Annotated in this window: 45 protein-coding genes (2 of these 45 cut by a window edge); 21 read left to right on the forward strand and 24 right to left on the reverse strand. The window is 67.7% G+C overall.

What is annotated here, in order from left to right:
• Together ACF66B_RS19860 and ACF66B_RS19865 are read left to right on the forward strand one after the other, a co-directional pair.
• A protein-coding gene (locus ACF66B_RS19860; RefSeq protein WP_111430619.1) for an ABC transporter ATP-binding protein crosses the window boundary here: on the forward strand, window positions 1-792 show its 3' portion. 135 nt of this gene lie to the left of the window's left edge; 792 of the gene's 927 nt are visible here — the last part of the coding sequence; its start codon lies beyond the left edge, outside the window; it ends in the stop codon at window positions 790-792.
• The gene (locus ACF66B_RS19865; protein ID WP_111430620.1) at window positions 789-1,550 is read left to right on the forward strand and encodes an ABC transporter permease; all 762 of its coding nucleotides are present in this window, start codon (window positions 789-791) and stop codon (window positions 1,548-1,550) included. The genes ACF66B_RS19860 and ACF66B_RS19865 overlap by 4 nt, the downstream gene beginning before the upstream one ends.
• A gap of 69 nt (window positions 1,551-1,619) precedes the next feature.
• Here ACF66B_RS19865 and ACF66B_RS19870 read toward each other — a convergent pair whose 3' ends face one another.
• From ACF66B_RS19870 to ACF66B_RS19895, 6 genes are all read right to left on the reverse strand, one after another.
• A complete protein-coding gene (locus ACF66B_RS19870) occupies window positions 1,620-2,621 on the reverse strand; it encodes an ABC transporter ATP-binding protein (protein ID WP_111430621.1) in 1,002 nt (333 codons plus the stop codon).
• A gap of 13 nt (window positions 2,622-2,634) precedes the next feature.
• Complete coding sequence (locus tag ACF66B_RS19875; RefSeq protein ID WP_392664994.1) at window positions 2,635-3,663, reverse strand: Gfo/Idh/MocA family protein; 1,029 nt, start codon at window positions 3,661-3,663, stop codon at window positions 2,635-2,637.
• A gap of 121 nt (window positions 3,664-3,784) precedes the next feature.
• The gene (locus tag ACF66B_RS19880; RefSeq protein WP_111430622.1) at window positions 3,785-4,624 is read right to left on the reverse strand and encodes a carbohydrate ABC transporter permease; all 840 of its coding nucleotides are present in this window, start codon (window positions 4,622-4,624) and stop codon (window positions 3,785-3,787) included.
• A gap of 11 nt (window positions 4,625-4,635) precedes the next feature.
• Complete coding sequence (locus ACF66B_RS19885; RefSeq protein WP_111430623.1) at window positions 4,636-5,553, reverse strand: carbohydrate ABC transporter permease; 918 nt, start codon at window positions 5,551-5,553, stop codon at window positions 4,636-4,638.
• A 183-nt stretch (window positions 5,554-5,736) separates the two neighbouring features.
• Window positions 5,737-6,999 (reverse strand): ABC transporter substrate-binding protein, encoded by a 1,263-nt coding sequence (locus ACF66B_RS19890; protein WP_111430624.1) that lies wholly within the window; start codon window positions 6,997-6,999, stop codon window positions 5,737-5,739.
• 58 nt (window positions 7,000-7,057) lie between these two features.
• Entirely contained in the window at window positions 7,058-7,966 is a 909-nt protein-coding gene (locus ACF66B_RS19895) for an N-acetylmuramic acid 6-phosphate etherase (protein ID WP_111430625.1), read from the reverse strand.
• Between the two features lie 144 nt (window positions 7,967-8,110).
• Here ACF66B_RS19895 and ACF66B_RS19900 point away from each other — a divergent pair, with 144 nt between their 5' ends.
• From ACF66B_RS19900 to ACF66B_RS19920, 5 genes are all read left to right on the forward strand, one after another.
• Window positions 8,111-8,962, forward strand: a complete 852-nt coding sequence (locus tag ACF66B_RS19900; protein ID WP_111430626.1) for a BadF/BadG/BcrA/BcrD ATPase family protein — start codon at window positions 8,111-8,113, stop codon at window positions 8,960-8,962.
• On the forward strand, window positions 8,959-9,738 hold the full coding sequence (locus tag ACF66B_RS19905) for a GntR family transcriptional regulator (RefSeq protein ID WP_111430627.1): 780 nt from the start codon (window positions 8,959-8,961) through the stop codon (window positions 9,736-9,738). Before ACF66B_RS19900 ends, ACF66B_RS19905 begins: the two co-directional genes overlap by 4 nt.
• A gap of 93 nt (window positions 9,739-9,831) precedes the next feature.
• Window positions 9,832-10,863, forward strand: coding sequence for an SIS domain-containing protein (locus ACF66B_RS19910; protein ID WP_111430628.1), 1,032 nt, complete (start codon window positions 9,832-9,834; stop codon window positions 10,861-10,863).
• Complete coding sequence (gene nagA / locus ACF66B_RS19915; RefSeq protein ID WP_111430629.1) at window positions 10,860-12,011, forward strand: N-acetylglucosamine-6-phosphate deacetylase; 1,152 nt, start codon at window positions 10,860-10,862, stop codon at window positions 12,009-12,011. Before ACF66B_RS19910 ends, nagA begins: the two co-directional genes overlap by 4 nt.
• Before the next feature lie 445 nt (window positions 12,012-12,456).
• A complete protein-coding gene (locus ACF66B_RS19920; protein WP_111430630.1) occupies window positions 12,457-15,075 on the forward strand; it encodes a M10 family metallopeptidase C-terminal domain-containing protein in 2,619 nt (872 codons plus the stop codon).
• A 7-nt stretch (window positions 15,076-15,082) separates the two neighbouring features.
• On the opposite strand, the gene ACF66B_RS19925 is transcribed toward ACF66B_RS19920, so the two are convergent.
• From ACF66B_RS19925 to ACF66B_RS19940, 4 genes are all read right to left on the reverse strand, one after another.
• Window positions 15,083-15,826 carry an endonuclease/exonuclease/phosphatase family protein gene (locus ACF66B_RS19925; RefSeq protein ID WP_111430728.1) on the reverse strand — a complete coding sequence of 248 codons (744 nt, stop codon included), beginning with the start codon at window positions 15,824-15,826 and terminating at the stop codon, window positions 15,083-15,085.
• Between the two features lie 11 nt (window positions 15,827-15,837).
• Window positions 15,838-17,223, reverse strand: a complete 1,386-nt coding sequence (locus tag ACF66B_RS19930) for a phospholipase D-like domain-containing protein (protein ID WP_111430631.1) — start codon at window positions 17,221-17,223, stop codon at window positions 15,838-15,840.
• 201 nt (window positions 17,224-17,424) lie between these two features.
• Complete coding sequence (locus tag ACF66B_RS19935; RefSeq protein WP_111430632.1) at window positions 17,425-17,649, reverse strand: hypothetical protein; 225 nt, start codon at window positions 17,647-17,649, stop codon at window positions 17,425-17,427.
• Between the two features lie 130 nt (window positions 17,650-17,779).
• Entirely contained in the window at window positions 17,780-19,843 is a 2,064-nt protein-coding gene (locus ACF66B_RS19940) for a ComEC/Rec2 family competence protein (RefSeq protein WP_111430633.1), read from the reverse strand.
• 173 nt (window positions 19,844-20,016) lie between these two features.
• On the opposite strand from ACF66B_RS19940, the gene gltX reads away from it, so the two are divergent.
• From gltX to ACF66B_RS19955, 3 genes are all read left to right on the forward strand, one after another.
• Window positions 20,017-21,444, forward strand: coding sequence for a glutamate--tRNA ligase (gltX, locus tag ACF66B_RS19945; protein WP_111430634.1), 1,428 nt, complete (start codon window positions 20,017-20,019; stop codon window positions 21,442-21,444).
• A gap of 104 nt (window positions 21,445-21,548) precedes the next feature.
• Window positions 21,549-22,847: a citrate synthase gene (gene gltA / locus ACF66B_RS19950; RefSeq protein ID WP_111430635.1), complete on the forward strand. Its 1,299-nt coding sequence runs from the start codon at window positions 21,549-21,551 to the stop codon at window positions 22,845-22,847.
• Window positions 22,831-23,325, forward strand: a complete 495-nt coding sequence (locus ACF66B_RS19955; protein WP_111430636.1) for a YbaK/EbsC family protein — start codon at window positions 22,831-22,833, stop codon at window positions 23,323-23,325. The genes gltA and ACF66B_RS19955 overlap by 17 nt, the downstream gene beginning before the upstream one ends.
• Here ACF66B_RS19955 and ACF66B_RS19960 read toward each other — a convergent pair.
• From ACF66B_RS19960 to ACF66B_RS19970, 3 genes are all read right to left on the reverse strand, one after another.
• Entirely contained in the window at window positions 23,315-23,653 is a 339-nt protein-coding gene (locus tag ACF66B_RS19960) for an HNH endonuclease (RefSeq protein ID WP_392665003.1), read from the reverse strand. The two genes, ACF66B_RS19955 and ACF66B_RS19960, sit on opposite strands and share 11 nt — an antisense overlap.
• Window positions 23,654-23,661: 8 nt before the next feature.
• Window positions 23,662-24,282 carry an MliC family protein gene (locus ACF66B_RS19965; RefSeq protein WP_111430637.1) on the reverse strand — a complete coding sequence of 207 codons (621 nt, stop codon included), beginning with the start codon at window positions 24,280-24,282 and terminating at the stop codon, window positions 23,662-23,664.
• A gap of 86 nt (window positions 24,283-24,368) precedes the next feature.
• Entirely contained in the window at window positions 24,369-25,883 is a 1,515-nt protein-coding gene (locus tag ACF66B_RS19970) for an acetyl-CoA hydrolase/transferase family protein (protein ID WP_392665006.1), read from the reverse strand.
• Between the two features lie 311 nt (window positions 25,884-26,194).
• On the opposite strand from ACF66B_RS19970, the gene ACF66B_RS19975 reads away from it, so the two are divergent.
• From ACF66B_RS19975 to treS, 3 genes are all read left to right on the forward strand, one after another.
• Entirely contained in the window at window positions 26,195-26,617 is a 423-nt protein-coding gene (locus ACF66B_RS19975; protein ID WP_111430639.1) for a phasin family protein, read from the forward strand.
• Between the two features lie 283 nt (window positions 26,618-26,900).
• Entirely contained in the window at window positions 26,901-28,967 is a 2,067-nt protein-coding gene (locus ACF66B_RS19980; RefSeq protein WP_392665009.1) for an alpha-1,4-glucan--maltose-1-phosphate maltosyltransferase, read from the forward strand.
• Window positions 28,968-28,974: 7 nt separating this feature from the next.
• Window positions 28,975-32,256, forward strand: a complete 3,282-nt coding sequence (gene treS, locus ACF66B_RS19985; protein WP_111430641.1) for a maltose alpha-D-glucosyltransferase — start codon at window positions 28,975-28,977, stop codon at window positions 32,254-32,256.
• 40 nt (window positions 32,257-32,296) lie between these two features.
• Here treS and ACF66B_RS19990 read toward each other — a convergent pair whose 3' ends face one another.
• The 6 genes from ACF66B_RS19990 to bcsN form a co-directional block, all read right to left on the reverse strand.
• A complete protein-coding gene (locus ACF66B_RS19990; RefSeq protein WP_111430642.1) occupies window positions 32,297-32,917 on the reverse strand; it encodes an FMN-binding negative transcriptional regulator in 621 nt (206 codons plus the stop codon).
• A gap of 116 nt (window positions 32,918-33,033) precedes the next feature.
• Entirely contained in the window at window positions 33,034-34,959 is a 1,926-nt protein-coding gene (locus tag ACF66B_RS19995) for a cellulose synthase (protein ID WP_111430643.1), read from the reverse strand.
• On the reverse strand, window positions 34,950-36,017 hold the full coding sequence (locus ACF66B_RS20000; protein WP_111430644.1) for a glycosyl hydrolase family 8: 1,068 nt from the start codon (window positions 36,015-36,017) through the stop codon (window positions 34,950-34,952). The genes ACF66B_RS19995 and ACF66B_RS20000 overlap by 10 nt, the downstream gene beginning before the upstream one ends.
• On the reverse strand, window positions 36,014-38,317 hold the full coding sequence (locus ACF66B_RS20005; RefSeq protein WP_111430645.1) for a cellulose biosynthesis cyclic di-GMP-binding regulatory protein BcsB: 2,304 nt from the start codon (window positions 38,315-38,317) through the stop codon (window positions 36,014-36,016). Before ACF66B_RS20005 ends, ACF66B_RS20000 begins: the two co-directional genes overlap by 4 nt.
• Window positions 38,314-40,509 carry a UDP-forming cellulose synthase catalytic subunit gene (gene bcsA, locus ACF66B_RS20010; protein ID WP_111430646.1) on the reverse strand — a complete coding sequence of 732 codons (2,196 nt, stop codon included), beginning with the start codon at window positions 40,507-40,509 and terminating at the stop codon, window positions 38,314-38,316. Before bcsA ends, ACF66B_RS20005 begins: the two co-directional genes overlap by 4 nt.
• Window positions 40,506-41,504, reverse strand: coding sequence for a cellulose biosynthesis protein BcsN (gene bcsN / locus ACF66B_RS20015; protein WP_162683329.1), 999 nt, complete (start codon window positions 41,502-41,504; stop codon window positions 40,506-40,508). Before bcsN ends, bcsA begins: the two co-directional genes overlap by 4 nt.
• Window positions 41,505-41,785: 281 nt before the next feature.
• Between bcsN and ACF66B_RS20020 the strand changes: the two genes are divergently transcribed.
• From ACF66B_RS20020 to ACF66B_RS20045, 6 genes are all read left to right on the forward strand, one after another.
• Window positions 41,786-43,072, forward strand: coding sequence for a lipoprotein-releasing ABC transporter permease subunit (locus ACF66B_RS20020; RefSeq protein WP_111430648.1), 1,287 nt, complete (start codon window positions 41,786-41,788; stop codon window positions 43,070-43,072).
• Window positions 43,065-43,757, forward strand: a complete 693-nt coding sequence (locus ACF66B_RS20025; protein WP_111430649.1) for an ABC transporter ATP-binding protein — start codon at window positions 43,065-43,067, stop codon at window positions 43,755-43,757. The genes ACF66B_RS20020 and ACF66B_RS20025 overlap by 8 nt, the downstream gene beginning before the upstream one ends.
• A gap of 250 nt (window positions 43,758-44,007) precedes the next feature.
• A complete protein-coding gene (locus ACF66B_RS20030) occupies window positions 44,008-46,017 on the forward strand; it encodes a TonB-dependent siderophore receptor (RefSeq protein WP_392665104.1) in 2,010 nt (669 codons plus the stop codon).
• A 96-nt stretch (window positions 46,018-46,113) separates the two neighbouring features.
• A complete protein-coding gene (locus tag ACF66B_RS20035; RefSeq protein ID WP_392665016.1) occupies window positions 46,114-46,479 on the forward strand; it encodes a hypothetical protein in 366 nt (121 codons plus the stop codon).
• Window positions 46,480-46,510: 31 nt separating this feature from the next.
• A complete protein-coding gene (locus tag ACF66B_RS20040) occupies window positions 46,511-48,127 on the forward strand; it encodes a PepSY-associated TM helix domain-containing protein (RefSeq protein ID WP_111430651.1) in 1,617 nt (538 codons plus the stop codon).
• Window positions 48,124-48,642 (forward strand): hypothetical protein, encoded by a 519-nt coding sequence (locus tag ACF66B_RS20045; RefSeq protein ID WP_111430652.1) that lies wholly within the window; start codon window positions 48,124-48,126, stop codon window positions 48,640-48,642. The genes ACF66B_RS20040 and ACF66B_RS20045 overlap by 4 nt, the downstream gene beginning before the upstream one ends.
• Window positions 48,643-48,680: 38 nt before the next feature.
• Here the strand turns inward: ACF66B_RS20045 and ACF66B_RS20050 are convergent, their stop codons facing one another.
• The 3 genes from ACF66B_RS20050 to exbB are packed head-to-tail and all read right to left on the reverse strand — an operon-like array spanning window position 48,681 to window position 51,131.
• Entirely contained in the window at window positions 48,681-49,580 is a 900-nt protein-coding gene (locus ACF66B_RS20050) for an energy transducer TonB (protein WP_392665020.1), read from the reverse strand.
• Complete coding sequence (gene exbD, locus ACF66B_RS20055; protein ID WP_111430653.1) at window positions 49,577-50,032, reverse strand: TonB system transport protein ExbD; 456 nt, start codon at window positions 50,030-50,032, stop codon at window positions 49,577-49,579. The genes ACF66B_RS20050 and exbD overlap by 4 nt, the downstream gene beginning before the upstream one ends.
• A gap of 4 nt (window positions 50,033-50,036) precedes the next feature.
• Window positions 50,037-51,131 (reverse strand): tonB-system energizer ExbB, encoded by a 1,095-nt coding sequence (gene exbB / locus ACF66B_RS20060; protein ID WP_111430654.1) that lies wholly within the window; start codon window positions 51,129-51,131, stop codon window positions 50,037-50,039.
• A 416-nt stretch (window positions 51,132-51,547) separates the two neighbouring features.
• On the opposite strand from exbB, the gene ACF66B_RS20065 reads away from it, so the two are divergent.
• The gene (locus ACF66B_RS20065) at window positions 51,548-51,751 is read left to right on the forward strand and encodes a hypothetical protein (protein WP_111430655.1); all 204 of its coding nucleotides are present in this window, start codon (window positions 51,548-51,550) and stop codon (window positions 51,749-51,751) included.
• 12 nt (window positions 51,752-51,763) lie between these two features.
• On the opposite strand, the gene ACF66B_RS20070 is transcribed toward ACF66B_RS20065, so the two are convergent.
• Window positions 51,764-53,374, reverse strand: a complete 1,611-nt coding sequence (locus tag ACF66B_RS20070) for a GMC family oxidoreductase N-terminal domain-containing protein (protein WP_111430656.1) — start codon at window positions 53,372-53,374, stop codon at window positions 51,764-51,766.
• 377 nt (window positions 53,375-53,751) lie between these two features.
• Between ACF66B_RS20070 and ACF66B_RS20075 the strand changes: the two genes are divergently transcribed.
• Window positions 53,752-54,057: a hypothetical protein gene (locus tag ACF66B_RS20075; protein WP_111430732.1), complete on the forward strand. Its 306-nt coding sequence runs from the start codon at window positions 53,752-53,754 to the stop codon at window positions 54,055-54,057.
• A gap of 481 nt (window positions 54,058-54,538) precedes the next feature.
• Here the strand turns inward: ACF66B_RS20075 and metH are convergent, their stop codons facing one another.
• On the reverse strand, window positions 54,539-57,671 hold the 3' portion of the coding sequence (metH, locus tag ACF66B_RS20080) for a methionine synthase (RefSeq protein WP_111430657.1). It continues 638 nt past the right edge of the window; the window shows 3,133 of its 3,771 coding nt (coding positions 639-3,771); its start codon lies beyond the right edge, outside the window; its stop codon occupies window positions 54,539-54,541.

A 57,671-nucleotide genomic window follows, 5' to 3' on the forward strand; every position in this document is an offset into this window, starting at 1 on the left:
ACGCTCATCTCGATGATCTGTGGCATCACGGAAATCAGCGCGGGCAACATCTCCGTGGGCGGGCATGACGTGGTGCGGGACTTCCGCGCCGCCCGCTCCCTCATCGGCCTCGTGCCGCAGGAGGTGAGCATCGAGCCGTTCGAGAAGGTGATGAACACCGTGCGCTTCTCGCGCGGGCTGTTCGGCAAGCGCCGGGACGATGCCTTCCTCGAGCGGATCCTGCGCGACCTCAGCCTGTGGGACAAGCGCGACACACCGACGCGCGAGCTCTCGGGCGGCATGAAACGCCGCGTTCTGATCGCCAAGGCGCTGTCGCACGAGCCGAGCGTTCTGTTTCTCGACGAGCCGACGGCGGGCGTCGATGTGGAGCTCCGCACCGGCATGTGGGAAACGGTCGACCGGCTGCGCGCAGCGGGAACGACCATCATCCTCACGACGCATTACATCGAGGAGGCCGAGGCGATCGCCGACCGGGTGGCGGTGATCAACCAGGGCCGCATCCTGCTCGTCGAGGAAAAGGAACGCCTGCTCCACCGCATGGGCCGAAAGCAGCTCACCATCGAATTGCAGGAGCCGGTCGCCGAGATCCCGCCCGCGCTTGCCGCCTATGGGCTCGAGCGCGCGGAGGACGGCAACGCGCTGGTCTATACCTACGATCGCGCGGCCGAGCGCACGGGGATCACCTCGCTCCTCGGCGATCTGGCGGAGGCGGGGTTCACGCTGCGGGATCTTCATACGCGGCAAAGCTCGCTCGAGGATATCTTCGTCGATCTGGTGAGGGAACGGTCATGAACGTCGAGGCAATCCGGTCGATCTACCGCTACGAGATGGCGCGCACCTTCCGCACGCTGTTCCAGAGCGTCGTGTCGCCGGTCATCTCCACCTCGCTCTATTTCGTCGTCTTCGGCACGGCGATCGGATCGCGCATCGATCAGGTCGAAGGCGTGGACTACGGCGCCTTCATCGTGCCGGGGCTCATCATGCTCACAGTGCTGATGCAGTCGATCTCCAACGCCTCCTTCGGGATCTACATGCCGCGCTTCATCGGCACGATCTACGAGCAGCTCTCGGCGCCGATCTCCTTCATCGAGATCCTCATCGGCTATGTGGGTGCGGCGGCGACCAAGTCCTTCGCCATCGGGCTCATCATCTATGTGACCGCGAATTTCTTCGTGAGCCTGCCTGTGGCACACCCGATCTGGATGCTGACCTTCCTCGCGCTCACCTGCATCACCTTCAGCCTCTTCGGTTTCATCATCGGGATCTGGGCGAAGAACTTCGAACAGCTCCAGCTCGTGCCGCTGCTCGTGATCTCGCCGCTCGCTTTCCTCGGCGGCACATTCTATTCGATCACCATGCTGCCGCCGCTCTGGCAGACGATCACCCTCTTCAACCCGGTGGTCTATCTGGTGTCCGGATTCCGCTGGGCCTTCTTCGGACTGGCCGATGTGCCGGTCGGTCTCAGCATCGCCGCAATCGCCGCGTTTTCAGCGCTTTGCCTCGGAATCGTGTGGTGGATCTTCAAGACCGGATACCGCATCCGAAGCTGAGACGAGAAGATTGTGAAGCCAGATCAGGGACTTGGCTTCACGTGAAACATTTACCTTTCATTTACCGCCTCAGGCCCGGATCCGCAGACCCGCCGCATCGAAGAAGAAGCGGCGGGTGGGGTCGGGCGTGAGGAAGACCGCCTCGTCCACCCCGTATGCGGCGCTGCCGAACCGGCGGACCGTCAGGAGGCCGTGCGGCTCGGTGCGGACGTAGATGTTGGTCTCGCCGCCGAGATGCTCGACATGGCTGACCGTGCCCGCGATCTCGCCCGCCTCGCGCGAGATCTCCAGATGCTCGGGGCGCACGCCCACGGTTTCGCCCTGGAGCCCGAGCGGCGCGGCCTTGAGGAAGTTCATCTGCGGCGAGCCGATGAAGCCCGCGACAAAGACGTTGGCCGGGTTGTCATAGAGCTCCATCGGCGCGCCCACCTGCTCGACGCGGCCGCCGTTCAGGACGACGATGCGATCGGCGAGCGTCATGGCCTCGACCTGGTCATGGGTGACATAGATCATCGTCGCCTTCAGTTCGCGGTGGAGGCGGGCGATCTCGATGCGGGTGGCGACACGGAGAGCGGCATCGAGGTTCGAGAGCGGCTCGTCGAAGAGGAAGAGCTTCGGCGTACGGACGATGGCGCGGCCGATGGCGACGCGCTGGCGCTGGCCACCGGAGAGCTCGGCCGGACGGCGCTCGAGAAGCGCATCGAGCGAGAGCATGCGCGAGGCTTCGGTGACGCGGGCGGAGATCGCCTCCTTCGCCTCGCCCGCCTGCTTGAGGCCGAGGCCCATGTTGTCGCGCACCGTCAGGTGAGGATAGAGCGCATAACTCTGGAAAACCATTGCGATTTCCCGCTTCGATGGCGGTGTGTCATTGACGCGCGCCTCGTCGATCAGGATGTCGCCCGAGGTGGCATCCTCGAGGCCCGCGATGATCCGCAGCAGGGTGGACTTGCCGCAGCCCGAGGGGCCGACAAAAACGCAGAACTCCCCATCGCGCACCTCGAGATCGACGCCCTTGATGACATCGGTGGCGCCGAAGGATTTCGTGATCCTGGAAAGCCTCAGAGAACCCATTTCATGTTTTCCTTCAGATTTTTACGGGGCGTCCTGAACGCACGCTCTCATCTGCGGCAAGGCAGACCCGGAGCGAGGCGACGGCGTCCTCCATGTGGCGGGAAAGGTCGATATCTTCGGTGATCGCGCGGGCGACGAAGGCGGCTTCGCGGTCGCAGAGCTCCTGGTGGCCGGGCTCGCCTTGCATGCTGACATCCTGATCCGGTTCACCTATCCGGTGGATGCGGAGCGCGGAGGTTTTGGTGTGGGTGTCGATGTCGTCGGACCGGGCGGTCTCGGGCATGCGGATCGAGACGGCGCCCCTGGGCGAGACCACATCCTTCACGAAAAAGGCGGTGTCGGACATCATCGGACCCCAGCCCGCTTCGTACCAGCCCAGCGAACCGTCGGCGAAGAGGACCTGGAAGTGCCCGTAGTTGTACATGTTTTCGGAGATTTCCTCCGAAAGGCGCAACCCCATGCCACGGACCTCGACCGGTTTCGCATCGGTGATCTGGCACATGACATCCACGTAGTGAACACCGCAATCGACGATCGGGGGGGTGGTCTGCATCAGGGCCTTGTGGACCTCCCAGGTGGGGCCGGAGCTTTGCTGATTCAGGTTGAGCCTGAAGACGTAAGGCCCTCCCAAGGCGCGACTTTCCTCGACCAGCCTTTGCCAGGACGGATGGTGGCGGAGGATGTAGCCGACGACGAGCTTGCGGCTGGTTTCCCGCGCCTTGGCCACGACGCGCGCGGCATCTGTGGCGGTGGTTGCGAGCGGCTTCTCGACGAAGACATGGGCACCGGCCTCCATCGCGGCACAGGCATAGTCCGCGTGGCTGTCGGAATAGGTGGCCACACAGACAAGATCCGGGGCAAGCCTTTGCAGTGCATCGGAAAAATCCGAAGTGATCGGGTAGCCTGCAAGCGCCTCCGGGAGCTCGGGGGTCGAGCGGTTGACGAGACCCACGATCTCGAACTCCGGGTTGGCGTGGTAGGCGAGCGCGTGGCTCCGGCCCATGTTGCCGAGGCCGACGACGAGGGTGCGGATCGGGGTCATGGACGGGCTCCTGCGGGGTGTCCGGCGCATCTGGACTCCGTATGGAACCCATATGGCATTCGTATGGCTGGACTCTCTGATTTCGTCAGGGGTTCGGGGGCGGGCCGGGGGGAAGCGGCGATCATTTCACCGCTCCCGAGGTGATGCCGCGGATGAGCTGGCGGGAGAAGAGAAGGTAGAGCACGAGCACCGGCAGGATCGCGAGCGAGAGGGCGGCGAGCACGGCGTTCCAGTTGGTCACGAACTGGCCGATGAAGACCTGGGCACCGAGGGTGACGGTCTTGGTCTCCTCGGCAGGCGCGAGGATGAGCGGAAACCAGAGGTCGTTCCAGATCGGGATCATCGAGAAGACCGCAACGGTGGCCATGGCGGGCCGCACCAGCGGCAGGACCAGGGTGAAGAAGATCCGGTATTCCGAGAGCCCGTCGATCCGGCCGGCGTTCTTCAGATCGTCGGAGATCCCGCGCATGAACTCCGAGAGGATGAAAACCGCAAGCGGGAGGCCCTGCGCCGTGTAGACGAGGATGAGGGCGGTGAGCGTGTTCACGAGGCCCGAGGCCACCATCATCTGCAGGATCGCGACGGTGCCGAGGCGGATCGGGATCATGATCCCGAGCGCGAGGTAGAGCCCCATCATCATGTTGCCGCGGAAGCGGTATTCGGAGAGGGCGAAGGCCGCCATCGCGCCGAAGAGCAGCACGCAGAAGAGCGAGACCACGGTCACGACGAGGCTGTTCTGGAAGTAGAGCAGGAAGTCGCCCTGCTTCAGCACGGTCTGGAAGCCGACCAGGTCGAAGCTTTCGGCATCGGGGAGCGCGAGCGGCTCGGTGAAGATGGCGCGGCGCGACTTGAAGGCGTTGATGACGATCACGAAGACCGGAAAGAGCGCGATCGCGGTGTAGGTGAGGAGGGCCGCGTGGGCGGCAATCGTGCGGGGCAGCGAGCTGCGGGCCTGGGACATGGCGTGTCTCCTCAGAACTGGTAGCGGCGGAGCCGCGTCTGGATGCCGAAGAGGTAGAGGCAGACGCCGGCGAGGATGATGCCGAACATGGCGGTGGCGATGGTCGCGCCCATGTGCGGGTCGCCGAGCTGAAGCTGGAAGCCGAAGAAGGTGCGGTAGAGGAAGGTGCCGAGGATGTCGGTGGCGAAGTTCGGCCCGGCGAGCGCACCTTGCGTCACGTAGATGAGATCGAAGGCGTTGAAGTTGCCGACAAAGGTCAGGATCGAGATGATGCCGATCGAAGGCAGGATCAGCGGCAGCTTGATCTTCCAGAACTGCGACCAGCCGGTGATGCCGTCGATCTCCGCCGCCTCGAGCACTTCCTCGGGAATGGTGAGGAGGGCGGCATAGATCAGCATCATCGGGATGCCGACGAACTGCCAGACCGAGACGAGGGCGATGGTGGTGAGCGCGGTTTCCTCCTTGCCGAGCCAGGGGCCGAAGAGCGCCTTCAGGCCGACGGCATCGAGCATCGAGGGCGCTATGCCCCAGATGGGAGAAAGGATGAGCTTCCAGACGAAACCCACGATGACGAAAGAGAGAATCGTCGGAATGAAGATGGCGGTCCGGTAGAAGGCCGCGCCCCGGAGCTTCGGCGAGGAGAGCAGCGCGGCGAGCGCGACGCCGATCGGGTTCTGCACCACCATGTGGACGAGGAAGAACCAGGCATTGTTGCCGAGCGCATTCCAGAAGCTCTCCGACCAGCGGGGGTCGGTGAAGAGGATGCGGAAGTTGTCGAAGCCGACAAATTCGGTCGCGCCGTCGACCACGCGCCAGAGAGCGAGCTCGAGCGTGGCGAAGAGCGGCACGATCATGATCGCGGTGTAGACGATGACGGCGGGCGCGAGGAAGATGGGGATGTGCCAGCGGAAGGCTTTACGCTCTCTCAAGGCTTGCGTCCTTCTCGGGTGCGGGGGGTGTGCGCGGGCAGGCAGGCTTGCGCGACGGAAAAAAGCGGTGCCGGCGGCCGTCCGCGCTGGGGCGGATGCGGCCGGGCGGTCGGCACCGGGGGCGAGGCGGGGATCGGCGGTGGCCCCGGCCGGCGATCAGCACCGGCGGCCGGGGGCAAGCGGTCAGTTCTGCTGCTGCGGCGCGTACCAGCTCGCGAGACCTTCCTGCAGGCGCTCGGCGGCGGCCTCGGGCGTCTCGGTGCCGCGGATCACGTTGGCCGAGGCGTTCCAGGTCTCGTTCTCGAGATTGGGCGTGCCGCGGGAGAGGATCTGGTAGGTCGAGCGGATCGTGCTGGCACAGCTCTGCCGCCAGGAGATGAATTCCTGCGCGAGCGGATCCTCGAGCTCGACGGCGGCATCCGAGAGCGGGAAGAAGCCGGGCAGGGCGTTGGCGTAGAGGCTGGCGAATTCGGGCGAGCCCACCCAGTCGAGGAAGGCCTTTGCCTCTTCGGCATGGGGGGAGGCTGCGTTGAGGCCGAGCGCAATGTCCACATGGTCGGAGATGTAGCAGTCGTCGCCCTCGGCGGGCACCGGCGGCTTGAACGCGCCCATGTCGAACACGGCCTGGGTGTTGAAGCCGGAAATTTCCCAGGAACCCGCCGGGTAGATCGCGGCGCGGCCAAGGGTGAAGAGGTTCTGGCTGTCGGGATAGGTCTGGGCCTCGAAGCCGTCGCCGAGATAGGGGCCCCATTTGGCGAGCTGGCGGAAGGGATCGACCCATTCGGGATCGGTGAGCTTCTCGGTGCCCGCGATCAGCGCGAGGCGGCCTTCCTCGCCCTTCCAGTAGTTCGGGCCGATGTTCTGGTAGCCCATGGTGGCGGCTTCCCACTGGTCGTTGGTGCCCATCGCCATCGGAATGTAGGTGCCGTCTTCCTTGATCTTGTCGAGCACGGCGAAGAATTCGTCGACGGTCGCAGGCGGCTCGAGGCCGAGCTCGGCGAAGGCTTCCTTGTTGTAGATGAAGCCGTGGATCACCGAGGCCATCGGCACGCAGAAGGTCTGGGAGCCGTCATCGGTGGACCAGCCGGATTTGGCGACATCGGAGAAGTTCGCCATCGCGTCGAGATCGGTGAGGTCTGCGAGCTGGCCCTTCTGGAAAAGCTGGAGCGACGCATCGAACGGGCGGCAGGTGATGAGGTCGCCCGCGCTGCCCGCATCAAGCTTGGAGTTGAGCACGGCGTTGTATTCGGCCGGGGCGGAGGGGGTGAAGTTGAGCTTGATGCCAGGGTGGCTCGCCTCGAAGGCCGGGATGATGGTCTCCTGCCAGATCGGCAGGTCGTCGTTGCGCCAACTTTCGATGTTGAGTGTCACGTCCTCGGCCTGGGCGGTGGCGGCCGCGAGCAGTGTTGTGCCGAGAAGCGCGAGCTTCAGTCCGGTCTGGGTCATGGTAGTCTCCCGTTGTTCTGGCCCGGATCCGGGCGGTTCTGTTCTGGTTATTCTGTCTTCAGCTGTCTCTTGCCGCCGCCAGCGCGGCAAGGGCCGGGCCGAGGTGGCCCGCGGCCCGGGCGAGCAACGCCTCGGCGCGGGCAAGGCCCGGTGCGCCCGCGGCGATCAGGATGGCGGGCTTCACCGCGCCGGAGGCCTGGGCCAGGGCGGACTCGGCGACCGCGGCATCACACCCGGCGAGCTCGGCAACGATGCGCGCGGCGCGCTTGCGGAGTTTCTCGTTGTCGGCCACGAGATTGACCATCAGGCCCTCGTGGACATGGCCGAGGCGCAGCGCGGCGAGGGTCGAGAGCATGTTGAGCGCGATCTTCTGCGCGGTGCCCGCGCCCATGCGGGTCGAGCCCGCGACGATCTCGGGGCCGGAGTCGAGCAGGACGGCAATCGCGGCCTCCTCGAGGAGCGTGCTGCCTGCGACATTGGCGATGCCGACCACCGTGGCGCCGCGGGCGGCGGCCTCGCGGGCGACCGCGAGCGTGTAGGGGGTGGTGCCGCTGGCCGAGACGCAGATCGCGACATCGCGGGGCCCGAAGCCGAGGGCGTCGAGCGCGGCCGGGACATCGGCCGTGTCGTCTTCCACCGCGCCCTTCATGTGCAGAAGCGCCTCCGCCCCGCCCGCGAAGAGAACCGGCGTGCTTTCCGGCGCGAGGCCGTATGTGCCTGGGAGCTCCAGCGCATCGGCCATCGCCATAAGGCCGGCGCTGCCTGCACCGGCATAGGCGACGCGGCCACCGGCGGCGAGCGCCGCCGCGGCGGCCTCCGCGGCGCGCGCGAGGGCCGGGATCGCGGCCTCGACCGCAGCTGCGGCGTCGCGCTGCTGGCCGAGGAGGCGCGCAAGAACGGTCGCGGGGGCCTGGCCCTGAAGGCCTTCGGCCAATGCGTGTCTTGCCTCCGTTCGTGATGCAGTCATGTGATTCCCCCTGTTCCGTTGATAATGCCAAACAGATACCAATTGTCCAGAAAAATCTCACGCACGCAAAAAAACAAGGGATATCCAAGATTCCGCTTCTCATTTGGTATCGAATTGGTATCTTACAGCGAAAAGGGAGTCGATATGCGCCTCTACATGGGAATCGATGGCGGCGGCACGAGCTGCCGCGCTGTGGTGGCCGCCGCGGACGGGCCGGTGCTCGGGCGTGGCGCCGCGGGATCGGCAAATATCTGGTCCGATCCGGAGGGGGCGGCGGAGAGTATCCGCGCCGCCGCCATGGGCGCGCTCACCGAGGCAGGACATCCGGATGCGATCGGCGCGGTCGAGGCCGTGCTGGGCCTTGCGGGCGCGAACCTGCCGCAGGCGCGGGCGCGGATCGAGGGGCGGCTGCCCTTCGCGCGGGCCGGTCTCGAGAGCGATGCGGTGATCGCGCTCAAGGGCGCGCTCGGGGAAGAGGACGGCATCGTGCTCGTCACCGGCACCGGCTCGGTCTTCGGCGCGCAGCGCGGGGGCGCGATCAGGATGATCGGCGGCTGGGGCTTCCGGCTGGGCGATCAGGCCTCCGGCGCCTGCATGGGGCGCGATCTGCTGACGCGCGCGCTGCTCGCCCACGACGGGCTTGCCCCCGCCGATCCGCTGCTCCGCGAGGTGATCGCCGAAGCCGGCGGCCCGGCGGCGCTGGTGGCGCGGATGACGGATGCCCCGCCCGCGGAATATGGCCGCTACGTGCCGCGGCTTCTCGAGGCGGCGGCACGCGGCGAGGTCGCGGCCTGCGACATCCTGAGCGCGGCGGATGACGCGCTCGTTGCGGCGATCGAGCATCTGGGCGGCGGCGCGCTGCTGCCGATCTGTTTCCTCGGCGGGATCGGACCTGTCTTTGCCGAACGGCTTTCGGGGCGCTATCCCGGCCGGATCCAACCGCCGCGCGGCACCGCGCTCGACGGCGCGCTTGCCATGGCGCGGGCCGGAGCATGAGCCGCATCCCGGATCTCTTCGCGCCCGAGGCCTTCGAGGCGCATGACGGCGGGCCGCTCTATCTGCGGCTTTCGCGCCGGATCTCCGAGGCAATCGAGGCCGGCGCGCTCGAGCCCGGCGAGGTGCTGCCGTCCGAGCGGGAGATGGCGCATCTGACCGGGCTCAGCCGGGTGACCGTGCGCAAGGCGGTGCAGGCGCTGGTGAGCTCGGGCCATCTGGTGCAGCGCCGGGGCTCGGGCACCTATGTGGCGCCGCGGGTCGAGCGGGTGGAGCAGGCGCTTTCTCTGCTCACCTCGTTCTCGGAGGACATGGCGCGGCGGGGCAAGAGGGTGACCTCGGTCTGGCTTGCACGTGCGCTGCATTCCCCCTCGCCGGAAGAGACCATGGCGCTCGGGCTGGCTGCGGGCGACCGGGTCGCGCGGCTCGAACGGGTGCGCGAGGCCGATGGCGTGCCGCTCGCCATCGAGCGCGCCTCGCTGCCAGTGTCGATCCTGCCCGATCCGGTGGTGGTGGGAAGCTCGCTCTACGAGGTGCTGGCCGCACGCGGGCTGCAACCCTCCCGCGCGGTGCAGCGGATCTCGGCGGCGAATATCGGCGCGGCCGACGCGGAGCTTCTGGGCGTGCCGGTCGGCGCGGCGGGGCTTCGGATCGAGCGCATCTCCTATCTGCCCACCGGGCGCGTGGTGGAGTTCACACGCTCGCTCTACCGGGGCGATGCCTACGATTTCGCGGCCGAGCTCAGGATACCGGCACCGGAGGAGGGGCGGACCCAGTGACAGGGCCGCCGCCCGCCCAAAAGGGGCGGCCCGGAGCCGGACAAGGCCGGGGCGGTGCCCCGGCAGGACTTCAGGAATGACCAAGGTGAAACGATGAACATTGAGACGAAGATGCGGGCCGAAGTGCTCGAAATCCCCGAAGCGGCGGCGCGCTTCCTCGAGAAATCGCGCGGAGCCGTGGCCGAGGCCGGCGCGGCGATCCGCGCGCTTGATCCCGGCCTGATGGTGACGGTTGCGCGCGGCTCCTCCGATCATGCCGCCACATACTTCAAGTATGCCTCCGAGCTTCTTGCGGGCGTGCCTGTCGCATCGGTCGGGCCTTCGGTCGCCTCGATCTATCACCGGCCGCTCCGGGTCAGCGGTGCGGTCTGCATCGGCATCTCGCAATCGGGCCAGAGCCCGGACATCGTCGAGATGATGAAGAGCACGCGGCGGGGGGGCGGCCTCACCATTGCGGTGACGAATTTCGCCGACGCGCCGATGGCGGAGGCCTGCGCCCACACCCTGCCGCTGCAGGCGGGGCCGGAAAACGCGGTGGCGGCGACGAAGACCTTCGTCAACTCGGTGCTCGCGGGCCTCGCGCTCGCGGCGGAGTGGCGCGAGGACGCCGGGCTGCGCGCGGCCCTTGACGCTCTTCCCGAGCAGTTCGCCGCCGCGCTGGCCTGCGACTGGGACCCGCTTGCCGACCGGCTCGAGAAGGCGGGCTCGCTCTATGTGCTGGGCCGGGGGCCGGGGTTTGCCATCTCCAACGAGATGGCGCTGAAGTTCAAGGAGACCTGCGCGCTTCATGCCGAGAGCTATTCGGCAGCCGAGGTGCTGCACGGGCCGGCCGCCCTGGTGCAGGACCGCTTCCCGGTGCTGGCGCTCGGGGTGCAGGACGCAGCGCTGCCGCAGGTGATCGCCACCGCCGAGCGGCTGGCCGGGCAGGGCGCGGATGTCTTCCTGACCGCGGAGGGCGCGGGCGCACCGGTGGTGGCGCTGCCGTCGGTGGCCAGGGTACATCCGCTGACCGCGCCGCTCGTGCTCGTCGTCGCCTTCTACCGCTTCATCGAGGCGCTCGCCCAGCGACGCGGGCTCAATCCCGACGAGCCGCCGCATCTGCGCAAGGTCACGGTGACGATATGACACGCACGGTCTATTCCGGCGCTGCGGTGTTCGACGGGGCGCGGATGCATCACGATGCCGTGCTGGTGGTCGAAGGGTCGGAGATCGCCGGGATCCTGCCGGAGGCCGCCGCGCCCGAGGGGCCGCGGGTGGCGTTGTCGGGCGGCGTGCTCGCGCCGGGCTTTCTCGACCTGCAGGTCAACGGCGGCGGTGGGGAGATGCTCCATGGCGGCTCCGGTGTCGAGGGGATCGCGCGGATCTGCGCGGCCCATGCCCGGCTCGGAGTGACGGGGCTCCTGCCGACGCTCATCACCGACACGGCCGACGCGACGCAGGCGGTGATCGAGGCCGGGGTTGCGGCAGCGGAAGCCGGTGTGCCGGGGTTTCTCGGCCTCCATCTCGAGGGGCCGCATCTCGATCCGAAGCGGCACGGGGCGCATGACACGGCGCTCATCCGGCCGATGGAGGCCGCAGATCTCGAAATGCTCTGCGACGCGGCGGTGCGGCTCCCGGTGTTGAAGGTGACCGTCGCGCCGGAGGCGGTGAGCCTCGCGCAGGTCTCGGCGCTGGCGCGCGCAGGCGCGGTGGTGAGCCTCGGGCATTCGGACGGCCCCGCCGCCGAGGCCCTGCGCTATTTCGCCGCCGGGGCCTCGAACGTCACCCATCTCTTCAACGCGATGAGCCCGCTCACCCACCGCGAGCCGGGCCTTGCCGGCGCGGCTCTCGATCAGGATGTGAGCTGCGGGCTGATCGCGGACGGGGTACATGTGCTGCCGGCCGTCCTGCGGATTGCGCTCGCGGCGAAGCGCGGGCGGGACCGGGTGTTCTTGGTGACGGATGCAATGGCGGTGGCCGGAACGGATGCGGCGGAGTTCGAGCTCGGCGGGCGCAGGATCCTGCGCCGCGACGGGCGGCTGACGCTCGCCGACGGCACGCTTGCGGGCGCCGATGTGGACATGGCGCGCTCGATCCGGGTGCTCGTGAAAGATGCAGGTCTCGATCTCGCCGAGGCACTGCGGATGGCGACGGCCGTGCCGGCCTCGGTGATCGGCGAGTCCGGGCGACTCGGCTGTCTCGCCCGTGGCGGCCCGGCGGATTTCGTGCATCTCGATGCAGGCCTCCGGCTTGCCGGCGTCTGGCGCGCAGGCAGACCCGTGGCGCTCGCCTGACGCCCGCGCAGCCTGCGCGGCGGGCCGGGAATCGTTTGTTGACGGGAACTTACCGACGCGCCTTGAAATAGCCGCATCAGGGCCGCTCCGCGCGTTAAGGAAGGTGAACCGGTTTACGGGCGCGGCGCCGCCCGCGCACCCGTTCGCCGGCGGCGGGCACGCCTGGATCACAGGCCCGGTCCCGGCCAAGGGGCCGGAATCCGGCGGCTTTTGTGCCGTTGTGGGAGATCGGTGACACTCCGGCGGCCTAACCCCCAATCCGAATCAAATATGCATCTGATTTTACTCGTAAACTCTGCCGGCTGCCCTTGCTTCAAATCGCCGAGAGGACGGCGCATTCCCACGCCATAGGACCGCGATACGAATCCTCATTGCCGGGGTTCGCCGGATCGCTATGTGAAGGACATGTGGCGCGCCGCGGGGGCGGTGGTGCGAGGGGGCAGAAATGTTTGATTCCGACACGGACGAGGCGGGTCATGCCGATGACCTGCCCCTGTTTCTGAACACGACCGGAACCGGTGAGGGCGATTTCGGCGCGCCTCTTGCACCGGCGGCAGCTCCGCCCGCAAGCGTGCTGGCCGCACTCGAGTGCGGCAACTATTGGACGACAACGTCACTCACCTTCGGCTTCACCACCTCGACCTCGCAATATGAGAGCGGCGAGGCGGCCAACGGAGAGCTTTCATCCTTCTCTGCCTTCTCCGCCTCGGGCAAGGCCATCATGCGCAGCGTTCTGGCGCAGTGGGATGAAGTCTCATCGCTCAACCTTAGCGAGATTTCTGGCAGCGCCAATCCTGTCATGAAGATCGCGGGCTCGACGGCACGGCCGACGGCCTGGGCCTATCAGCCGACCTCGCATCCGGCGGGCGGTGACATCTGGGTCAACGGCAACAATACCGGGGCCTTCTTCTCGGGCAGCTCGGACCCCTCCGGGCGGATCGGGAGCTATGCCTATCATACGGCGCTCCACGAAGCGGGGCACGCGCTCGGCCTCGACCATCCGCATGATGGCGCGAGCGTGATGCCGCTGCAGTATGATGCGATGGAATACACCGTGATGAGCTACCGCTCCTATGTGGGGCACGGGCTCACCGGCTATACCAACGAGACCTTCGGCTTCGCGCAATCGCTGATGATGCTCGACATCGCCGCGATCCAGGACATCTACGGCGCCGATTATTCAACGCGGAGCGGCAACACGACCTATGCCTTCAACCCGACCACCGGCGAGATGAAGATCGACGGCGTTTCGGCGGGCGTTCCCGGCGCGAACCGGATCTTCCGCACGATCTGGGACGGCAACGGCACCGACACGCTCGATTTCTCGCTCTATGCGACGAACATCAGCGTCAATCTCAACCCCGGCATGGGCGTCGATCTCGATGTCGGCGGCACGGCGCAGAAGGCGCAACTCGGCTACACCTCCGGCAGCTATGTCTATGCGAGCTACAATATCTACATGTCGCTGCTCGATCAGGGCGACACGCGGAGCCTGATCGAGGGCGCGGTTTGCGGCACGGGCAACGACATCCTGATCGGCAATGACGCCGACAACACCTTCTGCGGCGGGCTCGGCTATGACGTGCTCACCCTCGGGGCCGGAGCGGACACCATCACCGGCACGGTTGCAGAGCTCGTCGGCGACAGGGTCACGGATTTCACCGCCGCCGACCGGATCATCGGGACCGATCTCGACCCGCAGAAGCAGCTCGTGGTCGGGGCGGACGGGCTCATCGCACTGGCCGATGCAGACAGCCCGACGCCGGAGCCGCCCGATGCGCCGGACGAGCCGAGCGAACCCGAGGTGGTCGATCCTCATACCGCGCGGGTCGTTGTGCTCACCGCGCTGCGGGATACCTTTGCCTCTGCCGGCAGCGAAGATGTCACGGTGGCCGGTCTCGGCAATGCCGACCGCATCATCACCCGCGGCGGGGCCGACTGGCTGATCGGGGGCGACGGCAACGACAATCTCAGCGCCGGGGCGGGCAATGACACGCTCGAGGGAGATACGGGCAACGACCGGCTGGACGGCGGGGACGGGGACGATCTCGCGCTCGGCGGCACGGGCCGGGACACGATCTATGGCCGTTTCGGCAACGACCGGATCTATGGCGGTGCGGATGCCGACAATCTGCGCGGCGATCACGGGCAGGACAGCCTCTCGGGCGGCGCCGGAAACGACCGGCTCGACGGGGGGTATCACGAGGATCTGCTCTACGGCGGCGCGGGCAACGACCAGCTTCGGGGCGGCAACGGCGCAGACACGCTCTGCGGTGGCGCCGGATCGGACACGATCGATGGCGGGCGCGGCGCCGACTGCCTGGTCTTCCATGCCGACGACACCGGCACGGACCTCGTCCGAGGTTTCCGCATCGCCGAGGGCGACACCCTCGAGATCAACAACTTCACGGGCGGCTTCGAGGATCTTCAGATCTCGGAATACCGCCGGAGCGCGATGATCACCTTCGAGAACGGCGGCAAGATCATCCTCGACCGGGTCCAGACCGCGAGCCTTACCGCGGATCAGTTCGCTTTCCATGCCGGAGATGCCACCGACCGCGATCTGCCCGAGGTGACGCTCGGCGGGTTCAGCGATCCCGGCGCAGCGATAACCAGCCTCACCGACGGGAACGACACGCTCCGGCTCAGCGCCACGCACGGCATGGAAATCGACATGCTCGCCGGCAACGACACGCTGACCGCCGGCCGCGGCGCGGACACGATCCGGGGCGGCGCGGGCAACGACTACCTCAGCGGCGGCAGCGGCAATGACGAGATCTCGGGCGGCAGCGGCGCGGATGTGCTCTTCGGCCAGAGCGGCCGGGATGTCTTCGTCTTCAGCGCGAGCGATCTCGACGGAGCGGAAACGGATATCGTGCGCGATTTCAGCTGGAAATATGATCGGATCCGGCTCGAGGGGTTCTCGGCCGATTCCGTCGATGACCTGGTCTTCGGGGTCGATAACCGGCGGGCGCAGCTGGTGGTGGACGATCAGACAATCGTGTTCCAGAACCTCCGCAATGCGGATATCTTTCACACGCATGACCTGATCGATTTCGCCTGAAGTGACCTCAGCCGCCGTCGACCGAAAGCGGCGGCGGTGTGAGGTCGAGGTCGATCCAGATCGGGAAATGATCGGAGGCCAGTCGGCTCGTGGCACTGATATGCACGCCGGTGGCAGCGCGGCCGAGTTCGCGGGAGAGCGCGAAGCGGTCGAGCGAGGCCATTAGGCGGCGGACGTGGAAGGTCTTGCCCGGGGTCACGATCTCGTAGTGGCGCGCGAGGCGGCCGAGCCCCTCGCGCTCCGACCATTCGTTGAAATCACCGCCGATCACCGTGGGCAGGCCCGGAAGGTTGGTGAGCCGGGCGTTGAGCGCATCGAGCTGCGAGCGGCGCGAGGTGCGCAGGAGGCCGAGATGGGCCGCCACCACGCGCAGCCGCCGCCCACCGGTGTCGAGCTCGGCAATCACCGCGCCGCGGGGCTCGAGGCCGGGCAGATCGATCTGGATCACGGGGCCATGGAGCATGTCGGGCCGCGCGAGGATCGCGTTGCCGTGCCAGCCGAGGCTGCGGTCATTGCGGGCGACGAGGACGGGCACCAGCCCGGTGCGGGCCTCGATCACGTCCCGCGGCAGCACGGTGGGACGGCCGAAGAGGCGGAGGTCGGCCTCCTGGAGCAGCACGATATCGGGGGAAAGCTCGGCCACCACGTCGAGCACGCGGCCTGGCCGGCGGCGGCGGTCGGTACCGACCGCCTTGCGGATATTATAGCTCACGACGCGCAGTTTCGACGTGAGCCGGCTCTTCTCTTTCATCGGCATGTCCTTCAAAGCACGGGGGCCGCAAGGCGGAAGGCGCCCTCGGCGATGCGCCGGGGCAGGCTTGCCTGCGGCGGTCCTTCGCTGCAGAGCCCGCACTGGTCCTCGAACCAGCGCTCGAGGTGCGCCACGGTTCCCGCGTCATAGGCAAAGAGCGCCGCCTCGAAGTTGAGATACATCGAGCGGACGTCGAAATTCGCCGAACCGAGCCAGGCAAAATCGTCGATGATCCCGGCCTTGGCATGGATCATCCGGCGGTCGCGGGTGAGGAAGACCCGGCCGCCGGCATCGGCAAGCCCGCGGATGTAGATGCCGCGGGCGAGATCGGCGAGGGTCTGATTCGACTTCGCGGGCACGAGCAGGCGGACGTCGAGCCCCCGCAGCGTCGCGATGTTGAGCGCGTGCGCGAGCTGATCGGTCGGCAGGTAGTAGGGTGTGACGATCCAGACCCGGCTCTCGGCGCGGTGGATCGCGGCGACGAGCCCGTCGTGGAGCGTGTCGCCCGAGATGTCCGGGCCCGAGGGGATCGGCTGGAGCACGGCGTTGCCCTCCCGGACGGCCGCGCAGCGGATCTCTGAGGGCTGGATTTCCCCGGCCTCGGGAGCGGCCCGGCGATGGGCGGCGTCGAGATCGGAGGCCAGGATGTCGGAATAGGCGCGGATGGCCGGGCCTTGGAGCGCGAAGGACAGGTCGGTCCAGAGGGCGGGCGCCGCGGCGTTGGCCGACATGTAGGCGCGGCCGACGTTCATGCCGCCCGCAAACACCCGGCAGCCGTCGGCGACGAGCGTCTTGCGGTGGTTGCGGAGGTTGAGGCGCCCCCGGCCGGGCAACCCGAGGAAGGGCGAGGAGAAGAGCACCTCGCCGCCGGCCTCGCGGAGCCGCTCGAGCGCCTGACGCGGCCGGGAGAGCCCGCCGAAGCGGTCGATCATCAGGCGCACACGAATGCCCTCACGGGCACGTCGGGTGAGAAGCTCGACGAAGGCCCGGCCGATCTCGTCATTCTCGACGATGTAGAATTCCGCGTCGATGGTATGCTCCGCGCCCGTGATGAGGCGGTTGAGGCCCGTGAAGGCGGTGGCCCCATCCTCGAAGATCTCGATCCGGTTGCCACTGCGCGCGCCCGGCATACCGAGTTCGCGGAAGAAGATATCCATGGCTGCGGCCGGGGGCTCGATCCGGTCGGGTTCGGAGAAGTTGAGGTGGGAGGCGCGGTAGGGCTTGCGGACGCCGAAGGCGAGAAACATCGGCAGCGCAAGATACGGCAGCAGGAAGACGAAGAGCAGCCAGGCGGCGGTCGATTGCGGCGAGCGGCGCTGCTGGACGAGAAGCAGCACGGCAAAGAGCGCGAGGGTTCCCCCGAAGACGATCTCGAGATGGGCCGTTAGCCAGGTCACCGGCGACCTCCGTTGCTCGGGGGACCGTGTTCGGGGGCGGGTTTCGCGCGCATTCCGGAAGCCTCGTTGCTCGATCCGGCCGCGGGCGCACGGACGGATAATCTGGGAACTCGCCTGACTGTGCATCGCGATGCGGGGGGGTCAATGCGGAAGTGCAGGATGGAGCGGGATTTGGCGTCCATCTAAATAACATAACTAACATTATGCCGATATTTTCTGGCAGGCGGTCGCTGTGCGCAGCGGCTGGATCGTGTCGGAACTCAGATTTCGCGTCAGATCCCGGAATGCCTCGTCCGAGATCGGGCGAAGTCCCATCGCGCGTCCGACATTGAGCTGCCAACTGATGGTAGCGAAACGATCCCGGTGGTATTTGCCGCTGAATACCAGCTTCTTTAACTCGAGACCGGCGGAGCGATCCTGAGCCATCTTCGGTCATGCGCACGGCTTCGCAGGCTGGAGCCCTGCCGGCGATCGGCCCCCCCTGACGCACCGCCTGTCATGAAAGAGAGAGGCGTGCCACGCCCGCGAAAGGTTGCCGCATCGGTCCAGGGGCAAATCAGAAGTCGGGTCGGGTCCAGGGGCGGTCGGGGCTGCTGGTCCGGGCGCCGGTGACGCGGAGGCGGCCGTCCTCCCGCCGGATGGCGAGCGCACCCTCCCGGCGCAGGCGTTCGGCGCCGATGAAGAGGCAGCGCCCGCCGGGGCTTTCGCGCCAGCCGGGCGCGATGAGGATAGCCGCGCCCTCGCAGGTCTCGGCGGCATCCACGGGCGGCTTGCTGCTGCCGAGATAGATGATGCGGCCGCCGTCCGGCCCGCCCGGGAGATCCATCGCGGCGAAGCCCCGGCGGCGCTCCATGCCGCTCCGGGCATAGGCTTCGGCCTGGGGCGCGGCGTCGCCGTCATTGCCGAGCCAGATCGAGGCCGCGAAGCTGTTGCCGCTCGCCGAATTCACCACGCGGCCCGCAGGGCTTTGGACGCCAAAGAGCCGGCCGTTTTCGGCGACGAGCACATCCGGCCGATCCGCTGCGGCCCAGAGGCCAAAGCCGAGCGCAAGCGGCAGGAGGGCAAGACTCCTGCCCCGGCCGACCCAGAGCACGGCGAAGATGCCGCCGAAGGCAATGAGCGCAAGGGCTGCGGGCGGTCCCGCCGGAATCGCCCGGACCGCACCGCCGAGCCCTGCAACAAAGGTTGCGACGGCAAGGATGTAATCGATGCCGAGCCCCATGATCCGGAGCGCGAGGGGCGCCAGGCCGATGGGCGCGAGAAGGCCCGCCAGCACGCCGGCAGGCATCACCACGAGCCCCATCGCAGGCACGGCAAGGATGTTGGCGAGCAGCCCGTATTGCGACAGCGTGTTGAAATGGAAGGCGGAGATCGGCGCAGTCGCAAGCCCCGCCACGAAGGACGTCGCGGCGACGCCGATCACCGGCCGCACGAAGCGCCAGCGCGGATCGGTCTGTGTCTCGCGCCACCAGGCCCGCCCGCGCAGCCATTCGAAGGCGGCGATGAGCGCGGTGGTGGCGGCAAAGGACATCTGGAATCCCGCCTCGGTGAGGCTCTCGGGTTCCCGGACCAGAATGATGGTGGCGGCGAGCGCCACCGAGCGCAGGGTGAGCGCGGGCCGGTCGAGCAGGACGGCGACGAGCACCACGGCGGTCATGATGAAGGCGCGTTGGGTCGCGACACTCGCCCCCGAGAGCGCGAGATAGGCCGCCGCTGCACCGAGCGCGACAACGGCCGCGATCTTCTTGGTGTTGTACCAGAGCGCGATGCGGGGCACGAGCGCGAGGCCGCGGCGGATGGCGGCGAAGACGAAGCCCGCGAGCAGGCCCATGTGGAGACCCGAGATCGCGAGAAGATGGGCGAGGTTCGAGCGGCGGAGCGCGGTAACGTCCTCGGGAGAGACGGCGGAGCGATCACCGGTCAGCAGGGCCGCGGCGAAACCGCCGGTCGGACCGGGCAGCGCGGCCTGGATCGCGCGGGAGAGCGCGATGCGGGTGGCGAAGAGCCCCTGCCGCCAGCCACCGCCTTCGGCACGGCGCTCGAGGAAGGGCGTGTTGCTGTAGCCGATCGCGCCGAGCGCCTCGAACCAGGCATAGCGACGGAAGTCGAAGCCGCCGGGCTCGGCCGGTGCGGAGGGGGGCGAGAGCCGGGCCTGGCCAAGGATGCGCAGACCGGGCTGGAGCACGTCCGCTGGCGTCGCGGGGTCGAGCGAGATGCGGACACGCGCGGGCGTGCGCAAGGGGTCGAGGCCATAGATGATGACGTGATCGAGAGTGACGCGGGGCCGGTCGCTCGCCGAGCGATCAAGCCCGACCACCCTGCCCTCCACATTCACCGTCATGGCGCGGGACAGCACGGGCGCGCCGACCTCGTGGGTGCGCCATCCGGCAAGGCAGAGGCCGAGGAGCGGCAGGAGCGCGGCGAGAATGACGACGCGGGCCATCGGCCCGGCCCGCAGGAGCGAGCCCGCACCCATTGCGACGAGCGCCCCTAGGGTTGCAAACATCCAGGGCTCCGGTTCGCGCGGCAGGGCGAAATAGACGCCTATGCCTAGCCCCAGAAACACCGGGATCCAGAGCGGCAGGTTACGGCGCTGGGATTCGGCAAGGGCGGTCAGCATGATGCGAGTTCCGCGGGCGTGCAGGGAAGCGGTTCGGACGGAGCGCCTCCGCTCCGGGCTCCCGCGCCCGCAGATGCCGGTGTGCGATGCCGCCGGGCCACCTCCCTTGTTCTCCCGTCCGGAAATCGCCTAAGAGAACGCTAATCCGACCAAGGTTGCCGAGAGGTTAACGAATGCCCGCTCCCAAACCCGTCGTCACGCGCTTCGCCCCCTCGCCCACTGGCTATCTTCATATCGGCGGCGCGCGCACGGCACTCTTCAACTGGCTCTATGCCCGGCACATGGGCGGCCGCTTCCTCCTGCGGATCGAGGATACCGACCGCGCCCGTTCGACGCCCGAGGCAACCGCGGCGATCTTCGAGGGGCTCCGCTGGCTCGGGCTCGACTGGGACGGCGAGCCGGTCAGCCAGTTCGAGCGCGCCGGGCGCCATGCGGAGGTCGCGGCGGAGATGCTGGCGGCCGGGAAGGCCTACCGCTGCTATGCGACGCCCGAGGAGATCGCTGCCTTCCGCGAGGCGGCGAAGGCGGAGGGGCGCCCGCCTCTCTTCCTCTCGCCCTGGCGCGATGCCGATCCGGCAAGCGCTCCCGAGGGCGCGCCGTTCGCCGTGCGGCTGAAGGCGCCGCGCGAGGGCGTGACGGTGGTGCGCGACGAGGTGCAGGGCGAAGTCACCTGGCGGAACGAGACGCTCGACGACCTCATTCTGCTGCGCTCGGACGGCACCCCGACCTACATGCTTGCGGTGGTGGTGGACGATCACGACATGGGCGTGACCCACGTTATCCGCGGCGATGACCACCTGACCAACACCGCGCGCCAGACGCTGATCTATCAGGCGATGGGCTGGGACGTGCCGGTCTTTGCCCATATCCCGCTCATCCACGGGCCGGACGGCAAGAAGCTTTCCAAGCGCCATGGCGCACTTGGGGTCGAGGCCTATCGGGAGATGGGCTACCTGCCCGAAGCGATGCGCAACTATCTCGCCCGGCTCGGCTGGAGCCACGGCGACGAGGAGTTCTTCACAACGCCGCAGGCGGTGGAGTGGTTCGACCTGCCGCAGATCGGGAAATCGCCGGCGCGATTCGACTTCGCGAAGCTGGAGAATCTCTGCGGACAACATATTCGTGCCTCGGAAGATGATGTCCTGCTCGCCCATATCGAGGATTATCTTGCAGCGCATGGTCACGCCCCCCTGCCCGATCGGGTGCGTGCGCAGGTTCTGAGGGCCATGCCCGGCCTCAAGGAGCGTGCGAAGACCATACCTCAACTCCTTGAAATGGCGAGGTTTGCAACCGAATCGAGACCCTTTGAGCCCGACGCCGCGGCCCGCAAGGCGCTCGCCAATGTATCCCAACGTATGCTCATTGATTTGACCTCGCGCCTGCAACATGCTAGCTGGACCGCGAGTGAGCTGGAGGGTGTCGTGCGCGAATTTGCACAAGCGGAATCCCTGGGCCTCGGCAAGATCGCCCAGCCGCTGCGCGCCGCATTGACCGGCCGCACCGTCTCGCCAAGTGTCTTCGACATGATGGAAATCCTCGGAAAAGAAGAGTCCTTGGCCCGGATCGAGGATTGTGCGGAGGCGCTCACCACGAATTCCTGATGCCCGACGGGCCCCAGGGGCAATCGCGGCGCGGACCGGCTCCCGCCGCCGCGGATAACAGGGTGGCCGCAGTCCCGGCGGACCCAAGACAGAGGGAAAGACGCATGCACGACCAGTCCACAGAGAGCGCCAAGCTGACCCTGAAGGGCACTACCTACGACCTCCCCGTCTATTCTGGAACGATCGGCCCGGACGTTATCGACATCGGCAAGCTCTACGCTGAGGCTGGCGTCTTCACCTTCGACCCCGGATACACCTCCACCGGGTCCTGCGAGAGCTCGATCACCTATATCGACGGCGAGAAAGGGGAGCTTCTCTACCGCGGATATCCGATCGAGCAGCTCGCGGAGAAATCCCACTTCCTGGAAGTCTGCTATCTGCTTCTTTACGGTGAGCTGCCGACCGCCGCACAGATGGAAGACTTCGAGACCCGTGTGACCAACCACACGATGCTTCACGAGCAGCTGGCTTACTTCTTCCGCGGCTTCCGGCGCGACGCGCATCCGATGGCCGTGGTCTGCGGCGCGATGGGCGCCATGTCGGCCTTCTATCACGACTCGACCGATATCAACGATCCCTGGCAGCGCGAAGTCGCGACCATCCGCATGATCGCGAAGATGCCGACGCTGGTCTCCTGGGCCTACAAGTATTCGATCGGCCAGCCGTTCGTGTATCCCAACAACTCGCTCGACTACGCCTCGAACTTCCTCAACATGTGCTTCTCGGTTCCGGCCGCGGAATACCACGTCGATCCGATCCTTTCCCGCGCGATGGACCGGATCTTCACTCTTCATGCCGATCACGAGCAGAACGCCTCGACCTCGACGGTGCGTCTTGCCTCCTCCTCGGGCGCGAACCCGTTCGCCTGTGTCGCGGCGGGTGTGGCCTGTCTCTGGGGTCCGGCGCATGGCGGTGCGAACGAGGCCTGCCTCAGGATGCTGCGCGAGATCGGCTCGGTCGACCGTATCCCGGAATACATCAAGAAGGCGAAGGACAAGGACGATCCGTTCCGCCTCATGGGCTTCGGACACCGGGTCTACAAGAACTTCGACCCGCGCGCGAAGGTGATGAAGCAGTCGGCGGACGAGGTGCTGGGCCTTCTCGGCATCGAGAACAACCCGACGCTGCAGGTTGCCAAGGAACTCGAGCGGATCGCGCTGGAAGACGAGTATTTCGTCGAGAAGAAGCTCTATCCGAACGTCGACTTCTACTCGGGCATCATCCTCGACGCGATGGGCTTCCCGACCTCGATGTTCACGCCGATCTTCGCGCTGGCGCGCACGGTCGGCTGGATCTCGCAGTGGAAGGAAATGCTCGAAGATCCGAAGGCGCGCATCGGGCGCCCGCGTCAGCTCTACACTGGTGCAGCCTTTCGCGACTACACGGATGTCGAGAACCGCTGAACCCAAGCGGAGCACATCGCTCCGCCGCGTGGTCGCCGAGGCCGAAGCACTTGGTCTCGGCATCACGCCGGTCCGGCTCGAGGATGGAACACGGACGGCCGCCGACGCGGCGGCCGCCTGCGGCTGCACGGTCGGGCAGATCGTGAAGTCGATCATCTTCCGCGTCGCGGAGAGCGACCGGCATGTGCTGTTCCTGACCGCCGGCGACAATCAGGTCGATCCTGCAAAGGCTGGCGCCCTGGTCGGTGCGCCGCTCGAGAAGGCTGATGCCGCAGGGATCCGCAAGCATACCGGATTTGCCATTGGCGGCGTCTCGCCGCTGGGGCATGTGACGCCGATCGAGACATTCTTCGATCCCGATCTGCTTTCCTATGACGTGGTCTGGGCCGCCGCCGGCACGCCGCACCACGTGTTTTCCGTCGCACCCCAGGCGCTGGCGGAAGCGCTTCGGCCGAAGGTCGCACCCTTTACCGCCTGACAGCCCTGCTCTGGCGGCGCCGGCCGCCGCCGGGCATCGGGGTGCGGGAACGGAAACCCGGACGGCGCTTCGCAACCCAGGCAATGAAGCGGGCAAGCCGGGGATGGCCACGCAGGGCATCAAGGCTCGCGTAGTCGCGGGCCAGTTCGGTTTCGGTCAGCGTCGCATGGATCTCCGCATGGCAGATCTGGTGCAGCAGCACCGTCTCGCCCCCCTTCCCGCCCCGGAGCTTCGGGACGAGATGGTGGCGGCTTTGCCGCACGCCGGGCGGGATCGGGCGGCTGCAAAGGCCGCAGAGCGGATCCTCCTCCATGCCATCTGCCGCCATGCCGCAGTTCAGCCCGGCTCGGCGATGCGGCAGGACATGCCTTCGTCGGGCGGCCAGTCCACTGTCGCCTCGTTGCCCTTCATCCAGATCCAGCGCCCGAACGAGCATTCGTAGCGCGCGCCCGAGGCTGTACGGGTCTGGTAGGCCGCATCGATGGTGTCGCCGCGCTCGAAACGCGCGCTCGGAAGCTCGGTCTCGTAGAAATAGGTCACGAGCTCGTTGGCCGGATTGCCGTCGCACTGCCAGGTCGCGACGCCGACGGGGTCCTCGAGCATGTAGAGTGCGACGAGCTCGCCCTCCCGCATGAGATAGGCCGTCTCGACGCACTCCCGCGGATCCTCCGCCTTCCAGCAATCGTCCCGGCCCTTTATCCAGCCGTGCTGGGTGGCGCGGAGCGACCGTTCGGCCGAAGCCGCATCGGCAAACCCCGCCGTTGCAGTGAGTGCGGCGGCGTAGCGTTCCGCCACGCGCCGGTCGAGGGCCGCGAGCGCCGGATCGCTGCAGACAAGTTCTTCGGCGGAGCTCTCGGCGCGGGCGCAATTGAAGGAAGGTCCGTCCTGCGCGGCAGCAGCCGTGGCGATCAGGGCAAGCCCGGCAGCGGCCCCGAGGGGTCTCATCCACTTTGGCATCGCTTTCCTCCTCTCCGGTTCGGACATGCCGCCAGTCTCCCACCTCCCCCGCCTGCATGCAATTGCGGCGGGGGCAAAGCGCGGGCTCAGAGCATCGAGCCGGTGTCGATGAAGCGCTGGTGCCAGGAGAGCGCCTCGGCGGGCAGGCAGGGCGCATGCTGGCCGAAGGATTTTGCCGTGGCCCGAGCGAAATAGTCCTCGAGCCCCGGTCGGTAGTCGGGATGCGCGCAGTTCTCGATGATCAGCCTGGCGCGCTGTTTCGGCGAGAGGCCGCGGAGGTCGGCCAGCCCCTGCTCGGTGACAATGACCTGTACGTCCTGCGAGATGTGATCGACATGGCTCGCCTGCGGCACGATGGCCGAGATCTTGCCCCCCTTCGCGGTTGAAGGCGTCATGAAGATCGAGACATAGGCATTGCGGGCGAAATCGCCCGAACCGCCGATGCCGTTCTGGATCCGCGAGCCCATGACATGCGTCGAGTTCACCGATCCGTAGATGTCGGCCTCGATCAGCCCGTTCATCGCGATGCAGCCAAGACGGCGGACAAGCTCGGGATGGTTGGAGATTTCCTGCGGCCTGAGGATCAGCTTGTCGCGGAAGCGCGCCGCCTCGGCATTGAAGCGCTCGGCCATCTCCGGACTGAGCGAGAAGGCGGTGGCGGAGGCCATTGCGAGCTTGCCCGCGTCGAGCAGGTCGATCATGCCGTCCTGGATCACCTCGGTGAAGGCGGTCATGCCTTCGAAGGGCGAGTCGAGCAGGCCCGAGAGCACGGCATTGGTGACGTTGCCCACACCGGACTGGAGCGGCAGGAGCGTGGAAGGCAGACGGCCGACCTTTACCTCATGCCTGAGGAAGTCGAGCAGATGGCCGGCGATCGCCTCGGCCACGGCGTCGGGCTTGGCGAAGGGCAGGTTGCGGTCTGGCGAGTCGGTCTCGACGATGGCGACGATCTTCCCGGGATCGCAGGTAAAATAGGCTTCGCCGATACGGTCGTCGGGGCGAACGAGCGGGATCGGCACCCGGTGCGGCGGCAGCGCGGTGCCGTAATAGATGTCATGCATCCCCTCGAGCGCCGCGCTCTGCCAGGCGTTGACCTCGAGGATCACCTGACTGGCCTGATCGAGCCAGGTCTTGTTGTTGCCGATCGAGGAGGACGGGATCAGGCGGCCATCCGGGGTGATGCCGGAGACCTCGATCACCGCAGTATCGAGGGGGCCGAGGAAACCCTGCCAGGCCATGGGCGCAACCTGGCTCAGGTGCATGTCGAAATAATTCATCTCGCCCTTGTTGATCTTCTCGCGCGCGATCGGATCGGAATTGTAGGGGAGACGAAATTCGATGCCATCGGCCCTGGCGAGGGCCCCGTCGAGCTCGGGGCCGGTGGAGGCGCCGGTCCAGATGCGCACCCGGAACGGGTGGCCCGCGGCATGCTCGGCCTCGATCCGCGCCGCGAGCGCGAGCGGCACGGCCTTGGGATAGCCGGAGCCGGTGAAGCCGCTCATGCCGATGGTTGTGCCGGAGTTGATGAGCCGTGCGGCGTCTGCGGCGCTCATGACCTTGGCGCGGAGGCCTTCATGGCGGATGCGGGTTGCGGTGGTCACGGACGGAAGTCTCCTCGCTTGCCGGGATCCCATCGTCCGAAACGGGCGACAGGATCGGTCGCTTCTTGCGCGACGGGGGCCAATGCCCCGAGTCGCCGTATTTACCCAAGCGATACGGAGGGTTTCCAGAAGATTCGGACATATTCGGATGTGTGAAAAAATAAGGCCCGACTGAAGACGTCGACAAACGCATCGCGAGCATATCACGGGAGATCACACCGCCGTGGCGGTTGATCTGGCTCAAGGCGGGCGGTTAGCGAAAGGTAAACGCTCCGGGCAGAACAAGACAAACAGAGGAGACGCCCGCCACCATGACAAAGGAATCCCAACTAGATGCCGCGGCCAAGGCATTGACACCGAGCTTCGCAGGCGCGGAGCGCATGATGGAGATGACCCAAGTCGCGATGGCCCGGGCGATCGAATCGCCGCAACGGCTCATCGAGGCCAATCTCGAGGCCGGAGCCGAGATCTTCGCCTTCATGAGCCGCCGCATGCAGGCCCAGGCCGATTTCTGGCAGAAGCTCGCGAAATGCCACGCTGCGGAAGACGCAATCTGCGTTCAGCGGGAATTCGCGACCGGCCTCACCAAGGACTACACTGCCGAGGCGACGCTGATCGCGGAAAAGACCGCAGGACTTGCGCAGGAGAACTTCCGCAAGCTCACCGAGCAGATGGAGGATGTCCGCGCCGAAGCCCTTGCGGCCACACCGGTGAAAGTCGCTCAGGTCGCCTGACGAGCGACGATCCGTTCCACGCGGCGGTTGCCTGAACCGCCACGCCGCTGGTGTGCGGCATGCCCGCCGCCTCCCGGGCGGCCCGGGCATCACAGATGCGTGATGCCCTCTCATGCGGCCCGATCCGGGCCGCATAACCGAGACCGTGTTCCTCGAAGGATCAATCCGCCCTTGAGCATCAACCGCAGGTCCCCTCTTATGGGGCCGAAGACGGGCACATTCGCCGCGCAGGGTCCGGTGCACTATGTGTCCGCCACGGAAAATGACGAATGGGAGGATCATGGTGAACAAGGGTCAACGCGTCTCCTCGCCGGAGGCCACCGTCTCGAAACGCTCAACCACCGGAGAAACGTCCCGGACCTCCGAAGCCCTCGCGGTGCTGAACGGGCTTGCCGCGAGCCGCATCGCCATCGAGGGTGTGAGCATAGAAATCGACGGCGGACGCTTCCCGGCCAAGGCGGTCGCCGGCCGGCCCATGGTGATCGAGGCGGACATCTTCTCGGATGGGCACGACGGTATCGATGCCGCCATCCGCGTCCGCCGTGCCGATGGCGGGCCGGTAAGCGAAGCGCCATTGACACGACTGGTGAATGATCGCTGGACGGGCACAGTTACGCTACCTGAGAATGCCTTCTACGAGATCACCATCGTCGCCTGGCGCGATCTCTTCGGCACCTGGCAGCACGACGTCGGCAAGAAGCATGGCGCGGGCCAGGACATTTCGCTCGAGCTGATCGAGGCGCGCCACCTGATCGAGGCGGCGGTTGCGCCCGAGCACGATGCGGCGCCCGAGGACAAGGCCGTGCTCGCGGCCCTGCTGCGGCAGGACGAGGCCGGGCACGGGATCGGCGAGCGGCTGGCCGCCTTCACCTCGAAGGCGATCGCGGCGACGATGAAGCGCGCCGCACCGCGCACCAACCTCACGGAATACAAACCCCTCATGGTCTTCGCTGACCGCGAGGCGGCGGCCTTCAGCGCCTGGTACGAGCTCTTCCCGCGCTCGCAATCGGGCGACACGCGCCGCCACGGCACCTTCGATGACGTGATCGAGAAACTGCCCTACATCCGCGATCTCGGCTTCGATGTGCTCTATTTCCCGCCGATCCACCCGATCGGCAAGACCAACCGCAAGGGCCGGAACAACACGCTGACACCAGGGCCGGACGATCCCGGCAGCCCCTATGCCATCGGTGGGCCCGAAGGCGGGCACGACGCAATCCATCCAGAGCTCGGAGATTTCGACAGCTTCAAGAGGCTCGTCGATACCGCCCGCGACTTCGGTCTTGAGATCGCCCTCGATTTCGCGATCCAGTGCTCGCCCGATCATCCGTGGATCAAGGAGCATCCCGAGTGGTTCGACTGGCGGCCCGACGGCACGATCAAGTTTGCCGAGAACCCGCCGAAAAAATACGAGGACATCGTCAATGTCCATTTCTACCGCGGCGCGCTGCCGAGCCTCTGGTATGCGCTGCGCGACATCGTGCTGTTCTGGATCGATCAGGGGGTGAAGATCTTCCGGGTCGACAACCCCCACACCAAGCCCTTCCCGTTCTGGGAGTGGATGATCGGCGAGGTTCGCGCCCGGCATCCCGACGCGATCTTCCTCGCCGAAGCCTTCACCCGGCCCAAGGTGATGAAGCGGCTCGCAAAGGTGGGCTTCAGCCAGAGCTATTCGTATTTCACCTGGCGCAACGGCCGGGAGGAGCTTGAGGAGTATCTCACCGAGCTCACGCAGGAGGAGTGCCGCGAATACATGCGGCCGAACTTCTTCGTGAACACGCCCGATATCAACCCGGTGCCGCTCCAGACCAGCGGCAGGCCTGGGTTCCGCTCGCGGCTGGTGCTCGCCGCGAGCCTCGGGGGAAACTACGGGCTCTACAACGGCTTCGAGATCTGCGACGGCACGCCGGTACCGGGCAAGGAGGAATATCTCAACTCGGAGAAATACGAGATCCGCGCCTGGGACATGAACCGGCCCGGCCATATTAAGGACGATATCCGGCTGATGAACCATCTGCGCCAGCATCATCCGGGGATGCGGGATTTCCTCAATCTCGCCTTCTACCGGACAACGAGCGACAAGGTGCTTTCCTACGGCAAGTTCACGCCGGACCGCAGCGACTTCCTGCTCTTCCACGTCAATCTCGATCCCCAAGAAACCCAGTTCTTCGAATTCGACGTCCCGCTCTGGGAATTCGGCCTGCCGGACGATGCCTCCATCGAGGTGCGCGACGCGGTGCATGGCAACAGCTTCACCTGGCACGGCAAGCTGCAGCTGCTCGAACTAGAGCCGCATAGCCGCCCCTACACGATCTGGCAGCTCTACGCGCCCGGCAGCCGGCAGGAGTAACCGCAGAATGACATCCGAAACCGCAAGCAGCACCGCCGGAATCGACCGCAGCCAGCCCGACTGGTACCGCGATGCCATCATCTACCAGATGCACATCAAGGCGTTCATGGATTCCAACAACGATGGGATCGGCGATTTTGCCGGTCTCATGCAGCGCCTCGACTATGTGCAGGAGCTCGGCGTCACCGCGATCTGGCTGCTGCCCTTCTACCCCTCACCCTTGCGCGACGATGGCTACGACATCGCGGACTACCGTGCGATCAATCCGAGCTACGGCACCATGGAGGATTTCCGCGCCTTCATCGACGAGGCCCACCGGCGCGGCCTGCGCGTGATCACCGAGCTCGTCATCAATCACACCTCCGACCAGCATCCGTGGTTTCAGGCCGCGCGCAAGGCGCCGCCCGGAAGCCCCGAGCGCGACATGTATGTCTGGTCGGACACCGACGAGAAATACCCGGAGACGCGGATCATCTTCCTCGACACCGAGAAGTCGAACTGGACCTGGGATCCGGTGGCGGGCGCCTATTTCTGGCATCGGTTCTATTCCCACCAGCCCGACCTCAACTTCGACAATCCCCGCGTGCTCCAGGAGGTGCTGGAAGTCATGCGCATGTGGCTCGACATGGGCGTCGACGGTCTCCGGCTCGACGCGATCCCCTATCTCGTCGAGCGCGAGGGCACCAACAACGAGAACCTCCCCGAGACCCACGAGGTGCTGAAGGCGATCCGCGCCGATCTCGACAAGCACTATCCGGACCGGATGCTGCTCGCTGAAGCGAACCAGTGGCCCGAGGACACGCGGCCCTATTTCGGCGATGGCGACGAATGCCACATGGGCTTTCATTTCCCGCTCATGCCGCGGATGTACATGGCGCTGGCACAGGCCGATCGACACCCGATCACCGACATCATCCGCCAGACGCCCGAGATCCCCGAGGGCTGCCAGTGGGGGATCTTCCTCAGGAACCATGACGAGCTGACGCTCGAGATGGTGACGGAGGACGAGCGCGATTACCTCTGGAAGACCTATGCCGAGGATGCCCGGGCGCGCATCAATCTCGGCATCCGCCGCCGGCTCGCACCGCTCATGCGCAACGACCGGCGCAAGATCGAGCTGATGAACTCGATGCTGATGACCATGCCCGGCACGCCCATCGTCTATTACGGTGACGAGATCGGCATGGGCGACAACTACTACCTCGGCGACCGCGACGGCGTGCGCACACCGATGCAGTGGTCGCCCGACCGCAACGCGGGCTTCAGCCGCGCCACTCCGCAACAACTCTACCTGCCCACGATCCTCGATCCGGTCTATGGCTACGAGGCCGTGAACGTGGAGGCGCAGGCCTCCGAGCCCTCTTCGCTGCTCAACTGGGTGCGGCGGATGATCATGGTGCGCAAGCAGCACCCCGCACTCGGGCGCGGACTCATGACCCTGCTCTATCCGCGCAACCGCAAGATTCTCGCCTATCTGCGGGAATTCAATGGCGACACCATACTTTGCGTCGCCAATCTCGCGGATTCGGCGCAAGCCGTGGAGCTGGATCTCGCGCGCTTCCGCGGCCTCGTGCCGGTGGAGCTCACCGGGCGCTCGGCCTTCCCTCCGGTGGGAGACCTGCCCTACATGCTGACGCTGCCGGGCTATGGCTTCTACTGGTTCCTGCTCGCAGCAGAGGAGCAGGCGCCTGCCTGGCACGAAACCATGCCCGAAATCATGCCCGACTTCATCACGCTCACCTCCCGCGACGGCCGCATCGAAACCGCGATCACCGGGCGCGAGCGCATCCAGCTCGAGCAGGATGCACTGCCGCAGTTCCTGCCGCTGCAGCGCTGGTTTGCGGACAAGGACGTGGCGATCGAGGCGGTGAAGCTCGTGCCGCTCGGCGAGCTGGTGGCGGGCGCCTTCTCGCTCGTTGCCATCGACGTGACGCTTTCCGGCGAGGTGCATCGCTACTTCCTGCCGATTTCAGCCCGCTGGGGCGACGACAATCTCCATCCCGGCGCACCGAAGCTCTCCTACACGCTTGCCAAGATCCGGCGCGGCCCGAATGTCGGCGCGCTGGTGGACGGAGCATATGACGAGCGCCTGGCGGCACAGTTCATCGCCGAGATGCAGCAGAACCACGAGCACCAGGGGCCGGCGGGCACCGTGCGCTACAATTCGACCGAGGCATTCCGCGCCATCGAGGAGGTGGGTGAGCCGCGGCCGCTCGGGGTCGAGCAGAGCAACGTGTCGATCTCGTTTGCCGACACGGTGATCCTGAAGATCTACCGCCGCCTGCGGGCTGGCGAGCAGCCGGATGTGGAGATTGCACGCTTCCTCACCGAAGAGGCGGGCTTCACCAACACGCCGGCCTATTACGGCTCAATCGAGCTTGTCGACAGCGAGCCGACGACGCTTGCCGCGGCCTTCGCCTTCTATCCCAACCAGGGCGATGCCTGGGCCGCCGTCACCGAGGCGCTGGCGCGCGATCTCGCCAGCAGCGAGATGCGCTCGGCCTCCGTCGACCCGCCCTTCGAACCCGAGTCCTTTCGTCTGCCGCTCGGAATCGGGGCGCTGCTCGGCCAGCGCACGGCTGAGCTGCACAAGGCGCTCGCGATCCCGACGGAGAACCCCGCCTTCGCGGTGGAGCCCATCGATCAGGCGCGTCTGGCCCGTTGGGCGGATGAAGTGGCCGCCGATGCGGATGCCGTGCTCGAAAAACTCGCGGCCGCGCAGAGCAGTCTGACCGAGGATGTTGCGAGCGATGTCGCGCGGCTTCTCGCGGCACGCGGCAAGATCGAGGAACGCATCGCCTCTGTGGCGCGCATGGCTCCCTCCGGCGGCTGCTCGCGCATCCATGGTGATTATCACCTCGGACAGGTGCTGATCGCACAGGCCGATCTCGCGATCATCGACTTCGAGGGCGAGCCCGGCAGGAGCCTCGCGGAACGGCGGGCGAAGTCCTCTCCGCTGCGCGATGTGGCCGGGATGCTACGCTCCTTCGACTATGCCGCCTCCATGGCTCTCGAGAAACATCTCTCTTCCTTCGATGCCGACACCGCGGAGGCGGAGGCACAGGTGCGCGCCTGGCGGGACAAGACGACGGAGGACTTCCTCGCCGCCTACCGCACGCATGTGGCGGGTGCCGCTTCCATCCCCCAGGATCCGGCGCTCGAGGCCGCGCTGCTCGACCTCTTCCTGCTGCAGAAAGGGCTTTACGAGATCGCCTACGAGTTCGGAAACCGGCCGGCTTGGCTGCATATCCCGCTCACGGGCGTTCTGGCGCTCGTCGAGGAACAGTAGGACCACCAGCCCCGCTGCATTAGTGCGGCGGGGCCGGATTTCACTCCGGGATCAGGTTCGCGACGCTCCGGTCCGTTTCGGAACCGCTTTCGGCGAGACCGCGGCTCACGCCGCTGCGGTCCGCGGCATTGCGGTTCTGGCTCATCTTGCTCTTCGCGACCATCCGGGTGAGCGTCATCCGCAGGCCGACGATGCCGCGGAGCTGGGCGGCAACGAACCGCTCGGGCGCGTCCGCCACCTCCCACGGCTCGGCGCGCCCGGCCTCGCGCCGCCGTGTGAGGCGCGAGACGACGTCGTGAAGCCGCGCGGGATCATCGAAGAACGCGATCTCCCCCCAGGCATGGATCGCGACATAGTTCCAGGTGGGCACGACCTTTCCGGTCTCACGCTTGGTTTCGTACCAGCTCGGGGTGACGTAGGCATCCGGTCCCATGAAGATGGCCATCCCCTCCCGTGCATCGGTCTTTTGCTGCGGATTGGCCCGGGCGAGATGACCGTAGAGCGTTCCATGCGGCCCCTCGCTCTCATCGAGGAAAAGCGGCAGCGGCGTCGCCATCAGGCCCTCGGTGCCCGCAGTCACAAAGCTCGCGAGCGGGAACGAGGCGAGGGCGGCGCGGATTTCGGCGGGATCTTCGAGGCGGAAGGCGGGAGGAACATACATGGGCGCGGTCTCCGGGTGTCCGGCCCGGTATCGTGCGAAAACCGCCGCGAGGAAAGCCTTGGCGGTGGCGGAGCGCGGAGGCGGGGGTCAGCACTCCCCTGCCCCCTTTTCCTAGCTCAGCGCGGATTGCGCTTTGCCGCCCGTGTGAGCTTGAGGCCGCGAGCCGCCTCGGCATTGCCCGAACGCGCAGCTGCCTCGAAGACCTTCTCGGCGAGATGGTAGCGGCGCAGATTGTAGAGCGAGTAGCCGCGCAGGACCATGAGGTCGACCTGCTCCGGTGCGACGCTGGCCCGGTGATCGAGGATCTCGAGCGTCTCGCGGTAGCGGCCTCGGTTGTAGGCGGCCGTGGCCCGCTCGGAGAGGATCGAGGACATGAGTTCCTCGGATCGCCCCTCGCTCTGGGTCGCCCGCGTGGCCGCCGCCGCCGCCTGATCGACAAGTCCCGCGCGCAGGTAGGCAAGGCTCTGACCGTAGGCTGCATCGGAGCGGGTCTTGGCCGAGGAACTGCCGAGGGCGACGCCGAAGGCCGCGGCGGCATCCATCGCGCGGTTGGCATCGAGCAGACACCAGCCGCGGGCCAGTGCGCTGCCGGCAGAAAGGCTTGCGGGATTGACGTAGCGCGTGCAGTCGGTGACGCGCGCAGCGCCGCCGCCGCCACCGGAGCCGCCTCTTGCGGGAACGCCAAGCGCGGCGATGCGCTCCGACTTGCCCGACCAGTCGGACTTGAGTGCCTTGAGACCTGCGGAATCGCCGAGCGCCACACGCGTGAGGCCGAGCCCGTAAGCGGCATCCTCGTCGCCCGCATTCCAGCCGAGCGCGGTCACAAACCACTGTTCCGCTGTCTTCTCCTGCTTGAAGGCCCGCGCATACCAGCCGAGCTGGCGGGCGGTGGCGGCATCCTGCGCCTTCAGAACCGCAGGCACCATGCGCTGGAGCACCGCCTCATCGAGCACGGCCGGCGGGTCGCCCGCGAGCAGATTGGCCGATGCTGCGAGATAAACCGAACGCGCGGCATCGGAATCGTCGCGCCAGGGCGCCATGGTCGCTTCAGCGGAGGCGAATTGGCCCTCCGCGATCTGGGTGAGGGCGAGCCCCTGCGCCCCCACGGCGGTATCCTCGACGCCGTGTGCTTTCTCGAACCACGTCGAGGCTTCCGAAATCTGCTCGCGCTGGAGGTGATACCAGCCGAGGAGGAGCGCATCGTGCACATCTCCCTTGGTCTCGAAGAGCGCTGCGACGCGGGTGAGATCGGCGGGCTCGACCGAGAGCTTTGCATCGGCATTGCCTTCGGCAACCGCGCGGCGTGCGAGTTCGTCGCGGATGCTGTCGAACTCACCGCGGCCGTCGGTCTGTGTATGCTCGAGGCTGAGGAGATCGACCATCATCGGCCGGCGAAGCTCGTTCATCGCCTTCTGCATGGTCGCGAGCCGCTCGTCCGGGTTCTCGCAGTTCTCGAGCACGTAGCTGTAGGCGTCCTTCGCCCGTTCGCCCTTGCCGGTCTCGGCAAAGGCCTCTGCCACGCGCCAGAGCACATCGGTGTCGGCACAAGTGAGAAGCTCCGGGTTCTCGGTCGCGACGCGCACGACGGTGCCGTATTGCTTGAGATCGGAGGCATTGACGAGCCGCGTGCGGGTTTCGCCTGCGGCAAGCTGGTTGAGCAGATCCTCGGGCGGGGTCCAATCGGGATCCTCGGCCTGGGTCTTCGCGATCGCGTCGCGCACCTCCGCATAGCGGCCTTCGGCGAAGAGCCGCCACATCGCTTCGATCCGCGGATCGCCGCCGGGCGGCAACGCAAGGGGATCGGCGGGGGGTCTCCAGCCGGGGTAGAGCGCCTTGAGGCGTTCGATCTCGGCATTGAGGCGGCGCATGTCGCCCTGGCGGGCAAAATAGCGGAGGGCCGACTCATCGACATTGATGGTCTCCTGCGCCTCGGCGACCTTGCCGGCCCCATCCATCTGCTCGGCAGCAGCGGGCAGAGGAAGCGCGAGCAGGAGGGCGAGGGCCAGGGCTCGATCCCGCGCGAATCCGGCAGTCAGAGGCATTGCGGCAACTCCTTTCTGGCATGGCTCAGCACGAGCAGGTGCAATGTGGAGGGGTAGTAATGGCTGGTGGTGAAGGTGGTGAGCTCTTCGGGCAGCGGGCCTTCCCCGAGCAGGCAGGCCAGCAGGGCTGGGATTGCCCGGTAGCCCGGATCGTCAAGCGCGCCCGTCACCTCGTCCGTGGCGAGGTTGACGATCGCGATACCGTCGCCTGCCGTCATGCCCTCCCGGAACCGGGCCAGCATGGCCGGATCGACGTTGCCGGCGCGCACGAGATAGAGCGGTATGCGCAAGGCGTTGTAGCCAAAGTCTGGCGGAAACCCGGCGGCGGGTTCCGGCTCGCCTGCGAGCGAGAGCCAGTCCGGGGGCAGAGCCCGAGTTCCGAACCGGATTTCCGAGATCAGGGCCGCGCCCGTCGCGGCGACGGCGGCCCAGTCATGTGCCGGGTCAAGGCGGGCCAGCACCGGCATCGCCTCGAAGATCCAGTACGAAGGATTGACGACCGGAGCATCGTCACGCTCGCCCTCGGCAAAGCCCGTGGCGCCCGGCAGGAGCAGGAGCCCGTGCGGGTCCGGGATGAGGACCGCAGCCCCGATCGCCGCGGTGAGATCGGCAGCGGCGGCGGTATATTCCGGTTTCTTCCAGTCCTTGCCGGCAAGGGCGAGGGCATAAGCGATGAGAATATCGCCATCGGAAGCATTGTTCACATCGGTGATGTGCGGCGTAGCCGCCGGGTCCCATTTCCATGCCACCAGCCCGTCGTCGCGGATCTTCATCTCGGCGAGGGTGAAGTGCCAGATCCTGTCGAAATCCGCCTCCGCCCCGGCGAGATACGCGAGCAGCAGGCCATAGCCCTGTCCTTCGCTGTGAGAGATGCCGCCATTCGCGTCGTCGGTGATCCGGCCCTCGGGTGTGACAAATGCGCCGGCATAGGCCTGCCACTCGTCGGCATGAACGAGTTGCTGTGCCGCCGCCTGCGCGCCGGCCGGTCCGGCGAGGAGCCCCGCGGCGACGCAGGCCGCGGCGCGCGCACCCTGCCTGGTCTTTCGCCGCAACGTCATGATCGCCTGCCGAGGAGCGAGAGCAGCGCGAGCGTCACCACGCCGAGAAGGACGCAGGCAATCGCGAGCAGGAGCGAATAGGCAAGAGCATGGGCCGACATCCAGTTGGCCGCGATGAGCCGGACATTGGCGATCGTCCAGGGCTGGGTGGGCACGAGATCGACGCCGAGCGCCGGGAGCGAGGCCATCGTGCCGCCGACGGCGGAATAGACCGTGAGCCGTCCTGCAAGGGCGCCCCAACTCCGCACTTCGGAGACCCCGGCGGCACCCTCGCCGAGCGCAGCCGCATCGGGTGCGGTGATGACGGTCCAGGTACCGTTGCCTGCCGGGTTCGACGCCTGGGCCACGAGAAGCGTGTCCGCCTCCGACGGTGCATAAGGCTCGATCTTGCCAGGAGTGAGCCGAAGTGCTGCAAGCGAAAGGTCGAAGTTTTCCTGCAGGGTCTCGCCGAGATCCCGGAGCCGCCGGCGCACCGGGCTGTTCTCGAGCGATGCCCGCCACTCCTCGAGCGCGTCGACATTGCCAGGCACGGCGGCGGCGGTTGCGGCTTCGTCAGCGATCCAGCCGGACTCGGACGGCGCCGCGATCCCGGCCTGAGCCAGCACGGCGGGCGCAAGACGCGCGGCCGGAGCGACGAAGAGGGCCGAGCGCGTGGCGAGATCGGTTTCGGGCGCGACGACCTCGAGCGGAATGACCTTGCCCGCAGCCGCCGCCAGCCGGCTCGCGACCGTCATCGATGCCGCGACGGTCTCGGGGCTGCGGATATCGAGGGCAAGCGGCACGGGTCCGCCCGCCCCGCCATAAGGTGCGGCGGCGGCGGCGAAGGCCGAGAGATCGGGGCGCTGCGCGATGCGGGCAAAGCGCGGCATGACGAGGCGCGAGCTCGAGAAGAGGCCGAAGCGCGGCGTTTCGGACGCGGTGGTCCCGGCCACGCAGGTCTCGTCCGCGTCGGTAACCATGATCGCCTCGAGCCGGATCCGGTTCGGCCCCGGGCGCATCTCGCGCAAGCCCACGCGGATCGGAAGCTGGCGCAGCACGCCGCCCCCGGTTTCCATGATCGGGAGCGTCGTGGTGATCTGGTCGTTCACATAGACATCAATCCGGCTGCCCGGGCGCACGTCGCGGGCGAAGGCCGCATCAAGCATGATCTTCGCCTCGCCGTAGGACTGGGCGTAGAAATCGGCGGGCACGGCCACATCGAACTCGCGGGCGTAGCGACGGCCGGAGAACTGCTCCGTCCGGAGACCGACAGCCGCGAAGTCGATGCTTCCACCCGAGGCAAGCAGCGGAATATCGGTGCCCGGCCATGTTTCGGTTGCGCCCCCCCGCGGGTGCATGATGCTGGCCCAGTCGGCCAGCGCCCGCTCCACCGCCTGGGGGGTCGGGCCGCCGACGACAAGGATCGGCCCGAGCACGGGATCGTCGACGAAGCGCGACACGGGCAGGTATCCGACCTCATCGGGCAGATCTATGCCGAGGGTCGCCAGCTCGTCGGCGGTCCCGATCGCCACCGCGAGCTCCGCCGTGGCGAAATCCTCTCCGATCTCGCGGGAGGTGGTGAAGCTGAGCTGCGGCATCTCGGCGAGCAGGCCGATGCGCTCGGCGAGTGCCACAAGATTGTCCGCCGTCGCGTCCTCCCCGAGACCCGGGGCGGCAACCGCGACGCGTGCCTGCCCGCGCGCATCCATCGGCAGGCCACGGATATCCTCGACATGGGCAAGCCGCGGACCATCGGAATCGGAGAACGCGAGATAGGTGCGCGCAGGGTCGATTTCGGTCCGGAGCGCGTAGGTCGAATCGACGGTGCAATCCGTGCGGTGGCGCTGCGAGGCCTCAAGTACGATGTCATTGCGGCCGTGCCGCAAAACTCCGTCCGGGATCGCCACCACGAAATCCGAGACCCGGTCCGGCGACTGGATCGCGGTCTCGGCAACCGCCATGCCGTTGATGGAGACCCGCAGGCGCGAGGCCTCGGGCGCAACCATCACCGAGTTCTGGTAGCCGAGGTGCAGCTCGGCATCGTGCGGGCTGTCGGCATTGAGATAGAGCGACCAGCGCCGGAGGGCGATCTCGCCCGAGAGCAGAGTCTCCGCCGGTGGAACGAGATGCAGCCGCGCAGGCTCGGGGGGCTCCGGGACGACCGCCGCCGCATCGGGCGCCTGGGGCACGGGCAGGCCGAGCGGCAGGACACGGATATCGGCCGGGCGCCGCTCGGGCGACATGTCGAAGGGCACGGACTGCGCCAGTGCGGGCGCCGCAACCGCCGCGGCAAAAAGGAGGGGGAGGATGCGCTTCATCATGCCTTCTTTCCGCCCTTGATTTCCTCGCGTGCGCCCGAGCCACGGAATGCCGCGGCCAACGCATAGGAAAGCCCGCGCCCGGTGGCGCGCACCGAGGTAACGAGGAAGCCGAGCGTTCCGAGCAGCACGCCCGGATTGCGCCGCCGCGAGATCTGGAACTCGCTCCATTGCGCGGAGTTCGCGAAGATGAGATCCGCGATCAGGCGCCGGTGCTCCGCCGTTTCCGGCGCATAGCGGCAGCCGAGCGCAACGGTGTCGCCATCGTCGCCGACAGCACGGATCAGGATGGGCAGGCTGCCGCCGACCCCTTCGGTAAGCGGCTCGAAGCTGATCTCTCCGGCCATGCCGCGCGAGAGCTCGGCTGCATTGACGCCGTAGATGACGACCCGCGCGCCATGAACGGAAACGTCCTCGATCGTGCCCGGATAGACCTGATCGGAGATGCGGCACTCGCAGCGGCGGCTCACCTTGACGCGGTGGGTAAAGACCCGGCGCTGCCCGCGCTCGGAGACCACGCCGAGCGCGCAGCCCGCCATGATGAGATTGAGGAGGTTCCAGCCGCCCACGACAAGCGTCACGTCCGCCTTCCACGGCTCGGTATAGATCCGGTAGATGCTGACCGCGAGCCCGGCGAGCAGGATGCCGAAGATCAGGAAGAACGGCCGGGCATGTTCCGAGAGCCGGTCCTCGGACACCGACTCATCCTTTGCCGTGACCTTGAAGGTCGGCTTGCGCGGATTGAACATCACCGAGATGACGGCCGGCAACAGATGCACCGACTGCATGTATTCGTAGAGCTCGGAGATCCATGGCCAGCGGAAGGAGCCGTAGAGATAGTTCTGCATCAGCATGTTCGCGACCATGTAGGCGAGCGTGTAGACGAGAAATTCGCTGCCCGAGGCCGTGAAGATCTGGAGATCAAGGAAGAGGTAGCAGAGCGGTGCCACCAGGAAGATCATCCGCGGAAAGGGAAAGAGCCAGAAGAGCGTCGAGGACATGTAGCAGAGCCGCTGCGGCATCGAGAGCCCGCGCTTGAAGATCGGCGAGCGCAGCAGGAGGATCTGCATCATGCCCTGGGCCCAGCGGCTGCGCTGTCCGATGAAGCTCGAGAAGGTCGCGGGCTGGAGCCCGGCGATCAGCGGCTTGTCGACGTAGACGCTGTTCCAGCCCGACGCATGGAGATCGACCGCCGTCTCGCAGTCCTCGGTGATGCTGACGCCCGAGAAACCGCCGGTCTGCTCGAGCGCCTCGCGGCGCAGGAGTGCCGCCGAACCGCAGAAGAACGAGCCGTTCCACTTGTCGAGGCCGCGCTGGATGATGCCGTAGAACATCTCGTTCTCCGACGGCATCTTCTCGAAGGTGCCGAGGTTGTTCTCGACCGGATCGGGGTTGAGGAAGAAATGCGGTGTCTGGACGAGGAAGAGCTTCGGGTCCTCCGCAAAATAGCCGACCGTGCGCTCGAGGAAGTCGCGGGCGGGCGCATGGTCGGCATCGAAGACCGCGACCAGCTCGCCATGGCTGTGCTGGAGCGCATTGTTGAGATTGCCGGCCTTGGCATGCTCGTTGCGGGCGCGGGTGAGATAGCGGATGCCGAAGTCGTCGCAGATACCCCGGAGCTCGGCATGGCGCCGCTCCGCGGCGGCAGCCTCGAGGATCTTGTCGGAGCCGCGCTTCTGTTCCGTGCCGCCGTCATCGAGCAGCCAGATCGTCACGAGATCCTTTGGATAGTTCATCGCCTGCGCAGCCGCGATGGTGTTCGCGAGCATCTCGGCGTCCTCGTTGTAGGTCGGGATGAACACATCGACGGTGGGCAGACGCTTGCCCGCAGGCATCACCGGCTCCCGCGGGCTCATCGGCTTCGCGACGACGAAGAGGCTGAGCGCAAGCATGCCGACGCTGTACATCTCCGCGAGATAGAGCAGGAAGCCGGGGATGAAGTTCTCGATCTGGTTGACGGGCGGGATCGTGCTCGTCGTGCGCCAGTATACATAGCGCAGCACGATCGTGGTGCCGAAGGCGAGGGCCACGAGGCGCCAGACGCCATCGGGGCGGAACTGCTTCATCACGATCATCGCGCCGAGGATGATGGCGCTTCCCACGAGCTGCGCCTGCAGGCTCACCGGCAGGGTCACGAGCGAGAGGAGGACCAGCGCGAGAAGCGCCCAGAGCGGCCAGACAACGATCTTCTTCATTTATCTACCTGTCGAGCAATTTCGGCTGGAAGGGCGATCTCGCGCGCGACGCTGACGGCCTGCTGCGCGGGGGCGGGAATGACGGGCGTTCCGCCAGCGGATGACGCGGCGACGCCGCCGAGCGTTGGGGGCGGCACGATCGGCCCCGCCGCCGCCACGGCGGCAGGGGTCGGGGCGGCCACCGCGGCAGTCCCCTGCGGCGCGGGGATGGTGACTTCCGCCGCAACGCGGGGCTCGGCCGGGGGCGGTGCAGGGGGCCGGGAGGTGGCAACCGGCTCGGGCGCGCGCAGGACCATCGCGACCTCGACGCCGCCCTGCGGCCGGATCTCGCTTTCGGTCCCGATCGCGGTTCCGGCGCGGGGCGGGCCGACACGCTGCAGGTCAGGGTACTGGCTGCCGAAATAGGAGGCGAGCGTGTAGCCGTACATCACATCGAGCAGCTGCCGCTCGGTGAGCCGCGAATCACAGAGGCGGAGACGGATCTGGAGATGGAACCGGTTGGCATAGAACGGGCTCGACCCGCTCGTCATCTCCAGCCGCTGCCAACCGTAGAGGCAAGTGTCGCGCCCTCCCCCGCGGCCGACGGCATAGCCGAAGGGCCCGTAGCGGTTCTGCACGAAGAAGGGCGCGATCTGCATGTCGACCCCGGGGAAAGCCGCCGCCATCTCCTTTTCGATGCTCGCGTCGGTGGGCTGGCGGTCACCGATCCCGCCCTCGCCGCTGCGGTAGCCGCGGCCGAAGACGGTGAGGCTGAGGGCATTCTGGCCCGGCGTCCGCGTCGAGGTGCCGAGCAGGATCTCGTGTTCGATCGCATTGCCGAGATTGCGCTGGATCGCGCCGACCACGACGGGGCCGCCGGGATCGGGCAGGATGTAGGCCGCACTCGGATCGATGGCGCCATTGCGCGCCCACGAGCTGGAGGAGCGTTGCGGCTCGCAGGCCGAAAGCAGCACGAGCGACGCGCAAACGGCGGCGGAGAGACTCAATCGAGACACGGGCATCGGCACCTTCGGGGGTCTGGTGGGACCGGAACGACCGGCGGATGATCTGAATGAATGCGGGCTTGGCCAGGCGGGTGTTGGCCGGATCAAAGCGTCAATTCCCTAATGAATTGTTTTCAAAACCCCGATTTCTGCCGCACCGCGGAAAAGCACGCCCCTCCAGACCCGGTCGGGGTTTCCCGCCGGGGCGTTGGGCTCAGGGGATTGTGCCTTGACCTTCCCTGCCGCCCCACACACTTTCCGCGCGCAGACGCAGCCCGAGGTCAACGCCGCCCATGCCCGCCAGCCCCGCCCCTTTCTCCGCCTTCGAATGGAACATCGCCTGGCACTACCTCCGCGCGCGGCGCCGCGAGGGTGGCATATCGGTCATCGCCTGGTATTCGCTGATCGGGGTCATGCTCGGGGTCGCGACTCTCATCGTGGTCCAGGCGGTGATGATCGGCTTCCGCGAGGAATTCACCGACCGGATCCTCGGCGCCAATGCCCATGCGAGTATCTACTATGCGACCGAGCCCGACGAGGCCGGCATGCCCGACCGGCTGATCCCGGATTACGATGCGCTCGCGAAGCGGCTCGCCGAGGTGCCCGGCGTCACGAGCGCCGCGCCGCTGATCCGCGGCCAGGTCATGGCCTCGGCCCATGGCCGTGCCGCGGGCGTCGAGGTGCTGGGCGAACGGCTCGAGGATCTCGAGAAGGTGCCGCTCGTTGCCCATCCCGAAATGGGTGCGGGCGATCTCGGACAGCTCGACAAGGGCATCGCGATCGGCACGGGCGTTGCCCGGGAGCTCGGCGTCGGGCTGGGGGATGTGGTGACGCTGATCTCGCCCGAGGGCATGGACACGCCCTTCGGCACCCAGCCGCGGCTCAACGACTACGAGGTGGTCTATATCTTCGGTGTCGGCCGCTACGACATCGACAAGGTCCGCGTCTTCATGCCGTTCGCGGAGGCCCAGAGCTTCTTCGACCGCGAGGGGGGCGCCGACGAGGTCGAGGTGATGCTCGACAACCCGGATGCGGTCGACACGATGCGCGCGCCGCTCGCCGAGGCTGCGGGGCCACGGGGCCTCATCTGGACCTGGAAGGACGCCAACGGCGCCTTCCTCTCCGCGCTCGATACCGAGCGGCGGGTGATGTTCATCATTCTCTCGCTCGTGGTGCTGATTGCCGCGCTCAACATCATCTCGGGCCTCGTGATGCTGGTGAAGAACAAGGGGCGCGACATCGGCATCCTGCGCACAATGGGCCTCACGTCTGGCTCGATCATGCGGGTTTTCTTCCTCTGCGGCGCGCTGATCGGTGTGGTCGGCACCGGGCTCGGGGTGATTCTCGGCTGCCTCTTTGCCTATTACATCCACGACATCCAGGCGGTGGTGGAATGGATATCCGGCGGGTCGGTCTGGAATCCCGAGATCCGATTCCTCACCGAGATTCCCGCCCGGCTCCGGCCCTTCGACGTGCTCGCGGTGATGGCGATGTCGCTCGGGCTCTCCTTCGTCATCACGCTCTGGCCCGCCCGCAGCGCGGCGCGGCTGCATCCGGTGGAGGCGCTTCGCGATGGCTGAGGCAGGTAGCGAGGTGCTCGCGCTCGAGGGCATCACCAAGATCTACAATCCGGGAAAGCCCGGCGAGCTTGCGGTACTCGAGGGGGCGACCCTCGCACTTGCCGCCGGCGAGGTCGCGGCACTTGTCGCGCCATCAGGGGCCGGCAAGTCGACGCTCCTTCACATCGCCGGGCTGCTCGACGCACCGAGCGCGGGGGCGCTCCGGATCCTCGGCGCGGATTTCTCGCGCGCGGGCGACGGGGCGCGGACAAAGGCGCGACGAGAGACCATCGGCTTCGTCTACCAGTTCCACCACCTGCTGCCGGAATTCACCGCCCGCGACAACATCGCGCTCCCGCAGCGTGCGGCAGGCGTCGCGCGTGCCACGGCAGAGGCACGTGCCGATGAGCTTCTCGCCGCGGTGGGGCTTTCCGCGCGGGCCGGACATCGCCCCGCCGAGCTTTCGGGCGGCGAGCAGCAGCGGGTCGCGATCGCACGCGCGCTTGCCAACCGGCCCCGGCTTCTGCTCGCCGACGAGCCGACCGGCAACCTCGACCCGGAGACCGCGGGCCATGTCTTCGACATGCTGATGGAGATCGTGCGCGGCACCGGCCTGTCCGCACTCATCGCCACCCACAACCCCGAGCTCGCTGCCCGGATGGACCGGATCCTGCGGCTCGACGCGGGACGCATCGTTACCGCTTGAGCCGCCATCGCGGCGCGCGGGAGGTTGACTTCACCTCCCGGCTCCGCGATCACGGCGCCCACAGTATGGCAGGCCTTCCCCACCCGCTGACAGCGGACCAGAAACCCGTCAGGTGGGGAACCTTCAGATGACACATGCACTCGCGCGGGCCGCCGCCCGCGGGCGGCGGCGGGCGCAAGCCCCGGCTTTTGGCCTTCTCGCAGCGGCTGCCGCCCTGCCCCAGGCCGCCCCGGCGCAGGATACCAACTTCATGCTCGGCCAGATCACCGTGACGGGCGAGGCCCCGAGCGCCTTCGGGCCCGACGAGACGATCGTTGCCGAAGAGTCCACGACCGGCACCAAGACCCCGACCGCCATCCTCGACATTCCCGCGGCCGTCTCCGTCATCACCGAGGACGAGATGCGCAAGCGCGGCGTCGACAATCTCCAGGACGCGCTTTCCTATACGGCGGGCGTGCTCGTAGATGAATTCGGATCGGACGACCGCTATGACTATTTCCGCATCCGCGGCTTCGACGAGACCGCGCTTGGCACCTATCGCGATGGCCTGAGCGCGCGCATCCCCGCCTGGTTCACCGCGAGCCGGCGCGAGCCCTACGCCTTCCAGCGCATCGAGGTGCTGAAGGGCTCGACCTCCACCCTCTTCGGGCTGAATGCGCCGGGCGGGCTCGTCAACGCAATCACCAAGCGCCCGCTCGAGACGCGGCACGCCGAGGTCTACAGCACCCTCGGCAAGGATCACGTCGAGTTCGGCACCGATTTCGGCGGCCCGGTCGACACGGAAGGGCGCTGGCGCTACCGTCTGACGGCGCTCTGGCAGGACGCCGATCAGGGCTGGGACGAATCGAACGACGACCGGCTCTACATCGCGCCCGCCCTGACCTTCACTCCGAACGGGAATACCTCCGTCACCTTCCTCACCAGCTATTCGAAATACAATGGCACCGGCGCGCACGGCATTCCCGAGGGCACGGATTTCGACCCGACGAGCTTCTTCGGCGAACCCGACTACAACCGGTTCGACACCGAAGAGACCAGCATCGCCTATCTCTTCGAGCACGGCTTCGCCCCGGGCGTCACGCTGCGTCAGAACGCGCGCTACACCACACTCGATCTCGACTACGAGGAAGTCTATGGCGGCGGGCTTGCCGCGGATGTGCCCCGCGAGGCGTTTGCGACCTACGGCGATTCGAACCGCTTCGCCATCGACACGCAGCTCGAGATCGATCGCAGACTCGCCTGGGCCCGCAGCCGTGCGCTCCTGGGCTTCGACTACACCTATGACAACACCCACGAAGACATCAGATACGGCTACGCCGGCGGGATAGATTTCAACGACCCGGAGTACTGCGGCCGCGACTGCGTCTTTCCTGGGCCATATGTCGACTGGCGTGTGAAACAGAAGGCGCTCGGTCTCTATGCGCAGGAGGAGCTCACCGTCGCCGAACGCTGGATCTTGACGCTCGGCGGGCGCTACGACCATGTGAATACCGTCTCGGAATATCTCGATACCGGGAGGGAGGATGACGTCACCGCGGAGGCCTTCACCGGCCGGGCGGGCATCACCTGGAAGGTCACGCCGAATGCCTCGGCCTATGCCAACTACGCGCAGTCCTTCCAACCGCTGGTGAGCCCCACCGGCAACGGCTACTCCAGCAGCAGCTTCGATCCCCAGGAGGGCGAGCAATACGAAGTCGGTTTCAAATACCGCCCGGATGGCCTGAACGCGCTCTTCACCCTCGCACTTTTCGACCTCACCCAGAGCAATGTGCCGACCGAGGTAAGCCCTGGCGTCCAGCGCCAGATCGGCGAGACCAACGTCAAGGGGCTGGAGTTCGAGGGCAAGATGGGCCTTGCCGACGGGCTCGACATGACGCTTGCCTATTCCTACTGGAACGCGGAAATCACCGGCGACGGGAATGGCGCCGTGGTGGGGAACCGCCCGCCGCGCGTGCCCGAGCACATGGCCTCTGCCTGGATCGACTACACCCTCCCGGCCCGCGACCGGATGGGTCCGCTCAATCTCGGCGGCGGCGTCCGCTATGTCGGCAGCAGCTACGGCGACATCGCCAACACCACCAGGATCGACGGCTATGTCGTGGTCGATGCCGCGGCAACCTACGGCGTGACCGAGAATGTCTCGCTCGAGGTGAGCGCGAAGAACATCTTCGACAGGGAATACGAGACCACCTGCTACTACGGCACATGCTACTACGGTGACGGGCGGACGGCCCTCGCGACGCTGCGCTACACTTGGTAGCGCGGCTTGCAGTTCCGACAATTTCAGTTCAGATTGAGACCAGCGACGCGACCCGACTTGCGGTAGCCAGCCACTCGAAAAGCTTGGGGGTATGGCATGACGGGAGACGCGGGCTTCACCGCCACCGAACACATGGAAACGACCGGGCTGCTGGCCCGGCCAGGCGGCCTTGGCGCGCGCCTCGCGGCAGGGATCCGCGGCCGGCCGCGCCTCGTGCGCTGGTTGCTTGCCGGTCCAGGCGCGATCCTCGCTGCTCTGGCAACGATGGCGGCCATGCCGCTCTGGATGCCTGCAGGAGGAGCCGGGGTCAACGACATCGCCCTTCCGATCATCCTCACGCCGCTCCTCTGGGCCATCCCGTTCTTCTACGCCTGCCTCACGGAAAACCTCGTGCAGGCGTCCGGCGTGATCTGCGGCGCGACCGTCCTCCAGGCAGCCGCCGTCGCCATCGCGCTCTCCTGAACCCCGCTGCCCGCGCGCAAGGATCCGCCTCATGAAATTCTCCCCGATCGACATGCTGACCGCCCCGCTCCGCGCCGTCACCCAGGCCCAGATGAAACGCCTGACCGCGATCCACGGCTGGTCGGCGGTCCTGCTTGGCCTGCTGCTCTATGCGGTGGTGGCAACCGGCACCGCCGCGGTCTTCGCCCGCGAGATCGGCCGCTGGTCGGCGGGCGGCATTCGCGAAAGCGCGCCGCTCGAAGGCCCGGTCGATGCCCGCGTCCGCGCCCTCGCCGGGGAGGTCGATCCAGCCTTCCTCCATGACGTGGGCGTCTGGGCCGGGCACGACGACGATCTCCACATCTTCTTCCACGACCACAGGCTCAACCCCGAGAGCGGTCTCAAGGAGGATTACGGCACGATCTTCCGGGTCGATGGTGGAACGGGCACGGTGCTCGAGCGCCATGACGGTTTTGTCTGGAACGATCCCGCCGCCTACGCGACCAGCGCCCTGCAGCAGTTCCTCGTCGACCTGCATGTCCAGCTCTACCTCCCCGAGCCCTGGGGGCTGTTGGTCACCGGCATCCTCGGCCTGATGATGATGGCCGCCGTGGTTTCGGGGCTCATCATGCACCGCCACGTGATCCGCGATCTCTTCGTCGCGGAGCGGCCGGGCGGACGGCTGGTCTCGGTGCGCGACCGCCACGTGCTGGCCTCGAGCTGGAGCCTGCCATTTGCCTTCCTTCTCGCCTTCACCGGCTCCTTCTTCAGCTTCGCCTCGACGATCGGCTTCCCTCTGGTCGCCAGCGTCGCCTTCGGTGGCGACAAGGAGGCGATGTCCGAAACGCTGTTCGAGCCCCCCGTGCCCGAAGACGCAACCCCGGCCCGGCTTGCAAGCCTCGACTACCTGCTGGCCGACTCGACGGCGCGCGCCGGCGCCCCGGCAACCTTCGTCGCGATCGCGGGCTATGGCCGCGCGGATGCCCGCGTCACCGTCTGGCATAGACCGGCGCCGGGTGGGCTCGTTCCCGTCAAGCAGGAGTTCGACGGCACGAGCCGCAGCTTTCTCGGCGCGGCCCCGATGGTCGGGCGGACCCCCTCTGCGGGCTCCGCGCTCTATGGCCTGATGTTCCCGCTCCATTTCGGTGACTTCGCCGGGATCTTCTCGCAGGCGGTCTGGGGCGGGCTCGGGATCGCGATGTGCTTCGTGATCCTTTCCGGCCTGCGGCTCTGGGTCCGCCGCCGCGCCGGTCAACCGCTCTGGGACGCCTTCGGCCGCGCCATGCTCGTCACCGGCTACGGCCTGCCCCTGGGCATGCTCACCGCCGCCTGGGCGTGCTGCATCGCCCGGCCCGCGGGGGATACCTTCTGGTGGACGCCCGCCGGGTTCCTGATCGGCGCGGGGGCCTCCATCCTCGCCGGCCTGCTCGTTGCGGAGCCGGCCCGTCTCACCCGCCTCTTCCAGCGCACGCTCGCCGCAGCCTGCCTCCTGCTGCCGCTCCTGCGGCTCGCCACCGGCGGGATGACTTGGTCCGACGCGCTGCTCCATGGCCAGCATGACGTCCTGACCGTCGATCTCCTGCTGATCGCGGGCGGGATCGCCTTCTGGGCCCTGACGAAACCCGCCGGGGCTGCCCGCCCCGCCCTGACCGCGGAGCCCGCCGAATGAGCGCCATCGCCACCCTTGCCGCCACCGGCGCGAGCCTCGCCGCCCTCGGCTGGCTCGCCGCCACCGACCCGAAACGCCGCCGAGCCTTCCGCCTGACCCTCGCGCCGGAGCAGCCCCGGGCGCGCAACGCCGCCTGGGCGCTCGCCCTGCTGCCCGGAGCCCTCGTTCCCCTCGCAAGCGGCGGCGCGGGCTTCGTCCTCTGGCTCGGTGCGGTCAGCGTTGCGGGCTGGGGCCTCGCAGCCATGCCTCCCGACGACAGTCTGACAAGGTTGCGGAGCGCCGCGCTGGAAGCACTCCGCGAACGCCTGGCGCGTCTTGCCGCAAGGCTCGGAGGTCACACCCGGGCCCTGCGCGCGCGCCTGCCCGCCCCCGCTGCAAAGCCCGAAGGTGACGCCGCCGCGCGCATCGCGCGGCTCGAGGCCCGGGTCAGCGAGCTGGAAGCGGAGCTGATGGCGCGCAGAGCGACCTCACGGTCCGTCGCGACCGTGGAACATGCCACGCGCGTAGCCTGCTGAGCGGCCGCGCCGCCCGGGCGGGCGGCGCAAGGCCATCATCAGCGGACGCGGAACTGAACCGGAACGGTCAGATCGAGCGGCGCGCCGGGGGGGGGCGCCGGAACCGGTGAGGCCCGGCGCACCATCGCCAGCACCTCCGCGTCGAGCTCTGGAAAGCCCGAGGAGCGGGCGAGCGCGACCCCGAGCACATTGCCCTGCGCATCGATGCGGAAGCGGACCTGCGCCACCCCTTCCTCATGCCGCCGCCGCGCGCCCGAAGGATAGCGTTTGCGGCGCTCGAGATGGGCCATCAGCCGCGAGGTCCAGCGCGCGGGCGCGACGCGGCTCGCGCCACCCCGGCTCGTCTCCGGCGCCGCCGCGGTCTCGGAGGGCGCGGCATCGGCGACCCTTGCCCGGCGGGCGGCCTGCGACGGCGCAGGGCTCCGCCTGGCCTCGGCCACCTCGCGGCGCTCGACCGGCTCGGACAGCGGCTCGAGCGTTTTCGGGCGCGAGACAGGCCGCGCCTCGACCACCTCGGAGGGTGGCGCGTCGGGGGGCGGGGTGACATCCGGAACCGGCTCGGCGAGGCTCGGCGCCTCGGGCGCGTCCATCGGCATGGCCCGCTCCACCGGCTCCGCAGGCTGGGGCACCGGCAGGACAGGGCTCTCGACAGGCTCCGGCATGTCGGGCATCTCCGCCTCGATCTGCTGCGAATCGACCAGATCCGGCGCGATCTCGGTCTCCTCCGCCGCGGGGGCGGCCGGAACCGGAGCGAGATCGATCATCACCGCAGCGGGCGGGGCGGCGGCCGCCGCCGATACCTCGGGCGTGCGCAGGCTCCAGAGCACGAAGCCCGCGTGCAGCGACAGCGCCGCCAGAGCCGCGCCGCTCCAGAGCAGCGCCTCGCGCGCGGTCATCCGGTCGGAAAATCCGGGCGGCAATCCGGCAAGCGCTGTCATGGCGCACGCCCCTCCGCCGGGGTGCCGCCCGCCGTCTGCTCGAGACCGACCAGCGCCACCTTGAGATACCCCGCCGCGCGGAGCAGGTTCATCACCTCCATCAGCGCGCCATAATCGACCGTCCGGTCGGCGCGGAGGAAGATGCGCGCCTCCTTGTCGCCCTTGGTTGCCCGGGCGACCTCTGACCCGAGCGCATCGCGCGCGACGGCCGCGTCCCCGAGGGCGAGGGACAGATCCTCCTTCACCGTGAGATAGACCGGATCCGCGGGCCGCGACTGGGGCTCGGCGGTCGAGCCCGGCAGATCGACCGGGACATCGACAGTCGCGAGCGGCGCCGCGATCATGAAGACGATGAGCATCACCAGCATCACGTCGATGAACGGCGTGACGTTGATCTCGTGGGTCTCGACCAGCTCCTCGTCGGAGCCGCTGCGTGTCAGGCTTCCGGCCATGGGCTCACTCCGCCGCCGCGCGCCACTGCTGCGGGCGGGAAAGCCGACCGCTGTCGAGATCGCGGCTCGCCAGCCGCTCCACCGCCGCTGCCACATCACCGAGGAGCGCGCGATAACCGCCGATCGAGCGGGCGAAGATGTTGTAGATCACCACCGCCGGGATGGCGGCAACGAGGCCGAGCGCCGTCGCAAGCAGCGCCTCGGCGATGCCCGGCGCCACGACCGCGAGGTTGGTCGTCTGGGCCTTCGAGATGCCGATGAAGCTGTTCATGATCCCCCAGACCGTGCCGAAGAGCCCGACGAAGGGTGCAACCGAGCCGATCGTCGCCAGAAGCCCGGTCCCGAGGTTGAGCCGCCGTCCGGCGCGCGCCTCGATGCGGGTGAGATGCGAGGTGACGCGGCCGAGGAGCCCCTGCCCCTCGCCCCGCGCAATGGCCTCGGCCGAAACACCCGCCTCGTGATGCACCGCCGCGAGCATGAGCGGCGCCGGCCCGCCGCGGCCCGCAAGCGCTGCGTCGGCGGCATCGAGGTCGCGTGCGGATGCGAGGATCGCGAGCGCCCGGCGGAGCCGCGCCTTCGCCACGAGGATCTCGATCGTCTTGGCCAGCCAGACCGTCCAGGTCGCGATGGACGCGAGCACGAGCCCGATCATCACCGCCTTCACCACCGCATCCGCCGCGGCGAACATGCCGAAGGGCGAGAGGTCGTGCGGCAGGGTTTCGAGCCCTGCATCCGCCGCCTGTGGCGCGATATCGGCGGCGGACGCCGCGTCCGTCTCCACCGCTCCGGCGGCAACCGCCTCGGGCGCCGCCGGCAGCGCTCCGGGCGCCGGAGCCTCTGTCGCCGGGGCGCTCGTGTCCGCGGACTCGTTCCCTGCCGGCACCACTGCCTCCAGCGGCGCCGCGATCGGGGGCGCAACGCTGGAAGGCGCCATCGTCAGAGGCGCCTCGGGCCCCGCCGGGCCGTCCACGGTTTGGCCAGGCGCCGGTCCTGCCAGCCCGACGCAGAGAAGAAGCAGTGCGCCGCCTCCTGCCCGTCGCGCGCCGGAGCGGCCCCGGCCGCTCGGCGCCATTTCCCTCACCCGCTCGATCTTGCCCATGGTGCCTCCAGACCCCCGGAGGGATCCGGCTGAAGGGATCCCCAAGCATTGCGTCCTGATCCCGGAAACCCGCCACCACGAACGAAAGCATGGACCTTCCCGTGCGTTCCGCACGGCCGAAGGCCTGGGTTCCCGGTACTGCTGGCTGGCGAGGCGCGAACTGCGCGAGCTTGCGCGGGGGCGGATGGCCCCCGAAATTCCCACTGAAATTAGTCGGGAATTTGAGGTTTGCCAAGAGCCGAATCGCTGTGCCCGGCACGAGCCTCTTGACGGGCGGGGCGCAGCGGGCGTCCTCTTCTTGCCGGATCCGGGCGCCTGCCTCCCGCAAACGCCCGGCCCGCAAGCCATCTCGGGAGTCCGCCCATGAGACAGAGCCAGAATCGCCGGGACCACCGCCCGCCGCGGGAGGCGCCGCGATGAACGAGGCGGCGCGTATCGCCGAGATCCGGGCCGCGATCATCGACACCGTCGGGCGACGGGAAGCGCTGCGGCAGGAGATGGCGGACTGGTACCGCGACGGGCGGAGCGCCCGGTTTCCGCTCTATGCCGAGCTCGCGGTGCTCGAAATCGAGCTCACCCGGCTGCAGCGCCAGCTCATGGGCCAGAAGCCCTCCGAGTGAGCGCCCCTGCCCTCATCGAGCATCCTCGAGGATCATGGCGGCGCCCTTTTCGGCGATCATGATCGTGGGCGAATTGGTGTTGCCCGAGGTGATCGTCGGCATGACGGAGGCATCGGCGACCCGGAGGCCCTCGAGGCCACGCACCCGCAGGCGGGCGTCGGTCACTGCCGTGGGGTCACTCTCCGCGCCCATCTTGGCGGTGCCGACCGGGTGGAAGATCGTGGTGCCGACATCCCCCGCCGCGCGGGCGAGGTCCTCGTCACTGACGAGATCCGGGCCGGGCTTGAATTCCTCGGGGGCATAGCGGCGGAGGGCCGGCTGCACCATGATCCGGCGGACGGCGCGGATCGCGTCGGCGGCAACCTGGCGATCCTCGGCGGTGGCGAGATAGTTCGGCTGGATCAGCGGCGGCGCATCCGGTTCGGGCGAGCGGGCGTGGATGGTGCCGCGGCTCGAGGGGCGGAGATTGCAGACGCTGGTGGTGATCGCCGGGAAGGGGTGCATGGCATCGCCGAACTTGTCGAGGGAGAGCGGCTGGATGTGCATCTGGATGTTGGGGGTCGCATAGGCTTCCGACGAGCGGGTGAAGGCGCCGAGCTGCGAGGGGGCCATGGTCATCGGACCGCGGCGGCGCAGGGCATAATCGGCGGCCATCCAGCCGCGGCGCAGGAGCGAGCGGTAGGCCATGTTGAGGGTGGGCACATTCGCGACCCGGAAGATCGGCCGGAGCTGGAGGTGATCCTGAAGGTTTCCGCCGACGCCCGGAAGATGCTGCGCGACCTCGATCCCGAGCCCGGAAACCCGCGCGCCGTCGCCGATGCCGGAGCGTTCGAGCAGCGCGGGCGTGGCGACCGCGCCGGTGGAGAGGATGACCTCGCCGCGGGCATGGAGCACCTGACGCACCCCCGCGCGGCGGATCACGAGGCCGGTGGCGCGGCCGCCCTCGATCACCACCCGCTCGGCAAGGGCGCCGGTCAGGACGGTGAGGTTCGGCCGGTCGAGCGCGGGGGCGAGGAAACCGCGGGCGGCACTCCAGCGGCGACCGCGCTTCTGGTTCACGTCGAAATAGCCGCAGCCCTCGTTGCTGCCGGTATTGAAATCCGGGGTCGCGGGGATGCCGGCCTCGGCGGCGGCGGCGATGAAGGCGTCGAGGATCTCCCAGCGCATGCGGGGCTGTTCCACCCGCCATTCGCCGCCAGCCCCGTGGAGCGGCCCCGCGCCGCGCCAGTTGTCCTCATGGCGGCGGAAGACCGGGAGCACGTCGTCCCAGCCCCAGCCCGGCAGGCCCATCTGGCGCCAGCCGTCGTAATCGGCGGCCTGGCCCCGCATGTAGATCATCGCGTTGATCGCCGAGCAGCCGCCCAGAACCCGGCCGCGGGGATAGGCGAGATCGCGGCCGTTGAGGCCCGGCACCGGCTCGGTCCGGAAGCACCAGTCGGCGCGGGGATTGCCGATGGCGAAGAGATAGCCCACGGGGATGTGGAACCAGATCCAGTCGTCCTTGCCACCGCCCTCGACGAGGGCCACCCGGTGGCGGCCGCCCTCGGACAGGCGGTTGGCGAGCACACAGCCCGCCGAACCTCCGCCCGCGACGATGAAATCGAAGCTCTCGCCGGTTTCCATGGCCTTGCCCTCCTCCCCGGGTCTTCCCTCCGGGCTTAGCGCGGCCGGGGGCGGGGCTCCATGGGAAATCGGGCGGGAAAGCGGGGCCCGCGGCCGTGAAAACGGGGCTTTTCACCGTGAAACGAAAATTATCGCACTGATTTCATTCATTTTTCGTGGTTAACATATCATGAATGAGCCCCTCCGGCGGGGGCTGGAGCCGCGGCGGCGTTCGGGGCGCGGGGCCCTTGGGAGGGGCCGCCCACGAAAGGTTGGCGCGCGGATCACGATGGCGCTAGTCTGAGGGATGGCCGCCCGCACCGGGGCCGGTGGCGGACCGGATGCCGGAGCGTGTGACGCAGCGGACCGAAGCGCGCCAGATCGGGGGGGAAACCATCATGACGACAAGAGGGATCCTTGCGGCCGGCGCAGCCGCCCTGCTGCTGGCGGCTTGCGCGAAGGAGGACGACACCGCGGCGGACAGCGAGGCGGCGGTGGTCGGCGGCGCTTCGGACCTCACGCCCTTCGAGGGCGCCCGCGCCGGGCAGGCGGAAATGGGCATCCAGAGCCTCGGCTTCCGGCATATCCGCTCGGACGGGCTGACGGCCTACTGGCTCAACCCCGCCACCGGGGCCTGTGCGGCCATCGTCACCACGGAGGGGCGCTACTCCTCGGTGACCATGCTGCCCGCCGGGGATTGCTGAGCGCAGCACTGCGCGCACGGGGCGGCGCAGCGGCCACGGCAGGTTAATGACTCGTTAACTTGTATCCCCGGAACGGTATCTGTACCCCATTTGGGTAATGCGGCGACACCGCCTTTTGGCGCATAGTGGGCATGCGGGGTGAGGGGGATGCGACACCGCATTCAAACAGATATCATCCGGCTGGGGCGGACGGCCATGAACCGAAGTCGGCGGTTCGCGCCAGAATTTCGATGAAGAACGAGACCAGCAGGACCATTTTCATGCAGCTTCAAAAACGATTCATTTGAGCAGGCATTTCGACGGATCGGCAGCGCGGCCGGGTGCAGATTTCACTCTGGCAGAGCGCCACGCCGGGCCATCCGGGAATTGACCGGATATGCCGGCAAACAACCAGCGCTCTCCCGCACGCGGGAGGGCGCTGGTGCGTTTTGGAGCTCGCGCATCCCCGCGGCCTGCGCACCGGCCCCCTGCCCCGCCGCCGCTATTCGGCGGCGAGGGAGGTTCCGGGCCGGTAGTTGAGGATCGGGCCGAGCCAGCGCTCGGCTTCCTCCACCGGCATGCCCTTGCGCGCGGCATAATCCTCGACCTGGTCGCGCTCGACCTTCGCCACGCCGAAATAGTAGCTGTCGGGATGGGAGAGGTAGAAGCCGGAGACCGAGGAGCCGGGCCACATGGCAAAGCCTTCCGTGAGCGTCACGCCGGTCGCCACCTCGGCATCGAGCAGGCGGAAGAGCGTCGCCTTCTCGGTGTGGTCGGGCTGCGCCGGATAGCCGGGCGCGGGGCGGATGCCCACATAGGGCTCGGCGATGAGCTCGACGGGGGTGAAGCCCTCGCCCGGCGCATAGCCCCAGAGGTCGCGGCGGACGAGCTCGTGCATCCGCTCGGCGAAGGCCTCGGCGATGCGGTCGGCCAGCGCCTTCACCATGATCGCGGAGTAGTCGTCGCCCGCCGCTTCGAAGCCCCTGGCGATGTCGATTTCCTCGGGCCCGGCGGTGACGACGAAGCCGCCGACGTAATCGGGCGCGATGGCCTCGGGCGCGATGAAATCGGCAAGCGCCACATTCGGGCGGCCCGGGCGCTTCGAGGTCTGCTGGCGCAGGGTGTGGAGCGTTGCGAGCTCGGCGAGGCGGGTGTCGTCGGTGTAGAGCCTGATGTCGTCGCCGTGGCGGTTGGCGGGCCAGAAGCCCACGACCGCGCGGGGGTGGAACCAGCGCTCGCTGATGATGCGCTGGAGCATCGCCTGGGCATCGAAGTAGAGCGCGCGCGCCGCCTCGCCCTGCGCCGCATCCTCGAGGATGCGCGGGAAGACGCCCTTGAGCTCCCAGGTCTGGAAGAACGGCGTCCAGTCGATATAGGCGGCGAGCTCGGCGAGATCCCAGCTCTCGAAGCAGCGGGTGCCGAGGAAGCTCGGCTTCGGCGGCACATACGCGCTCCAGTCGAGCTTCAGGCTGTTGTGGCGGGCATCCGTCAGGGGCAGCCGCACCTTGGCGGCCTCGGCGCGGGCGTGGCGCTCGGCGACCTCGCGGTATTCGCCGCGGACGCCCTCGACATAGGGTGCCTTCTGCTCGGGCGAGAGCAGGGCCGAGACCACGCCGACGGCGCGGCTTGCGTCGGTGACGTAGACCGCCTGGCCGCGGGCGTAATGCGGGTGGATCTTGACGGCGGTGTGGACGCGCGAGGTGGTGGCGCCGCCGATCAGCAGCGGCACGTCGAAGCCCTCGCGCTCCATCTCGGCCGCGACATGGACCATCTCGTCGAGCGAGGGGGTGATGAGGCCCGAGAGGCCGATGATGTCGGCCTTCTCGGCCCTCGCGGTGGCGAGGATCTTCTCGGCCGGGACCATGACGCCGAGGTCGATGATCTCGTAGTTGTTGCAGGCGAGCACGACGCCGACGATGTTCTTGCCGATGTCGTGGACGTCGCCCTTCACGGTCGCCATGACGACCTTGCCCGCACTCTCGCGGCCCTCGCCGCCGTTCAGCCGCTTTTCCTCCTCCATGTAGGGGAGCAGCACGGCGACGGCCTGCTTCATCACGCGGGCGGATTTCACCACCTGGGGGAGGAACATCTTGCCGGAGCCGAAGAGGTCGCCGACCACGTTCATCCCCGCCATCAGCGGCCCCTCGATGACGTGGAGCGGGCGCTCGGCCTGCAGGCGCGCCTCCTCGGTATCGGCGTCGATGAACTCGGTGATGCCGTTGACGAGCGCATGTTCGAGGCGCTTCTCGACCGGGAACTTACGCCAGGACAGGTCCTTCTCGCGGGCCTTGCCGCCGCCCTGCCCGCGGAAGCGCTCGGCGATCTCGAGCAGGCGTTCGGTGGCGGTGCTGCCGGTGGCGGGCACGCGATTGAGCACGACGTCCTCGCAGGCCTCGCGCAGTTCGGCGTCGATCTGGTCGTAGACCGCGAGCTGGCCCGCGTTGACGATGCCCATGTCCATGCCGGCCTGGATGGCGTGGTAGAGGAAGACCGCGTGCATCGCCTCGCGCACCGGCTCGTTGCCGCGGAAGCTGAACGAGAGGTTGGAGACGCCGCCCGAGATGTGGACATGCGGGCATTCGGCGGTGATGCGGCGGGTCGCGCCGATGAAGTCGGCGCCGTAGTTGTCGTGCTCCTCGATGCCGGTGGCGACCGCGAAGACGTTGGGGTCGAAGATGATGTCCTCGGGCGGGAAGCCGACCTCCCCGGTCAGCAGCCGGTAGGCGCGGGCGCAGATCTCGACCTTGCGGTCCTCGGTATCGGCCTGGCCCTTCTCGTCGAACGCCATGACCACGACCGCGGCGCCATAGGCGCGGCAGAGGCTGGCCTGGCGCAGGAAGGCCGCCTCGCCCTCCTTCATCGAGATCGAGTTGACGATGGCCTTGCCCTGGACGCAGCGGAGGCCGGCCTCGATCACCTCCCATTTCGAGCTGTCGATCATCACCGGCACGCGGGCGATGTCGGGCTCGGCGGCGATGAGGTTGAGGAACTCGATCATCGCCTGCTTCGAGTCGATGAGGCCCTCGTCCATGTTGACGTCGATCACCTGCGCGCCGTTCTCGACCTGATCGCGGGCGACCTCGAGGGCGGCGGCATAGTCGGCGTTGGTGATGAGCTTGCGGAAGCGGGCCGAGCCGGTGACGTTGGTCCGCTCGCCCACGTTCACGAAGGGGATGTCCTTCGTCAGCGTGAAGGGCTCGAGGCCGGAGAGGCGCATGAGCGGGGTGTGTTCGGGCACGGCGCGGGGCTTGTGCGGCGCGACGGCGGTGGCGATGGCGCGGATGTGCTCGTAGGTCGAGCCGCAGCAGCCGCCGACGACGTTGACGAGCCCCTCGGCGGCGAAGCCCTCGACCTGGGCCGCCATGGCTTCGGGGGTCTCGTCATACTCGCCCATCTCGTTGGGCAGGCCAGCGTTGGGATAGGCGCAGGTGAAGGTATCGGCGACGCCGGAGATCTCGGTCAGATGCGGGCGCATGGCATTGGCGCCGAGCGCGCAGTTGAGGCCGATGGTGAAGGGCCGCGCGTGGCGCACGGAATGCCAGAAGGCGGTCGGGGTCTGGCCCGAGAGGGTGCGGCCCGAGAGGTCGGTGATCGTGCCCGAGATCATCACCGGCAGGCGCTGGCCGCGCTCGGCA

Origin of the sequence: Amaricoccus sp. B4, from assembly GCF_043226085.1 — a bacterium.
Classification (GTDB): domain Bacteria; phylum Pseudomonadota; class Alphaproteobacteria; order Rhodobacterales; family Rhodobacteraceae; genus Amaricoccus.

Excerpts from the sequence above, each read along its gene's own strand:
- ACF66B_RS19865 (WP_111430620.1), top strand. The coding sequence starts at position 789 with ATGAACGTCGAGGCAATCCGGTCGATCTACCGCTACGAGATGGCGCGC.
- ACF66B_RS19870 (WP_111430621.1), bottom strand. The coding sequence starts at position 2,621 with ATGGGTTCTCTGAGGCTTTCCAGGATCACGAAATCCTTCGGCGCCACC.
- ACF66B_RS19875 (WP_392664994.1), bottom strand. The coding sequence starts at position 3,663 with ATGACCCCGATCCGCACCCTCGTCGTCGGCCTCGGCAACATGGGCCGG.
- ACF66B_RS19880 (WP_111430622.1), bottom strand. The coding sequence starts at position 4,624 with ATGTCCCAGGCCCGCAGCTCGCTGCCCCGCACGATTGCCGCCCACGCG.
- ACF66B_RS19890 (WP_111430624.1), bottom strand. The coding sequence starts at position 6,999 with ATGACCCAGACCGGACTGAAGCTCGCGCTTCTCGGCACAACACTGCTC.
- ACF66B_RS19895 (WP_111430625.1), bottom strand. The coding sequence starts at position 7,966 with ATGACTGCATCACGAACGGAGGCAAGACACGCATTGGCCGAAGGCCTT.
- ACF66B_RS19900 (WP_111430626.1), top strand. The coding sequence starts at position 8,111 with ATGCGCCTCTACATGGGAATCGATGGCGGCGGCACGAGCTGCCGCGCT.
- ACF66B_RS19905 (WP_111430627.1), top strand. The coding sequence starts at position 8,959 with ATGAGCCGCATCCCGGATCTCTTCGCGCCCGAGGCCTTCGAGGCGCAT.
- ACF66B_RS19910 (WP_111430628.1), top strand. The coding sequence starts at position 9,832 with ATGAACATTGAGACGAAGATGCGGGCCGAAGTGCTCGAAATCCCCGAA.
- nagA (WP_111430629.1), top strand. The coding sequence starts at position 10,860 with ATGACACGCACGGTCTATTCCGGCGCTGCGGTGTTCGACGGGGCGCGG.
- ACF66B_RS19920 (WP_111430630.1), top strand. The coding sequence starts at position 12,457 with ATGTTTGATTCCGACACGGACGAGGCGGGTCATGCCGATGACCTGCCC.
- ACF66B_RS19925 (WP_111430728.1), bottom strand. The coding sequence starts at position 15,826 with ATGAAAGAGAAGAGCCGGCTCACGTCGAAACTGCGCGTCGTGAGCTAT.
- ACF66B_RS19935 (WP_111430632.1), bottom strand. The coding sequence starts at position 17,649 with ATGGCTCAGGATCGCTCCGCCGGTCTCGAGTTAAAGAAGCTGGTATTC.
- ACF66B_RS19940 (WP_111430633.1), bottom strand. The coding sequence starts at position 19,843 with ATGCTGACCGCCCTTGCCGAATCCCAGCGCCGTAACCTGCCGCTCTGG.
- gltX (WP_111430634.1), top strand. The coding sequence starts at position 20,017 with ATGCCCGCTCCCAAACCCGTCGTCACGCGCTTCGCCCCCTCGCCCACT.
- gltA (WP_111430635.1), top strand. The coding sequence starts at position 21,549 with ATGCACGACCAGTCCACAGAGAGCGCCAAGCTGACCCTGAAGGGCACT.
- ACF66B_RS19955 (WP_111430636.1), top strand. The coding sequence starts at position 22,831 with ATGTCGAGAACCGCTGAACCCAAGCGGAGCACATCGCTCCGCCGCGTG.
- ACF66B_RS19960 (WP_392665003.1), bottom strand. The coding sequence starts at position 23,653 with ATGGCGGCAGATGGCATGGAGGAGGATCCGCTCTGCGGCCTTTGCAGC.
- ACF66B_RS19965 (WP_111430637.1), bottom strand. The coding sequence starts at position 24,282 with ATGCCAAAGTGGATGAGACCCCTCGGGGCCGCTGCCGGGCTTGCCCTG.
- ACF66B_RS19975 (WP_111430639.1), top strand. The coding sequence starts at position 26,195 with ATGACAAAGGAATCCCAACTAGATGCCGCGGCCAAGGCATTGACACCG.
- treS (WP_111430641.1), top strand. The coding sequence starts at position 28,975 with ATGACATCCGAAACCGCAAGCAGCACCGCCGGAATCGACCGCAGCCAG.
- ACF66B_RS19990 (WP_111430642.1), bottom strand. The coding sequence starts at position 32,917 with ATGTATGTTCCTCCCGCCTTCCGCCTCGAAGATCCCGCCGAAATCCGC.
- ACF66B_RS19995 (WP_111430643.1), bottom strand. The coding sequence starts at position 34,959 with ATGCCTCTGACTGCCGGATTCGCGCGGGATCGAGCCCTGGCCCTCGCC.
- ACF66B_RS20000 (WP_111430644.1), bottom strand. The coding sequence starts at position 36,017 with ATGACGTTGCGGCGAAAGACCAGGCAGGGTGCGCGCGCCGCGGCCTGC.
- ACF66B_RS20005 (WP_111430645.1), bottom strand. The coding sequence starts at position 38,317 with ATGATGAAGCGCATCCTCCCCCTCCTTTTTGCCGCGGCGGTTGCGGCG.
- bcsA (WP_111430646.1), bottom strand. The coding sequence starts at position 40,509 with ATGAAGAAGATCGTTGTCTGGCCGCTCTGGGCGCTTCTCGCGCTGGTC.
- ACF66B_RS20020 (WP_111430648.1), top strand. The coding sequence starts at position 41,786 with ATGCCCGCCAGCCCCGCCCCTTTCTCCGCCTTCGAATGGAACATCGCC.
- ACF66B_RS20025 (WP_111430649.1), top strand. The coding sequence starts at position 43,065 with ATGGCTGAGGCAGGTAGCGAGGTGCTCGCGCTCGAGGGCATCACCAAG.
- ACF66B_RS20030 (WP_392665104.1), top strand. The coding sequence starts at position 44,008 with ATGCTCGGCCAGATCACCGTGACGGGCGAGGCCCCGAGCGCCTTCGGG.
- ACF66B_RS20035 (WP_392665016.1), top strand. The coding sequence starts at position 46,114 with ATGACGGGAGACGCGGGCTTCACCGCCACCGAACACATGGAAACGACC.
- ACF66B_RS20040 (WP_111430651.1), top strand. The coding sequence starts at position 46,511 with ATGAAATTCTCCCCGATCGACATGCTGACCGCCCCGCTCCGCGCCGTC.
- ACF66B_RS20045 (WP_111430652.1), top strand. The coding sequence starts at position 48,124 with ATGAGCGCCATCGCCACCCTTGCCGCCACCGGCGCGAGCCTCGCCGCC.
- ACF66B_RS20050 (WP_392665020.1), bottom strand. The coding sequence starts at position 49,580 with ATGACAGCGCTTGCCGGATTGCCGCCCGGATTTTCCGACCGGATGACC.
- exbD (WP_111430653.1), bottom strand. The coding sequence starts at position 50,032 with ATGGCCGGAAGCCTGACACGCAGCGGCTCCGACGAGGAGCTGGTCGAG.
- exbB (WP_111430654.1), bottom strand. The coding sequence starts at position 51,131 with ATGGGCAAGATCGAGCGGGTGAGGGAAATGGCGCCGAGCGGCCGGGGC.
- ACF66B_RS20065 (WP_111430655.1), top strand. The coding sequence starts at position 51,548 with ATGAACGAGGCGGCGCGTATCGCCGAGATCCGGGCCGCGATCATCGAC.
- ACF66B_RS20070 (WP_111430656.1), bottom strand. The coding sequence starts at position 53,374 with ATGGAAACCGGCGAGAGCTTCGATTTCATCGTCGCGGGCGGAGGTTCG.
- ACF66B_RS20075 (WP_111430732.1), top strand. The coding sequence starts at position 53,752 with ATGACGACAAGAGGGATCCTTGCGGCCGGCGCAGCCGCCCTGCTGCTG.